The sequence below is a fragment of the Acidimicrobiia bacterium genome (assembly GCA_035471805.1).
Classification (GTDB): Bacteria; Actinomycetota; Acidimicrobiia; order Spongiisociales; family JAHEDJ01; genus JAHEDJ01.
On sequence record DATIPS010000011.1, the window covers coordinates 1 to 56809 of the forward strand.

A 56809-nucleotide genomic window follows, 5' to 3' on the forward strand; every position below is an offset into this window, starting at 1 on the left:
CACCGGATCGGCCGGCAGCGTCGTCGACACGACGGTGGGCGCCGGTTCGTCGACGACGCCCGGCTCCTGATCGCCGAGCGGGGCGACCACGATGACGACGCCGATCGCCACCGCCACCAGCACGGCGAACACCAGCGACAACTCGGCCCGGCGTGGACGGCGGGCTGCCGGTGCCGTCTCCACGACCACGTCCGAGGCGGTCACGGGCTCGACTGCGCCGTCGATGAACGTGGCGAGGTCCGAGAGCTGTCGGTCGAGGTCATACATCTTTGCTCACCTCCAGCGCGGCGCGGAGTTTCGAGAGCCCGCGCTCGACGTGTTTCTGTGTGCTACTCAGTGAGATGCCGAGCAGTTCGGCAACCTCCTGGTAGGTCCATCCGAAGCCTTTGACGAGCATCACCGCGGTGCGCTGCCGTTGTGACAGGGCGTCGAGGGCATCGGGCAGCGCCGGCTCGATCCACGGCATCTCGGCATGCTCGGGTCGCGGAAGCCGTCCCGGCCGCCGGAGGAGTCTGCGCCCTTTCGTATGTCCTACCCGGTACAGGTATCCGACCGGATTCTCCATTTCGGCAACACGATCCCAGTGTTCCCATGCCCAGGCGAGTGCTTCTGCCGTCGCCTCCCGCCCCCGGTCGCCGCCCCATCCGGCCACCAGGGCATGACGTAGGCGGGGTTCGGCTTCCCGGACGAATTCGGTGAAAGCATCGGATCTCGTCTGCACTTGCTTCACTGGTCTCCCGCTTCCTCCTCACCCTATAGAGCAAAGAGCGACGGGTTCTTATGACCGCGGACTTTCGTTGTGCAGACGGAATGGCGGCCTAGCGCTCCATCTGCTCCCGGATATTCTCCAACAGCTCAAGGTACGACACGACGAACTTGTCGACGCCCTCGTCTTCGAGCACCTGGACAACGTCGTCGTAGTCGACACCGGCTGCGCTGAGGTCTCCGAGAACGCTCAGCGCGTCGGCTATCTCTCCGGTTCCGAACGGCCGCGGATGGAGGCTTCCGTGGTCACGGTAGGCGTCGATGGTCGACAGCGGCATCGTGTTGACCGTGTTACCCACAATCAGCGGTTCGACGTAGAGCAGGTCGTCGTAATCCGGGTTCTTGGTGCTGGTGCTTGCCCACAGCGGTCGCTGAAGCTGAGTGCCCTCAGCCGCCAGAGCATTCCAGCGATCGCCGGCGAAGATCTCCAGAAAGGCGCCGTAGGCGGCCCGGGCGTTGGCTACGGCGGTCCTGCCTCTCAAGGCGAGAGCGTCCGCAGTTCCTACTGCTTCGAGCCGGCCGTCGACCTCGCCGTCGAACCGCGACACGAAGAACGACGCCACGGATGCCACCCCCGTCGGATCGCCCCCACTCTCGAGTAGCCGCTCAACCCCCCGTAGGTATGCCTCGGTCACGGCCCGGTAGCGATCTAGAGAGAAGATCAGTGTCACATTGACCGAGATCCCCTCGGAGATCAGCTGCTCAACGGCGGGCAACCCGGCTCTAGTCGCCGGCACTTTGATCAGGAGGTTTTGTCGGTCCACTCGCCGCCACCAGGAACGCGCGTCGGCGATGGTGGCGGCCGTGTCGTGGGCGAGTTCCGGAGATACCTCCACCGAGACATGGCCGTCGAGTCTCCCGCTCTTCGCCCATACGGGTAGAAGAACATCGCAGGCATCCTGAATATCGCGCTTCACCAACTCGATGTAGACGGCCTCGGTGCTCGCTCCATCGGCTGCCAACTGGCGGATGACGTCGTCGTAGTCCGTCGATTTGGTGATGGCGTTGGCGAAGATGGTCGGGTTAGACGTGACCCCGCTGATACCGTCCTCATCGATCAGCTTCCTGAGGTCGCCGTTCTCGAGCATGGCCCTCGAGACCTGATCGGACCAGACGCTTTGATTCAGTGAGGATATGGCATGGAGAGAGGACATGGACCACAGGGTACCCGGTACCGGGTGCCGGGTACCAGGACGTCGACCACGCTCGCCCGCACGACCGCCGGGGCCATGCGATCAATGGCTATCCTCCCCTCATGCCACGCAGGATCCTGATCGCCAAGCCCGGCCTCGACGGCCACGATCGGGGTGCCAAGGTCATCGCCAGAGCGCTGCGTGATGCCGGACACGAGGTGATCTACTCGGGGCTGCATCAAACGCCCGACCAGATCGTCGAGACCGCCATCCAGGAGGACGTCGACGCCATCGGGCTCTCCGTTCTTTCCGGCGCCCACATGACCCTGTTCCCCCGGGTAGTGGAGATTCTCCGCCAGCGAGACATAGACGACATCGTCGTGTTCGGCGGCGGGATCGTTCCGGATGAAGACATACCCAAGCTCAAGCAAGCGGGCCTGGCCGAGATATTCACGCCGGGCGCCCCGCTGTCGGCGATCACCGACTGGGTTGCCAACAACATCCCCGAACGCTGAGGCGTCCGACCGTCCGCATCGAGGGTATTGGTCTCGGAATGTGAGGGTGGGACCGGTTCAAGCCGAAAACTGGAACGGATATGAAGATCCACGAATATCAAGCAAAGCAGCTGATGGCGGCGCGGGGGATTGCGGTCCCCGAAGGCGTCGCAGTCACCACCGTCGCCGAAGCGGTCGGCGCGGCCAGGTCATTGATCGAAAGCACCGGGAATCCGGTCGTAGTGGTCAAGTCGCAGATTCATGCAGGCGGGCGCGGCAAGGGGCGCTTCAAGGAGCACCCGGACGTTGCCGGGGTCAACGTCGTCCTCGACGGTATCGACGGCGGAATCGAAGCGGCCGAAGAGCAGGTCCGGCACCTGGCCTCTCGAATGCTGCGGTCGACTCTCGTCACCATTCAGACGGGCGAAGAGGGCAAGCAGGTCAACCACCTGTACGTCGAGCAGGGGATCGATATCGCCCGGGAGCTCTACCTCTCCGTGCTGCTCGATCGGGGCGTTTCGCGCAACATCGTCATGGCCTCCACCGAGGGCGGGATGGAGATCGAAAAGGTTGCCGAAGAGACCCCCGAACTGATCCTGCGCGAAACCATCGATCCCGCCATCGGGCTCGCCCCCTTCCAGGCTGCCCGACTCGGATACGGGCTGGACCTCGAGGGCGATGCGCATCGCAACTTCGTGAAATTCGTCGCGGCGCTCAGTGAACTGGCAGTCGAACTCGACACCGATCTCATCGAGATCAACCCGCTGGTGATCACCACCGACGGACGGGTCATGGCACTCGACGGCAAGATGGCCTTCGACGACAGCGGCCTCTTCCGGCATTCGGAAGTCGAGGAGATGCGCGACGAGTCGGAGGAAGACCCGGCCGAGCTCGAAGCCAAAGCCGTCGGCCTTTCTTACATCAAGCTCGACGGAACGATCGGGTGTCTGGTCAACGGGGCCGGACTGGCGATGGCCACGATGGACACGATCAAGCATGTGGGCGGTGAGCCGGCCAACTTCCTCGACGTGGGCGGGGGCGCAGACGCCGACCAGGTTGCTGCCGGGTTCCGCATCATCACCCGCGACCCCAACGTGAAGGGGATCTTCGTCAACATCTTCGGCGGCATCATGCGCTGCGACGTGATCGCCTCCGGTGTCGTGCAGGCCGTCAAGGAGGTCGGGCTCGAGGTTCCGCTGGTCGTTCGCCTCGAGGGCACCAACGTCGAGGAGGGCCGGCGGATCATCGAAGAGTCCGATGTGGACGTCGTGTCTGCCGTCGACATGAAGGACGGCGCGGAGAAGATCGTGGAGTTGGCCAAGTGAGCATCCTCATCAACAAAGACACCAAGGTCATCGTCCAGGGGCTCGGCAAGACCGGCCAGTTCCACACCGACAAGGCAATCGCCTACGGGACGCAGATGGTGGGAGCGGTTCATCCCTCGAAGGCCGGGACGACCCATGTCTTCGAGGGAGCGACCGACCACTCGGGCGTGCCGGGCCGGCCGGATCGCTACCGGGTGGAGCTGCCGATCTTCTCGTCGGTTCTCGAGGCGATCGAGGAGACGGGGGCCGACGCCAGCGTCGTCTATGTGCCGCCGCCGTTCGCCGCCGACGCGATCATGGAAGCCGCAGAGTCGGGAATCAAGGTGATCGTGGCCGTCACCGAGGGCGTTCCGGTCGCCGACATGGTGCGCGCCAAACGCTACCTGGCGGACAAGGACACCCGGCTGGTCGGGCCGAACTGTCCCGGAGTGATCACCCCGGGCGAGATCAAGATCGGCATCATGCCCGGCTACATCCATCAGCCGGGCAAGATCGGTGTCATCAGTCGGTCCGGCACCCTCACCTACGAGGCCGTGTACCAGCTGACCAGGCTCGGCCTGGGCCAGACCACCGCCGTCGGTATCGGCGGCGACCCGGTCAACGGCACCAACTTTCTCGACATGTTGAAGCAGTTCAACGACGACCCGGACACCGAGGGTGTTGTAATGATCGGCGAGATAGGCGGCACCGCCGAGGAAGACGCCGCCGAGTGGATCAAGGACAACATGACCAAGCCGGTGGCCGGCTTCATCGCAGGCACCACCGCCCCGGCCGGCAAGCGCATGGGACACGCCGGAGCGATCATCTCCGGCGGCAAGGGAACCGCCGCCGCCAAGATCGCCGCCTTGCACGCGGCGGGTATCGAGGTAGCGGAAACCCCGACCGACATGGGTACCGCCATGGTCCGGGCCATGGGCTAGGAAGACCGTTTCTCGGCAATACTGTTGCGCGTGGGGAACACCAGTATTGCCGAGAAAACAGCAGTCGGATTCTCAGCAATGCTGTTGCGCGTGGGGAGCGACAGTATTGCTGAGAAACTCTGGGTGTAGATGGACTTCTTGACTATCGGTTTCGGTCTCGGTCTGGCGGCCGGACTCTCGCCCGGACCGCTGCACATGCTCGTGTTGACCACGTCGATGCAGCGCGGATTGGCAGCCGGGCTCCGGGTGGCGATCGCTCCGTTGCTGACCGACGTGTTCGTCATCACCGCCGGTTTGCTCACCGTCGGGGCGCTTCCCGACCCAGCCGTTCGGGTGCTGGCCGTCGGTGGCGGCCTCTTCATCCTCTACCTGGGCGTCGATGCCCTCCGATGGAGATCCGGCGAACGGGAGACTGCCCCGCCCGCCGCGGACCTCCGACGCGGGTTCCTGACCAACCTTCTCAATCCGCATCCATGGCTGTTCTGGCTCGGAGTCGGCGGACCGCTCCTCCGGTCTGCCTGGGACGACTCGATCGCTTCGGCGGTCGCCTTCCTCGCCCCCTTCTACCTGTTGCTGGTCGGTACGAAGGCGCTCCTGGCCGTTGTGGCATCGCGCGGCACCCGCTTCGTCGACAGCGCCTGGTATCGCCGGCTCATCTACGCGGCCGCCACCGCCTTCATGGGCATGGGAGTCTGGCTGATCGTTGCAGCCGCGGGCGGGACTCTCTGACACGTCATCGGGCATCCGGCCGGTCAGGGCAATAAGATTCGCCCGAGCCGTGGAGGAGGATTGGGTGGAGCAGCTGTGTCCATCCGGCATACGGATTGCCTTCATCGGTCCCGTAGAACGTCTATTCGGTCTCTCCCAAACCCCCGGGGGTTCGGATGCCGATGAAGGAGTGCCGCTGTGAGTACCGATGTCCATGCCCACTGCATCCCGCCCGAGGTCCTGAAGACCCTCGAGAACGCGCCCGACCGTTTCGGGATCGAGATCGTGCAGGACGGCGATCGCCGGCGGGTAGTCGTTGCCGGGAGAGTGTCGACCGGACCTCTTCGCGATGATCTGGTCGATGTAGACCGACGGCTGACGGCGATGGATGCGGCCGGCGTCGACGTGCAGATGATCTCCTGTTTCGTCGACCTCACTGCCTACGCCCTCGATGCGGCTTCCGGGGCCAGGTTCGCGCGGATGTACAACGAGGGTCTGGCAGGACTCGCCGCCGAGTATCCCGATCGGTTTCTCCCGCTTTGCACCGTTCCTCTACAGGCGCCGTCGGCGTCCGCTGCCGAGCTGAGGTTCGCCGTCGGTGAACTCGGAATGGCCGGGGTGGAGATAGCGGCAACCGTAGACGGAGCCGAACTCGACGACCGGGACCTGGATCCATTCTGGGAGGCAGCCGCAGAGTTGCGATGCCTGGTTCTCATTCACCCGTACAACCCGCTCGCCGGTCGAAACGTCAAGCGCTATTTCCTGGACAACGCCGTCGGAAGGCCTGCCGAGACGTCCATAGCCGTCGGGCACATGGTCATGGGGGGCGTGTTCGAGCGGTACCCGGACCTTCAGGTCTGCGTCGTGCACGGAGGGGGCTTCCTTCCCTACCAGGCGGGTCGCCTGGACCGGGCCTATCACGCCAAACCCGGGCTCGCAGCCACCAACCTCTCCCGGCCACCAAGTGAGTGGCTCAAGAACCTCTATTACGACACCGTCACCCACTCCCCGGAGGTGCTGGCATTCCTCGTGGAGTTCGCAGGCATCGAACATGTTCTGCTCGGCAGCGACTACCCGTTTGAGATGGGCGACGACGACCCCGTGGCTACGGTGCAGGCCATCCCCGGCCTGACGGCATCAGACCGGGACCTCATACTCGACGGGAACGTGCAGAGACTGCTCGCCGGCATCAGGCGTTGATCGAACCGAGTTTCTCATGCGATCGATCGAGTATGTCCCGGAAGGACCGGACAATGCAGCGGAAGGTGGCCACGAATGACTGATCCCTCGACGATGCGAGCACTCGTGCTTCATGAATTCGGAGGGCCGCTCGTGTTGGAGCAGGTACCGGTGCCGGTGCCTGGTCCCGACGATGTTCTGCTGCGGGTACGGGCCTGCGCGGTGGACCAGTTCGATCTCACCATCCGGGCGGGTAAACGTGCCAATGCGAAGGTTCCTCTCGTTCTCGGTCACGAGATCTCGGGGGAGGTCGCCGCGGTGGGGGCCGCCGTTCAGGGCTGGGCAGTCGGCGATCGCGCCGTCTCCACCCTGTACCTGACCTGCGGACGTTGCAGGAAGTGCCTGGGCGGCCGGGAAACGATCTGCGAGGACTTCCAGGGTTATGTCGGCATCGAGACCCCGGGCGGATACGCCGAGTACACGACGGTCCCCGCAGCCAACCTCGTGGCACTGCCGGATTCCATAGGTTTTCCCGAGGGATCCGTACTCGCCAACGCAGTGGGCACTCCGTATCACGCCTTCACAGAGCGGATGCGTTTGCGCCCGGCCGAGTACGTCATCATCACGGGTGCCGGCGGCGGGGTCGGCATTCACGCAATCCAGGTGGCCAGGGCCATGGGGGCCTTCGTGATGGCGGTCGACCTCGGGCAGCAGAAGCTGGATGCGGCCCTGCGCCACGGGGCCAATATCGCCGTTGACCCCGAGGTACAGGACTTCTCCGAAGTGGCCCGCGAGTGGACCGGCGGTCTTGGAGTTGACGGTGTGCTCGAGCTGGTCGGTCCCGCCACCATGCCGGACAGCCTGAGAGCCCTCGCAAGGGGCGGCCGGATGGTGATCGTCGGGTCTCACACCGGCCGCGAGTTCCCCCTCAACACCCTCACGATCTATGCCAACGAGTGGGAGATTCTCGGCTCGCGGAACGTTTCGAAGTCGGAACTCGGCGATGTCGTGGCGATGACCGCGGACGGGATGGTTTCTCCGGTGGTGCGGGCCGGATTCGGGTTGGAGGACGCGGAAGAGCTTCACCGACTGGTCGCCGCCCGCGAGATCGTCGGGAGGGCGGTAATCGAGCCGTGAACCCCTGATCTGCAGCGGCCGATGGCGGCACGCTTGACAGGGGACCGGGCTGAGGCAACAATCGTTTGCAGTCGATCCGGGTGCTGCGGTGACCGGAAGGTTGAAAGGGGCATACGTGACCAGGCTCGGATGGATTGGAACTGGAAGAATGGGCTTCGCGCTCGCCGAGCGACTGCTCCGTGCGGGACACGATGTTTCGGTGTTCAATCGAACCCGATCCAAGGCCGAACCTCTCGCCGACCTGGGTGCCACCGTCGTCGACTCCCCGGCCGATTTAGCCGATCGCGACATCGTTTTCGTTATGGTGGCCGGCCCCGCCGACCTGATCGAAGTAGTGAATGGACCGCGCGGCCTCCTCTCACGGACCGATGCAACTCCCCGCATCGTCGTCGACTCCTCAACCGTGTCGGCGGCGGCTTCGGCGGAGGTGCAAGCGGCAGTTGAAGCAAGGGGTTCGGCCTTGCTGGCCGCTCCGGTCAGCGGCAATCCGCATGTCGTCCGCTCCGGCAAACTGACCTCGGTCGTCTCCGGGCCCCGCCGGGCCTACGAGGAAGCCGAGCCCTACCTCGCCCTCTACGGATCGAAAGTCACCTACGTCGGCGAAGGAGACTCCGCCCGACTGGTGAAGATCTGTCACAACCTCCTGCTCGGCATCTACACCCAGACCCTCGCCGAGATCACGGTGCTGGCCGAGAGAGCCGGTGTGGCGAGGGCGGACTTCCTCGAGTTCATCAACGGGAGTGTCATGGGCTCGCTTTTCAGCCAGTACAAGACTCCGGCCTTTGTGAATCTCGACATGACCCCGACGTTCACCGGGCATCTCCTTCGCAAGGACTTCGAGCTGGGCCTCGAAGCCGCCAGGCAGTACAACGTGCCTATGCCTACCTCCGCGCTGGTCCACCAGATCGTGGTTGAGTTGATTAGTAGAGGCATGGGGGAGGGCGACTTCGCCGCCCTGCTGCAAATGGAGGCAAATGCCGCCGGAATGGAGCTGGTGGCCGAGGGTCGCGAGGTTTCGGATGGCCTTGAACCAGAGCAGCCTGCTGCGGGCGCCGTTTGAGAATGTCGGCGGGCCGGAGGCGCCGGCTTGTCTTTGACAGGTGAGATGCACAGCCACACAATCCATACGTCTGCCGTCGGACGTCAAAGCTCATGGGAGAGGATGCTGTAATGACTGAGTTCCCCGTCGCTACCACACCATCGCCGGGAATCATGGCGGTCGACTGGGAGGAGCGCGTCGATTTCGGACGGCTGCGCGACTACCGACTGGCCAGGGTGCGGGAGCAGATAGAAGCCTTCGGCCTGGGCGCCCTCTTGCTGTTCGAAACCTCCAACATTCGCTACGCCACCGCCACGAACATCGGATACTGGGCTTTCAACAAAGGCGAGCGATGGGCTTTGGTAACCCGCAACGGCCGGCCCCGTATCTGGGACTTCGGCTCGGCGGCCAAGGCTCATCGACTCCAGCTCCCTTCCCTCTACGACGAAGAGAACTCCATCGGCGGGAATGCCGGGCTTCAAGGCGCCATCGGGCCGGCCACAGGTCTCACCGCCCGTGTCGCCGAGGAGATCGCCGCGGCGCTGCGCGAGGAAGGGATCGTCAATGAACCCCTGGGCCTCGACATGGCCGAAGCCTCCGTCTTTCTGGCCCTTCAGGGCGCCGGGCTCGACGTGGTCGACGGCCAGCAGGCTATGGCGATGGCGCGAGAGATCAAGAGTCCCGACGAGATCATGCTCCTGACGCAGGCCTGTGCGATGGTGGACGGGGTCTATCAGGACATACTCGAGTTCCTCAAACCGGGAGTCCGCGAGAGCGACGTGGTCGCCCTCGCCCACGGCCGGCTGTTCGAGATGGGATCGGAGTTCGTGGAAGCGGTCAACTCGATCGCCGGCGAACGCTGCAGCCCCCATCCGCACGTCTTCTCGGACCGGCTCATTCGGCCGGGCGACCAGGCGTATTTCGACATCATTCATGTCTTCAACGGCTACCGGACCTGCTACTACCGGACGTTCGCCGTCGGGCGGGCATCACAAGCACAGCGGGACGCTTTCAAGCAGTCCCGCGAGTGGATGGATGCGGCGATCGAGCTGGTCAGGCCGGGTAACACGACAGACCAGATTGCCCGTGTGTGGCCCAAGGCGGAGGAGTTCGGGTTCGTCGATGAGATGGATGCCTTCGGACTCCAGTTCGGTCACGGGGTTGGAGTCGGTTTGCACGAGCGTCCCATCATCTCCCGGCTGAACTCGCTCGACGATCCCGTCGAGATCAAGGAGGGGATGGTGTTCGCTCTCGAGACCTACGCCCCGGCCGCCGACGGCCGTTCTGCGGCGCGGATCGAGGAAGAGATCGTGGTGACGGCTGACGGTCCCAAGGTCATCACGCTGTTTCCCTGCGAAGAACTGCCGATAGCCAATGAGTACTGAGATCACGGAGCAGGGACTCTACGACTACGGGAAGCGGGCGGCCCGATTGCCGGAGCCGCTCGACCGTTCCAACGCAGATCTGGATCTTCCGGTCGACGTCCGCCTCGAGATGTACGAAATGCAGCAGTCGCTCCGGCAGTTCGAGAAACGTGCCTACGACCTCTTCATGGAGAACCTCGTCAAGGGCACGAGCCACCTCTCACTGGGGATGGAGGCTGTGGCTGCGGGTTTCGGTAGTGCGATGCACCCCGACGACTACACCTTCGCCACCTACCGGGGCCATGCGCACACGATCGCGCGCGGGGCGCCGCTCGGTCCGGTCATGGCCGAACTCCTCGGTCGTGAGAACGGCATTCTCAAGGGCAAGGGCGGCTCGATGCACCTCACCTCCGTGGAGCACGGAATGATGGGTTCCTATGCGATCATCGGCGCCCATCTGTGTATCGCCAACGGCGCCGCCTGGTCGGCGCAGATGCGTGGCACCGATCAGGTGGCGGTAGCCTTCTTCGGCGACGGTACGACCAACATCGGCGCATTTCATGAGGCACTCAACTTCGCAGTGATCTGGGATCTGCCGGTCGTCTTCGTCTGCGAGAACAACCTTTACATGGAGTACACCCCGATCGATCTGGTCTCGGCCGTCCCGAATCCGGCGGCCGACCGTGCTGCCGCTTACGGTCTGGACCGCATCGTGGTGGACGGCAACGATGCAGATGCCGTCTACAACGTGGCCACCTCGGTGTTCGAGCGGGCCCGGCGGGGAGACGGGCCGTCGTTGGTCGAGGCGGTCACCTACCGGCATGGAGGCCACAGTCGGGCCGACCCCGGCAAGTACCGGCCGGCCGAAGAGGTGGAGGCTTGGCTCGATCGGGATCCGATCCCCATGTACCACCAGCGTCTTCTCGATCTGGGTGTTTCTGAGGGCGAGCTCGGTGCTATCCAACAGTCGGTGGCCGAGCGCGTTGAGGAAGCCACCGAGTTCGCCAAACAGGGGGTGCCTCCCTCACCAGACCAGCTCTTCGTGGACGTGTGGTCGGACGGAGGTGCGTCATGGCGGAACTGAGCTATCGCGACGCGATCTCGGCCGGAATAGCCCAGGAGATGCGTCGTGATCCGCGCCTGGTGATGCTCGGCGAAGACATCGCCGGAGCCGGCGGCGTGTTCAAGACCACCGTGGGGCTGCTCGACGAGTTCGGTCCGAAGCGGGTCCGTGATACCCCGATATCGGAGCAGGCGATTCTCGGGGCTGCAATGGGAGCCGCCATGACCGGGATTCCGGTCATCGCCGAGATCATGTTCTCCGACTTTCTCGCCGTGTGCTGGGATATCGTCGCCAACGAAATGGCGAAGAGCCGGTACATGACCGGCGGTCAGGTAACCGTTCCGGTCGTCATTCGGACGGCCAACGGTGCCGGGTCTCGATTCGGAGCCCAGCACAGTCAGAGCGTGGAGAACTGGTGCATGATGATTCCGGGGCTGAAGGTGGTTGCACCATCCAACCCTGCGGATGTCGTCGGTTTGATGGCTGCAGCGGTGCGCGACCCTGATCCCGTGGTGTTCTTCGAGCACAAGTCGCTCTTCGCCACCAAGGGAGAGGTTCCGAACGGCGAGATCATCGATGAGCTCGGCAAGGCGACCATCGTGCGCCCCGGATCTGACTGCACGATCGCGGCGCTGGCTCTGATGGTCCCGCGGGCGCTCCAGGCAGCAGAACGACTGGCCGAAGAGGGGATTTCTGCCGAGGTGATCGACGTGCGCTCGCTCGTCCCTCTCGACACCCAGACGATTCTCGGCTCGGTCGCCAGAACGGGACACCTCTTCACAGTCGAGGAGAATCCGCGTTTGTGTGGCTGGGGTGCGGAAATCGCCTCGATTGTGGCCGAGGAGTCCTTCTGGGATCTCGACGGACCGGTTGTACGGATCACGACTCCGCACATACCGCTGCCGTCGGCCGACATTCTCGAGGATCTGGCTCTGCCGTCCGTGGATCGGATCTACGAGACGGTCAGAGCGAACCTGGATTGACCGGCTCGAGAGCGGATAGTCAGGCCGTATCCGGCTCGTCTCGCTGTGGCTGGTGTACCCACAGCATCTCGAGCTTGACGCCTGCATCGGAGATCAGGTTGTAGACCGGGCACCGGGCCTCGGTCTCCGTTATGACGGCACGGAGTCGCTCTTCGCTCTCGGTCGTGTACACGGTCGCTTGCACGCGGATGGTCTGGAAGTGCTGTTTCACTCCCCGCACCCCGAGCCGGCCTCGAATGTCGATGGTGAACTCTGCCTCGAAGTCGATTCCGTCGTATGCGAAATCCATTTCTGCGGCCGTGCGATTGAAGGTGACCGACTCGCAGCCGCACAGCGCCCCGAGTACCGCCTGAAGGGGAGATGGCCCTTCCCCGGTTCCGCCGTGGGCGATGGGTTCATCCGTGACCATCAGCCCGAACTCCCCCGTATCGATGACGGTCATCATCGTTCCGTCGTTGCGGGCGGAGAGCTTCTTGCGGCGCACCAGCGGCTTCGCCAGTTGTTCCGCGGAGATCAGTTCCGAGGCCATTGCTGCTCCCATACAAACGTTTGCAGGTGGAAGGCAAGGCTAGTACCTTCCGTTCATCGACGTAGGGAGCCTTCTCAGTGGCACGGGTCGTGTCTTTCGCAAACCTGCCCAGACTGCATTCCACCAGGGATACCCGTGACAGAATCGATCTCGTCACCGAAGAGACGTTCGGCACCAGGGAACTCCAGGCCGATCGGATCACATACCACCCGGGCGATACGGCGGCCGCCCACTACCACCGGGACTGCAAGCACTTCTTCTTCGTGCTTTCCGGCCGTGGAGTCCTCCATGCGAATGACGAAGCCCTCGAGCTGGGCCCGGGCGATGTGGCGCTCATCTACGAGAACGAGATCCACTGGTTCGAGAACCCGGGCGACGAGGAGTTCACCTTCATCGAATTGTGGGTTCCCGCCCCCTCGGAGACCGTCTGGATCAAAGATGACGACATATGAACCTGGGCTCCGTCGACGTGAGTTCACGTCGCAGACCCGTCTACGACCGGTGGAAAGAGAACCTCTGAAGAAGCCGGGGGTCGCCTCGGTGATGGAAGCGGTTTCGCCCGGTGCTCGGTCTGAGGATCACCGGTACGGGCCTCCCGCTCATCGCAATCCCGGAGTCTCGCGTAAGCTGTCCCGCAAAGCGTTCGACTACGTTCCGCTGCCGCTGCTGATAGCCGTCGGGAGCTGCCGACGCTCGGAGGTGTCAACGGTCGAACGTTTCGTCTCTGCCCCGCCGGACGGTGTTGAGCGCGATGCGGGATGAACGTTCGCTGAGCGACGTCGCCGATCATTCGGACCAGGAGAAGAACACGATGCCCAAACACCCCTTCAGGGACTACGACGAGTGGAAGCTGTTCATCGGCGGGAACTTCGTCCCTGGGAAGGCGCCTTCGATCGAGGTTGTCAACCCGGCCACGGGTGAGGTTCTGGGCGAGGCTCCTGCGGCGAGCAAGGAAGACGTGGCGGACGCGGTGGCTGCCGCAAAAGAGGCGTACCGCTCCTGGCGCTGGACGCCGCCCGAGCAGCGGGGTGAGATGCTCTATCAGATCGCGGAGAGCATCCAGGTACACCGCGAAGAGTTGATCGACCTCGAAACCTGGGAGAACGGCAAGCCCCGGTCCCAAGCGGCCAAGGACGTGATCAATGCGGAGCGGACGTTTCGCTTCTACGCCGGGACGGCCGACAAGTTCTACGGTCAGGCAGTCCTCGACACTCGGGATGAGGTTCGCAAGCTCGTATTCGAGCCGTTCGGCGTCGTTGCCGCGGTGATCCCCTGGAACTGGCCGCCGATGCACATCGCGGATTTCTGCGCGGTGGCATTGGCAACCGGCAACACCATGGTCATGAAGCCCGCACCGGAAACGCCTCTCTCAGCGCTGCGTATTGCACAGCTGGCGGCTGAGATCCTGCCGCCCGGTGTGTTCAACGTGGTCACCGGCGGAGTTGATCCCGGAGTCGAGCTGGTTCGTCATCCAGATGTGGACTTCATAACCTTCACAGGTAGCAGCATGACCGGCAGCAAGATTCTGGCCGTGGCGGCGGAACGGATAACGCCGACCATGATGGAACTGGGGGGCAAGAACGCATCCCTCATCTTCTCCGACAGCAACTTCGGCAAGGCCGTCACGGGAATGCGCCGAAGCGCCTTCTTCAACAGCGGGCAGGCATGTTCGGGAACCGAGCGAATCCTGGTGCAGGAAGCGGTCTATGAGCGATTCCTGGACGAGTTCAGCGCCGAAGTCGAGAAGATAGTGGTCGGCGAGGGTTTCGACGAAACCTCAGAGGTGGGACCGATGATCAGCCGGCGCCAGCAGGAACGAATCGGCCGCGACATCCAACGAGCCGTCGACGACGGGGCGACAATCGTCGCCCAGGCGGCCCTTCCCACAGACGAGCGGTTCGCCGGGGGGAACTGGATAGCGCCGACAGTCTTGACGGGGATGTCACCGGAGGCCGACATCATGCAAGAGGAGGTTTTCGGGCCGGTGGTCTGTGTCGTCCCCTTCGTGGACGAGGACGAGGCCATCGAGATCGCCAACGGCGTGGACTACGGACTGACCAGCGGGGTGTGGACGCAGGATCTGGGTCGCGCCCATCGCGTGGCCGCCCGTCTCGAAGCAGGCCTGGTAGCTGTGAACACGGTCAACGGCGGCCAGCTCGGCCTGCCATTCGGTGGCTACAAGCAAAGCGGTGTCGGTCGGAAGAAGGACTTCACTGAAGCAATGCGGAGCTTCAGCCGCGTGAAAGCACTACATATCAGACTGGATTAGCCGTCCTGCGATCCCGGGCCGTCCCGGTCTCATTCAGGGCCTGCATAGGCCCCTGCCGTCTCAGGAAACATCATCTTGATGATCTTGAAGGCTGAGACATCGACGGTGGCGTCCATGTGCAGGAAAACCGCCGCATCACGGAAGTATTTCTCGATTCCGAGTTCGATCATCGCGCCGTGACCTCCGTGGATCTCGAGCGCCTGTTTGCAGACTTCGAACACCTCTTCCGAGGCAAACACCTTCACTTCATTGCAGAGTCGGTCGGCGTCCGCGGTACCCAGGTCGACCGCCCGCGCCGCATGCCGGAGCAAGGCTTTGACGGCGTCGAGCTTGATCGCCATCTGGGCGAGCCGGACGGCAACTGCCTGATGCTTGATGAGGATCTTCCCTCCCTGGACGTGCTGCTGGACGAAGGCAGCGGTGTCCTCGAAGGCGGCAACGCCTGTGCCGAGGTTCTTGGCAGCTTGCAGGATCTTGCCCGGTCGGAAATACACGCCGGCCTTGCCGAGAGCGTCGTCGCGGACCAGCAGGTGATCCTCCGGCACCCGGCAATCCTCGAAAACGATCTCGCCGTTGTTCATGTAACGGCCGCCGATCGTCTCGTTGCAGCGGGTCACGGTCAACCCCGGGGTGTCGCGCGGCACTAGAAAGCTGCTGGTCCCTTGCTGCATGCCGACGGCCGGATTCGTGTTTGCGTACACGACGTACAGCGATGCGTCGTACCCATTGCTGATGTAGTGCTTGCGGCCGTTGATGGTCCAGAACCCGTCTTCGAGCGTCGCCCGCGTGTCCATGTTGGCTTCCGGCACGTTGTACGGCAGCCAGCGGTCGGATGCGCCCTTGGGTTCCGTCAGGCAGTGAGCCATGAGAAAAGCGGGATCGTCCATGTAGCGCGGGAACCACTCGTCCTGGAGGTGTTCGGGAGCCACGTTCCGCAACAGAACCGAAACCTTCCAGTTCTGAGCCAGCTTGTCGGCGAGCCCGGCATCTCCTCGCCCGATTTCCGTGGCGATGAGCGCGAATGTCTGCGCTTCGGTCCCGGGTTCGAGATCCACACCCCCGTACTTCGACGGAACGCCGAGGGAGCGGAGCCCGGCCGCGTCGGCCTCTTCGAGGATCTCCTTCGGGAGTCGCGCCTCCGGCTCGAAGAGCCATTCGCGCTCCCGGTTGGCACGGATGAACGGAATCACTATCCGGTCGACGTACTCGCGACTCGTCTGCTGCATGAGTCGCTGTTCCATGGAGAGATCCAACGTTTCCAACGCCATGCTCATGTTCAACACCTCCAGAGTGGTGGTCGTCCGCTGTCCGATGTGCCCCAGTTGATCCGGCGGTCGCAGTCATCCAACGCTGCCCGGGTGTGATCCGCGCCCTTCCCGGGGTTTGGGGCCGAGCTCGCCGGATCTTCAACAATCGTTTGGCACAAAGGTAGCCGGGAAGGGGGGAGGTGTGGAGTCGAGAGGCAGTCAAATCTTGTCTGTTTCAGGGGGCGCAACGGCTACAATGGTTTGCATGGGTGGTGTTCGCACTGTGACGTTGCGCGATGTGGCGGATAAGGCCGGGGTTCATCCTTCCACCGCTTCGCGTGCTCTCAATGCGCAGTCCCGGACACTGGTCAATGATCGGACGGTCGTCCGGGTGCTGGAAGCAGCACGTGTGCTGGGATATCGGCCCAACACCCTCGCACGAGGCCTCAAGACCAACCAGACCTTCACAGTCGGTATGCTCCTGCCCGATCTGACCAACCCCTTGTTCCCTCCGATAGTCAGGGGCGTGGAGGACACGCTCGGCGCAGCCGACTACACCGTCGTTCTGGGAAACACCGACAACGACATAGACAAGGAAGCCACGATCCTCAGTGCGATGCTCAACAGGCGGGTAGACGCGCTGATCGTGGCGAGTGCCCGCCGGTCGGCCTCGCACCTTGCCGAGTTGGGAGAGAGCGGTTTGCCGGTGGTGCTCGTCAACCGCTCGAGCGACAACGCCCGGTTGCCGTCCGTGTCGGGTGATGATCACGCCGGGATCGGATTGGCGGTCCGGCATCTGGCTTCGCGCGGCCATCGGAAGATCGCCCACGTGGGCGGCCCTCAGGACCTCTCAACCGGGCTGGCGCGCTACCAGAGTTTCATCAGCTGGATGCAGAGCGAAGGTCTGGAAGCGGATCCCCGTTTGATTGTGTTCTCCGAATGGTTTCACGAAGCCCCCGGGGCGGTCGCTACCACCGAACTGATCGAACGAGGGGTTGATTTCACGGCGATTGTGGCCGCCAACGACCTGATAGCGATTGGTTGCTACAACGTTCTGAGAGAGCGGGGCATGCGGGTACCCGACGATGTCTCTGTGATCGGATACAACGACATGCCCTTCTCAGACAAGCTGAACCCGCCGCTCACCACCATCCATATTCCGCATTACATGATCGGCGTGCGGGCTGCCGAACTGGCACTGGAGCTGATGGCCCATCGCGATGTCGGAGGCCAGTCCGTGCGGCTCACGCCCGCTCTCGTTGAGCGGGCCTCGACGTCCAGGATTTCGACGTAGCCCGATTCCCCAAGACCCTGTTGTAGGCTCCGGCCGACCGTAGAGAGGGATCGTGTCATGGGCGATGAGAACCCGATTGTCCGCGCCGCGGCTGTTCAAGCCGCCCCGGTATTCCTGGACCGGGCGGCAACGACCGAGAAGGCGTGCGCCCTCATCCGGGAAGCGGGTTCGAACGGTGCGCGCATCATTGCGTTTCCCGAGGGGTTCATCCCGGCACACCCGCTCTGGTTTCACTTTCATTCAGGCACGGATGCCCATGCCACGAGGCTCAGTGTCGAACTGTTCAACAACTCGGTCGAGATCCCGGGCCGCGAGACCGACGCTCTTTGCGCGGCCGCCGCCGAGGCCGGCGCCTACGTCGTGATGGGCATGTGCGAGAAGACCCCGGGGACCTTCGGGACCATGTACAACACTCAGCTCTTCATCGGACCGGATGGTTCGGTTCTCGGGAAGCACCAGAAACTGGTTCCTACCGTCGGCGAGCGTCTCGTACACAGACCGGGCGGGCCGAACACGTTCGGCTCATTCATGACGGACTTCGGACCGATCAGCGGGTTGATGTGCGGTGAGAACTCGAATCCGCTGGCCATCTTTGCGCTGACCGCCGAGAACACCCGGGTACATGTCATGGCGTGGCCCAATCACTTCCCCAAGATCAGCATTCCGATGGCCGACATCGCCCTGACCATGGCCAGATCGTTCGCCCAGATGTCCAAGGCATTCGTGTTGAGTGCTGCCGGGGTCGTCGACGATCGGATGCGGTCGATGCTGTCGGATCGCACCGAGGACCTCGACTTCCTTCGCCGGCCGGAGGTTGCCGGCGGGTCGGTCATCGTTGCGCCCGACATGCGGATCCTGGCCGGACCACTCGAGGGTGATGTGGAGGGGATCATCTACGCAGACCTGGACTTCGAGATCAGCGTCAAGATGAAACTGCGGCATGATCTGGCGGGTCACTACAACCGGCCGGACGTCTTTCGCCTGCTGGTCAACCGCAATCCGGCCGAGCTGATGGAGGTGTTCGACGACGGATTCGACCCCCTGAAGATCGATGCCGGAGCCGAGGTCGAAACCGGTGGGAGACCTCAGCTGCCCTCACCGGAGTGAGACGACCCTGCGACGTGCGGGGATGCCGCCCGGTTGTGCAGACACCGGTAATCGGGTGCCGGCCGGCGTCGAGACCGGAGAAGCGATCTTGTACAATCCAGCAGGCGTGAGCGAGCAAACCGGCAACCATCCGTCTGGAATTCACAGTCTGACCGGCAAGGTCGTGCTGGTCACAGGCAGCAGTCGCGGTATCGGCGCCGCCATTGCCCGTGCGGCCGCCGATGCCGGCGCAGACGTTGCGATCGGCTATCGAGAGCGGTCCGAGGCGGCCGCCGAGGTGGTGGAACGTATCCGGGACTCAGGGCGCCAAGCGGTCGCCTTCCAGGCCGATGTCTCAGACCCATCCGAGTCGAAACGGATGATCGCCGAAGTCGAGGACTCGTTCGGGAGGATCGACGGACTCGTCAACAACGCCGGCGTCATGCCTTCGAGCCCTCTCCTCGAAATGGACGACGGGGAGTGGGACTCCGTGCTGCGGACCAACCTGTTCGGCCCTTTCTACTGTTCCCGTGCCGCACTGCCGGGCATGGTGCGACGCGGGAGCGGTTCGATCGTCATGATCTCCTCGCGGCTCGGTCAGATCGGCTGGCCGGAACTCGCCCATTACTCGGCAGCCAAGGCCGGCCTCCTGGGTCTGACCAAATCGATGGCCAGGGAGTTCGGCCCCCAGGGCATCAGGGTCAATGCCGTCGCCCCCGGGTTCACCGTCACCGACATGACCCGCGCTCTGGTCGATACCGAGTCCGGGCGTCGCCGCCTCGCCGAGCTTCCCTCGCGACGGTTTCCGGAGCCCGAAGATGTGGCAGCCGCTGTGATGTTTCTGCTCTCCGACGCCGCCGCAACCTTTCACGGGCAGGCTCTGAACCCCAACGGCGGCGGGTTCATGCAGTGATCCGGACGGCGACTTGAAGCTCGTAACTGCTGAGGAAGCCGCCCGGCTCATTCCCGACGGTGCAACGGTGATCGTCGGCGGTTCGGGAGCGGGACACGCAGTTCCACAACGGTTCATCGATGCTCTGGAGACCGTCTACCTCGCCGAGGGCCGGCCGAGGGACCTCACCACCGTCAGGGTGGTCGGGATCGGTGATTTCGCCGAGCGCGGATTCTCGCAGCTCGCCATACCGGGCCTCATGCGCCGCACCATCGGATCGAATATCGGCAACGAACCCCGGCTCGCCGCGCTGGTGGCCGCAGGGGCAATAGAGGCGTACTCGTTCCCGCAAGGCGTCCTATCGCAGCTTTGCCGTGACATTGCCGCCGGGCGACCCGGCCTCGTCACCAAGATCGGGTTAAACACCTACGTCGACCCGCGCCAGACCGGGGGCAAACAGGGTTCGGCTCGAGAAGATCTTGTCGAAGTCGTCGAGCTCGCAGGAGAGGAGTGGCTCCTCTTCCGCTCGTTTCCGATTGATGTCGCCGTCATAAGGGGATCCACTATCGACGAGGATGGGAATCTCACCCTCGACAAGGAAGCGATCAACGGAGAGATGCTTCCCATGGCGATGGCAGCCCACAACTCGCGCGGCATCGTCATCGCCCAAGCGCAGGAGATGGTGCCGCGAGGGGCCCTTGTCCCTCGGCGCGTGCAGGTTCCCGGCGCGCTGATCGACTACGCCTTCCTCGATCCGGATCAACAGCAGACCTATCTCACCGGTTACTCCCCGTTCTTTGCAGGGGCCGCCCGCCGGGATCAGGTTTCCGGCCGACCGCCGCTACCCCTCGACGTGCGCAAGGTCATCGCCCGGCGATCGCTGCTCGAGTTCGGCAGGGGTCAGGTGGCGAACCTCGGGTTCGGAATCAGCCAGAACATCGGCGCAATCGCGCAAGAAGAGGAGGTCGCCCACTTGCTGGTGTTGACCGTCGAACAGGGGGTCTTCGGTGGTGTACCGGCAGCCGGGAACGACGGTGGGGCCGGACTCAACTATCAAGCATTGATCGACCAGCCGTATATGTTCGACTTCTACGACGGTGGTGGAATCGACATCGCCAGCCTTTCGTTCGCGGAGGTCGACGCCGCCGGGAACGTCAACGTGCACGCCTTCGGCGATCGGCTGCGCGGACCCGGCGGTTTTCCCAACATCAGCCAAGGCGCCCGCAAGGTGTGCTTCGTTGGGACACTCACGACCGGTGGGCTGGAGGCGGTGGTGGAGGACGGGAGGATCGAGATTGCGGCCGAAGGCAACACCAGGCGGTTCGTCGATCGGGTTCGAGAGATCACCTTCAGCGGTCCGGCCTCTGCCGAACGCGGTCAAGAGGTCCGTTACATCACAGAACGGGCGGTCTTCGCTCTATTGGACGGCACGGTCACACTGATAGAGATAGCAGAGGGCCTCGATCCGGAGTCGGATGTAATTGCCCACATGGGTTTCCGCCCGGCAGTCTCGCCGGACCTGAGGCACATCGATCCGGCGGTATTCAGCGCCGGTACGATGGGTCTGCTTCAGCGCCTCACCGGGGAAGACCAGTGACCGAAGATCTGATCGTCGTCGAACCGGGGGTGATTGTCACCATCCGGTTGAACAACCCGCCGCTCAACCTCATTTCAAAGGAGGTGACTGCGGCACTCGGTGACGCTCTGCGCCGCATCGCGGGACTCGACGAAGTCCGGGCCGTTGTGTTGGCCGGCTCCGGCGATCGAGCCTTTTCGGCCGGTTCCGACGTGAAGGAGTTCACATCGCTCCGGGGTCGTGTCGGCGAAGGGAAGTTGATTGAGGAGAATGCCGTGTACAACCAGCTCGCAGATCTGCCGGTGCCGACGGTCGCAGCCATCGAAGGCAATGCGCTCGGTGGCGGACTCGAGCTGGCCCTGTGTTGTGATCTGCGGGTGGCCTCCAGAACGGCGCTTCTCGGCATGCCCGAGGTCCGGCTCGGGGTGATGCCGGGCTCGGGAGGGACCCAGCGGTTGCCGCGACTCATCGGATCGGCGCGCGCCAAGGAGCTGATCTTGCTCGGGGAGATCATCGATGCCGACACCGCGCTCGGATTCGGGTTGGTCAATCGGGTGGTGCCGGGAGGTCAAGCCGAAGCCGGCGCGAGAGAACTCGCCGAGACGCTGGCTTCCCGCGGTCCGGTGGCGGTCCGCGAAGCCAAGGCAGCCATCGACATCGCGCTCGATCTATCACTCAAAGAAGGTCAGGTGATGGAACTCGCAGCCAGCGAGAGGGTCTTCTCCTCCGAGGATATGCTGGAAGGTGCGGCGGCGTTCATCGAGAAGCGGCCGGCCGAGTTCAGGAACCGATGAGGAGTGATCGCGTGACACGGTCGGTTGCTTTGATCGGACATCCCCTCAAACGGCGCCATTCCGAGGTCATGCACAACGCGGCGTTCCGGCACTATTCAATCGATGCGAGCTATGAGCTGCGCGAAATAGAGCCCGATGAAGTCCCGGGCTTCGTCGAAGAGGCACGCGGCGAGGCCTGGTTGGGATTCCAGGTCACCGCCCCCTACAAACGTTTGATAATGGAGCACCTCGACACGGTCGAGGAAGGCGCCCGGCAGATCGGCGCCGTGAATAGCGTCCTCCGTCGAGACGACGGCACCCTGGTCGGGTTCAACACCGACGCACCCGGTTTTCGGCAAGCGGCCGAGTCGGCCTTCGACATCCGGTTCTCCGGTCTCCGGGCGGCAGTGGCCGGTGCCGGCGGCGCGGCCAGGGCAGTGGTCCATGCGCTGGTGGAGGGGGGCATCGACTCGGTTGTCATATGCGATCTCATCTCATCGCGAGCCGACGATCTCGCGGCGGCCTACGGGGACGCGGTCCGAGCCGTTGGTCTCGGCGGCGAGTTCGAGGATGCACTCGGTGGCGTGGATCTGGCAGTGCACGCGACAACGGTAGGCATGATCGAACCGGGGGTTGCTTTCGACGTGGCCGCCCTGGGGGATGAAGCAGCGGTGTTCGATCTCGTCTACAACCCTCCGGAATCTGAGTTGCTTCGCCGGGCCCGGGCCCGCGGGCTGCCGGCGGCCAACGGGTTGGGAATGCTCGTTGCTCAGGCCGAGATAGCGTTCGAGCGCTGGACCGGGGTGTCGGGCGCCGGTCCGATCCTGCACGCGGCGCTGACCGCCGGACCGCTCTCGCCGCCGGCCTAGCTGAGGAAGAAGGGGAACGCCTCCATGCTGGATTTGAGCCGGCGCACCTAGCTAAGGTCAGCGTGTCCCGCCCTGCTGGGCATTCATCAATCAAGATGGTTGGAGATGAGATGGCGAGGTTCGCGAGGCTCACGGTGCTCAACACCATGATCGAGGTTGGGCTGGTACCCGTATTCCACCACGGTGACATCGACACTGCACGTTCGATCGTCGACGCATTGAGCCGCGGTGGAGCCCGGACTATCGAGTTCACGAATCGGGGCGATCACGCCTTCGAGGTGTTCTCCGAGCTGGAGCGGCACTGCGCCGAGCAGCATCCCCAGGTCATGCTCGGCGTTGGATCGGTCGTAGATGACGTCACCGCCGGCATGTACATGAACCTCGGAGCCAACTTCGTGGTCGGCCCCATCCTCGACCGGCGGGTGGCGGAGGTATGCAACCGGCGGAAGGTCGCCTACTCACCCGGGTGCGCTTCGCCCACCGAAATCACTCTCGCGCACGAACTCGGCTGCGAAATCGTGAAGGTGTTCCCAGGGGGGTTGGTCGGGGGACCCGCCTTTGTCAAAGCCTTCCTCGCTCCCTGTCCATGGGCTCTCCTGATGCCCACCGGCGGTGTAGACGTCACCGAGGAGTCGCTGGCCGCCTGGTTCGATGCGGGGGTGCCGTGTGTCGGCATAGGCTCCAAGCTGGTCGGCAAGGATCTCGTTGAGGCAGGCGATTGGAGCACCCTCGAACAGCGTACGGCCGATGTCATCGCAACGATATCGAGTCTCAGGTAGATCGGATCGGGCAATCAGTGGGCCAATGGAGTAGGAGAGAACCGATGCCGGTACTGGATTTGAAAGGTCGAGACGAATGTCGCTGGGATGCCGCGGCACTCGGTGAGGTGATGCTGCGATTCGACCCCGGCCCGGGAAGGGTACGCACCGCCCGTTCGTTCAACGTTTGGGAAGGGGGAGGGGAGTACAACGTGGCGCGCGCCTTGCGAAAGTGCTTCGGCCTCCGCACCGCTCTGGTCAGCGCGCTCGTGGACAATGAGATCGGGCACCTGGTGGAGGATCTCATCCTCACGGGTGGAGTGGATGTCTCGCACCTGAAGTGGGTGCCCTACGACGGGCTCGGCCGTGCATCACGAGTTGGTCTCAACTTCACCGAAAGGGGTTTCGGGATCAGGCCAGCCCTGGGAACCTCCGATCGCGGGCACACCGCCGCCTCACAACTGCAGCCGGGCGACATCGACTGGAACCGGCTGTTCGGTGAGGAAGGGGTGCGGTGGTTTCACACCGGGGGGATATTTGCGGCGCTGTCTGCCTCTACTCCCCAGGTTGTCATCGAGGCGATCACCGCCGCCAAGCAACACGGGACGGTGGTCTCGTACGATCTCAACTACCGGCCTTCATTGTGGGAGTCGCACGGCGGAAGCGCCAGGGCTATCGAGGTCAATCGAACCATCGCTCCGATGGTCGACGTAATGATCGGCAACGAGGAGGACTTCACCGCCTCACTGGGATTCGCGGTGGATGGCGTCGACGGAGCACTGTCCAAGCTCGACCCCACTGCCTTCGGTCGCATGATCGCGTCGGTGGTCAACGAGTACCCCAATTTCAAGGTGGTCGCCACCACGCTGCGAAATGCCGGGACCGCCACCCTGAACGACTGGTCTGCGGTTCTGTACGCCGGGGGAGAGCTTCACGTCGCGCGGAAACGCGAGAACCTGGAGATTTACGATCGAGTCGGCGGAGGAGACGGGTTCGCGTCCGGCATGGCGTACGCGTTCCTGGCCGGCAAGTCTCCTGCGGAAGCGGTCGACTACGGAGCCACCCACGGGGCTCTCGCAATGACGACCCCCGGAGACACCTCGATGGTCACCCTGGCCGAGGTCGAACGAGCCATCGGCGCATCCGGGGCGCGGGTGATCCGTTGACCGGTTGAGCACGCCGGCACTTCTCGCGGCGCCGACGGACGCGCCGGAAGCATCAATCCCAGTCGAGAAACGCCGGTAGCCGGCTCCGCTTGCGAAGTGTTCCGACAATGCCGAGCGGGAAGAACAACAGGACGGCCACCAGCAGGCCACCTTGAATCACGATGTTTATCTCACTGGCTCCGAAGACGATGAGTGAAAACTCATTGATGGCGTAGATGAGGACGGCACCGACCACGGGCCCGGCGATCGTGCCCTTTCCTCCGATGATGGCCATCAAGACCATCTGCGCGGAGATCGCCACCGTGAAGAACACGGTCGGCCGCACGAATGCGATCGAGTATCCATAGATCGCCCCGACGACCCCTACCCAAAAGGCGCTGATGGCGAACGCGGAGATCTTGTAGCTGCGGGTGGGAACCCCGGCGACCTCGGCTTTGACCTCGTCCTCCGCGATCGCCCGCAGACCCATGCCGAACTTGGAGTGCGCCACCCGATAGGACAACCACACAGATCCCATCGCGGCCAGGAGCATCGCGTAGTAGAACGGGGTGCGCAGCCAGTCCTGGGAGAAGGGCGGAGAGGGGAGCGGGAGGCCGGCCGTTCCGCCCAGGTAGTCGATGTTGTCGAACATGAGAAGGAACATGAACAACAACGCGATCGTTGAGATGATGAAGGCCGGTCCCCGGGTGCGCAAGGTGATGAACCCGGCGAGGAAGCCGAGCGCCACTGCAGTCAAGCCTCCGAGCACCGCCGTCAGGAACGGGCTGATGTCGTGGTAGTAGAGCAAAACGCCGGCAACGTAGCCGCCCACGCCCATGAACACGCTGTGACCCAGAGAAATGTATCCGGCGAACCCGCCGAGTATGTTCCAGCTCGATGCCATGGTCACCCACATGAAGACCAAGGCACCGAGTGTCATGACATAGCTGTAGGAGCCGATCAAGGGGCGGAACAACGGCAAAGCCAACAGGGCTATGAGAAGCCCCGCCAGCACGTACCAGCGATAGCGAGCCGGACCGGGAGGTGGCTGAACTCCCCCGGGTTCCGGAGTTGAGTCGTCGGGACTTGCAGCGGCCCTGTCTTCAATCACACTGCCAGCTCCTTGCCGAACAAACCTCGCGGCCTGATGAGCAGGATCAGGAACAGCGCCAGATAGAAGGTCATCGGACCCCAGGTGGCACCGATCTGATCGACCACGAATGAACTGGCGACGCCGAGCGCCAACGCTCCGATCACGGCGCCCTTGATGCTCCCCATGCCACCCAGCACGACCAGTGCCAACAGGACCGCCACCCATTGCCAGTGGCGGAACGGGAAGAACGGGAAGAGGTAGCTCATCAGGGCTCCCGAGCCTCCGCCGAGAGCGGCCGACAAGCCAAATGAGATCGCCGAGACCCGGCGCACGTTCACACCCACGATCTGTGCGGCGGCCCGGTTCTGCATCGTGGCGCGTATGCCGTAGCCCGTCTGGCTGTAGCGCAGGAACGCCCAGAGGCCGACCAGCAAGAAGATGCTCATCATCAATGCATAGAGCTGGCCCTTCGGGATGAAGAGGATGTCGCCCTCCGGCAAGAACGACCCGTCGACTATCAACGAATCGGTGGCGTACGCCGGCGTGGCTTTGCGATAGATGCCGGTAAAGGCAAATCCGAGAAGGCCTTCGATGGTGAGTGCAATGCCAAAGGTGAGCAGCACCGTCATTTCGGTGTATTTGGCCGTTCCTTCGATTCTCCTGAACAGGATCTGATAGACCGCCAGGCCGAATAGGAACATCGCAGGTATGACAAACAGAATAGAAACGAGTGGATCGATGCCGAGTTGCTCCCAGGCGAAGAATGATATGTAGGCGGCGCCGATGATGAACACGGCGTGGGCCAGGTTGACGATTCGCATGACGCCGAAGGCGAGAGTCAGACCGGCCGCCATGAGCGCGTATACACCGCCCAGCAGCAGTCCGAGGATCGCAACTTGAAGAATGTGCGTCATTTGGCTTCTCCCGCACCTGCGGCTTTGCCGAGGTATAGCTCCCGGATCCGGGGGTCCTCGAGAATCCCTTCCGCCGGGCCTTCGAAGCGGACGATGCCCAGGTCTAGTACCACGCCCCAATCGGCGAGTTCCAGCCCCCGCTGGGCGTTCTGTTCGACGATCACCACCGTGATCCCCAGACTCTCCAACTCTCTGATTTGAGCAAAGATCTGCTCAACCACCTGCGGTGCCAGCCCGAGGGTAGGTTCGTCGAGCATCAGAAGGATGGGCTCGATCATGAGGGCCCGTCCCATTGCCAGCATCTGCTGCTGCCCGCCCGAGAGCTTGCCGGCATCCTGGCCGGATCGTTCCTCGAGAATCGGGAACATCTTGAAGACCCGCTCCATTCGCTGTCGAACGAGAGTCCGATCCCTGACCAGATAGGCGCCCATCACCAGGTTCTCCCGCACAGTCATCTCGGGAAACAGCGCCTGATCCTGGGGTACGAAGCAGACTCCGGTCGCCAGGACTTGATCAGGCCTCCGCCCTGCCAGCGACTCACCCCGAAAAACGACGTCGCCCGAGCGCGGGGGCAACAGGCCGGCAATCACCTTGAGCAGGGTTGATTTGCCCGCACCGTTCGGCCCGATGATGCAATACGATTTCGCTTCTTCGACTTTGAGCGACAGACCCTGAAGGATGTTGGGTCCGGCCCCGTAGCCGGCATCGACGTTGGTGATCTCGAGGATGGGTGGCATCTCAGGCCATTCCCAGATAGGCGTCGAGAACCCGGCCGTCATTCTGTACTTCTTCGGGTGTCCCATGGATCAGGACCTCTCCATGGGCCATGACGATCACCGAGTCGCTCAGATCCATGACCAGATCCATGTTGTGCTCAACTATGAAGAAAGTCAGGCCCTGCCCGTTCAGTTGCCGGATCCGGTCGACCATTCTCTCCAGCAGCGCCGGGTTGACTCCTCCGGCCGGCTCGTCCAGCATCACGAGGCGCGGGTTGGACATGAGAACTGCAGAGAACTCGAGCAGCTTGCGCTGCCCGTACGACAACAACTCCGCTCGCGAATATGCGTACTGTTCAATCCCGACGAACTCGAGCAGGCCGAGTGCTCGTTCGATCTCGGAGTCCAGCATCCGCGAGCCGAGGATTCCCCGCAGATTGTCGGTTGTCGACCCGACGACCATGTTCTCGAGCACCGTCATGTCATCCAGGGCCCTGGTGACCTGGAACGTTCGGCCTATGCCCAACCGGGTGAGCTTGTGAGGCATCTTGTGGGTGATGTTGGTGCCTTCGAACTTCACCGATCCGGAATCGGCCCTTATGACGTTGTTGATGAGGTTGAACGTCGTGGTCTTGCCGGCACCGTTCGGTCCGATGAGGGAGGTGATAGTGCCTTCCTCGATGTCGAAGCTGCAGTCGTTGACCGCTCGAATGCCTCCGAAGCTCTTGTCCAGACCTCGCGCTTGAAGCATCACACCCACGAAGGTCCTCCGACATCCGCCTTGCGCTTGCACGCGCTCACGCGTGAACCTCCAGAATCCTCGAGAAAGGGGTCCCCATGGCTTCTTCGATCAGTGGGGGATGGGGCACCGGTCCGGCCGGTGCCCCATCCTTTGTCATTTGTCAATCGTCGGCTTAGAAGTTGGGCTTCGGGTAGTTGAGATCCACCGTGCCCTCGAACTCACCCACCGGGAAGACGAACTTGAGCTCGCCATCCTGCCACTGCACCATGAGCAGTGAGCGGTCGAGCGGCAGGCCCCGGTCGTCCCACACGAAGTCGCCGAGAACGGTCTTGACCGGATCGCTCGCCGTTCGGGCGTGCATCCATTCCGCCATGGCGACGTTGTCGGTCGACCCGACTCCGATGATGGCCTGTTCGATGCCCTGGCAGAGCGCGAACGGAATGGCCTCATCCTCGTCCGGAGCTCGCCCGAACGATGCGGTGAACCCGTCGATGAAGTCCTGGTTGGTGAAGGTCTCTCCGCCGATGATCCCTTCCCAGTTGGCGAGCGGGTGCCAGGAGGCGTGAATGGTCACGCCCTCGGCCGCATCGCCGAGAGTCTCGATGAACTCGGACTGCGCGCCCTGGGACATCCAGACCAGTTGCGGGTTGTACTGCACCGTCTTGAGAGCATCGACGAGCGAAATGGCTTCGTCCGGCGACGCAGTAGCGGCGAACACCATGTCCGCTCCGCTGTTCTTCATCGAGTTGGCCAGAGTCAGCCAATCGGTGAACGGAACAGGCCACTGCTCAACGAACACGGCCTCGATGCCGGCCGGCTCCAGGTAGCCGTCGACCTGCACGACCATATCCGAATCGGGGATGGCGACCTCACCACCGACCAGGCCCTTGACGATCGCGTCTGCGAAGAAGTCATCGGCGTGAACGATGGCAACCGTGGTGGGCTTCGGATCGATGATGCCCTGGTCGGTGTAGTACTCGATCATCTGTATCGGCGAGAAGCCGATCAACTCGGCGGCGTTCTGCTGGAAGTAGAAGATGTTGTCGAACCCTCGCTCCCAGATCCGAAGGGCGCCGCCCGACGGGATCGGGTAGACCATGTTGGCCTGATTGGCGACGGTTGAAGCGGGGAAGGTGAGCAAGCTGGAGAAAGTTCCAAGCAACGCATCGGCGTTGACGACGTCGATGTGGCGCTGCACCTGCGAGACGGCAACTTCTGGGTCGGATCGGTTGTCCTCGACGAGCAACTCGACCTCTCGTCCGAGGAGACCGCCGCGGGCGTTGATTTCCTCAACGCAGTACTTGTAGCCGTCGGCATGCTTGCTGCCCGGGATGGCGAAGTCGCCGGTGAGCGGCAGTGAAGCAGCGAAGACGATCGGGTCTTCGGAAGCGGCGGCCGTCGTCTCTGTGGCGGTGGGTGCCGTGGTCGTCGTGTCGTCGCTACCTCCGCAGGCAGTGACCACCAGTGCCATCACCAACAAGACGGTCAGGAATCTCATGCGTCGAACCATACGCTACCTCCAGATAAGCCGGGCATGACTGTCGGCCAGCGTACGGACCGACCACGGCAAATGCAAACGATTGACCCGCCCAGGATGCCCCCCTACGATCGCCGTGGACAAACGATTGCAAAGAAACGAACATGGGATCCGGATTCTCGACCGCCGGTCGACGGTGGCGGGCAGAATTCACTCTCCCAGCGGTTGCATCCGGCCGGGTTGAGAAGGCTCCTCAAGAAAGCGAAGTGAAATGGCGGCCTCGCGGAGACGGTTCACTCAGGTGAAACAGATCGGTACTCCTGAGGCAATGAGTGAGTATCTCGCCGCGCAGGCAATCGATCTTCCGCTCGATACCGCGCTGGAGCCGGCCCCGGAAGGCCCTCTGGCAGAACCCATCGCCATCGGGCCGCGGCTGCGGGCCGACAACCGGTTCGCCATCCTCCCGATGGAGGGTTGGGACGGCACGAGCGACGGGATGCCGACCCCCGATCTCGAGCGCCGCTGGCTGCGCTTCGGCGCCTCCGGGGCGGGCCTGGTGTGGGGTGAAGCTACTTCGGTCGCCCCCGAGGGCCGGGCGAACCCGAACCAGCTGATGATCAACGAGAGAACGGCCGAATCCCTGGGCGAATTGCGCAGCCGGATGGCCGCCGCACGGGCCCGGGACTTCGACGGAGCGGACCTCGTCACCGGCCTGCAGCTGACCCATAGCGGTCGATGGTCTCGCCCGTTGGGCGAGCCGCTTCCGCGTATCGCCTACCGGCAGACCCAACTGGACGGACGGGTGCCCGTTACCGATGCCTCCGTCCTCAGCGATGACGAGTTGGATGAGTTGGTCGGCGCCTACGTTCGGGCCGGGATACTCGCCGCGGATGCCGGCTTCGACTTCGTGGACATCAAGCATTGCCACGGGTACCTGCTCCACGAGCTGCTCAGCGCCAGAACCAGGCCCGGTCGATACGGAGGATCGTTCGAAGGGCGCACCAGGGTCTTGCGTTCCGTCGTGGAACAGCTGAAGTCCCAACGTCCGAACCTGACGATCGCGGTCAGGCTGAGCGCAGTCGACCCGGGGCCCTACGTCGAGGGTCCCGATGGAATCGGATTCCCGCAGCCGCTCGATGAGCCCGGATTCGTCTTCGGTCCCGGCGACGACGGGAATCCGCTCGGCGAGACCCACGAGTTCCTCGACCTCTGCGCCCGGTTGGGGGTGGCGATGGTGTGCGTCACGATCGGTAGCCCCTATTACAACCCGCACGTCATCAGACCTGCCTACCACCCGGCGCTTGACGGCTACCTCCCACCCCGTGAGCCGCTCGCCGAGGTCGCCTATCACCTCGAGACGACCGCGGCGTTGGCCGGTGCTCACCCTGATCTGGTGATGGTGGGCAGCGGATACAGCTACCTGCAGGAGCTGCTCCCCCATGCGGCGCAATACCGGGTGCGAACCGGAGGAGTCGGGTTGGTGGGGTTGGGAAGGATGGCTCTCAGCTACCCGCGTCTCCCCGCCGACGTGCTTGCCGGGCGCGAACTGGAATCAAAGCTCATTTGCCGGACCTTCAGCGACTGTACAACCGGACCTCGCATCGGGTTGGCGTCGGGGTGTTATCCGCTCGACGATCATTACAAGAAGAGCGAAGCCCGGGTCGTCATCGCAGCCGCCAAGAGATCCAAGCGAGCCGGGACTTCCTGATCGACGTGCTTGCCTGCCAATCGCCCCCAGCCGGAGTGCTAGCTTCCCACCAGGAGCGGGTGGCCGTTGAGATTCGGAGTGCGCATTGATAGAGATTGACACCGCCATAGAACCGGCGTCGGTCGGCCCGGATCTCGAGAGACTGTGGGATCTGGCGGGTCCCAAGGTCAAACGGCTGTCCCGCCGGGATTCACCCGACCAGGCAACGCCGGTGTACACCGTCGAGGGTCGTTACACCGCTCGAGGTTGGACCGAGTGGACCCAGGGGTTTCTATACGGTCAAACGATCCTGCAGTTCGACGCTACCGGCGACGAAGAGGCTCTCGATCTCGGCCGGCATCTCACACGCGATCGAATGACCCCGCATCTGACTCATGCGGGTGTCCACGACCACGGCTTCAACAACGTCAGCACCTACGGGAACCTCAGGAGGCTGATGCTCGAGAGTCGGACTCCCTTCGACGCCTGGGAGCTGGCGTTTTATGAAGGTTCGCTGCGAGTGAGCGGAGCGGTGCAGGCAATGCGCTGGACCAGCACTGCCGACGGCGGCGGCTTCGTTCATTCGTTCAACGGTCCCCACTCCCTGTTCTGCGACACGATCCGCTCGGTTCGTTCACTCGTCCTGGCCCACCGCCTGGGGCACCGTTTGCTGGGGGAGAACGACGAGTCCATCTCGCTTCTCGAGCGCGGGATCCAACATGCGGCCACCACGGCCAGATACAACGTGTTCTACGGTGAAGGGCGCGATGCTTTCGACATACGGGGAAGGGTGGCCCACGAGACGCTGTTCAATGTGAACGACGGGAACTATCGGGCTCCAAGCACCCAACAGGGATATTCGCCGTTCACCACGTGGACTCGGGGCCTCGCCTGGGTCATGTCCGGATACGCCGAGCTGCTCGAGTTTCTCGACACCGTCGCAGACGTGGAGCTGGAACCGATCGGCGGGAGGAAGGCAGTGCGTTCGATGATGTTGGCGGCGGCCACCGCTTCCTGCGACTTCTTTATCGAGAACACCCCGATCGACGGTGTGCCCTACTGGGACACGGGAGCACCCGGCCTTGCGGCGATGGGCGCCTACCTCGACCGCCCGGCCGAACCGCACAACCCGCACGAACCGGTAGACAGTTCGGCGGCGGCCATCGCCGCCCAGGGTCTGCTGAGGCTCGGCAACTACCTCACCGCCACCGGAGATCCTTCGGGAAACCGTTACACGAAGGCAGGTCTGACGGTCATGCGGACCCTGCTGACCGACGGCTACCTGAGTCTCGATCCGCAGCACGAAGGCTTGCTCCTCCACGGCGTCTACCACCGACCGAACGGTTGGGACCACAATCCGGACGACAAACACGTTCCGTCCGGCGAGTCGGTGCTGTGGGGTGACTATCACCTCATGGAGGCAGCCCTGTACGTGCAACGACTGATCGACGGTGGGCCCTACCTCACCTTCTTCGGTCCGATCGACGATCTCTCGTGACTCCCGGTAGCGCCCTCGTGACCGGCGGCTCCCGCGGCATCGGGCTCGGTATCGCCAGGAGGCTCCTCGCCGACGGCTACCGGGTGGTCATCAACGGTCTGCGTTCCCCGGAATCCGTCGCCGGAACGCTCGACGACCTGTCGCGCTTCGGCGACATAACCTACGTGGCTGCCGATGTTGGGCGAGCGGAGGGGCGCAGCCACCTGGTTGCCGAGACGCTGAAGGCCGTCGGGCGTCTCGATGTGCTGGTCAACAATGCGGGGATCACGTCACCGGGACGCAAGGACCTACTCGACGTAACAGAGGACGACCTGGATGCGGTGCTCGCCGTCAACCTCAAGGGGCCCTTCCTGCTAACCCAGTCTCTGGCGAGACACATGATTGGAGAACACGACTCGGACCCATCGTTCCGCGGGCGGATCGTGAACATCACCTCGGTCAGCGCAGCAGTTGTTTCGCCCAATCGAAGCGAGTATTGCATCAGCAAGGCCGGTCTCTCGATGACGACGTTGCTGTGGGCCACCCGGCTGGCCGGGCACGGGATCGACGTCTACGAGGTGCGGCCGGGGGTCATCGAAACGGACATGACTGCTCCGGTTGCAGAGAGGTATGAGGCGCTGATTCGGGACGGGCTCACATTGGAGCGGCGCTTCGGGACGCCCGAGGACGTGGCAGCGGCGGTGGCTGTGCTGGTGAGCGGTGGCCTGCCCTATGCGACGGGTCAGATCTTGACTATCGACGGTGGGATGACCGTCTCGAGGCTCTGAGAGGACACGGATTGAAACCTGGACGGGAGCCACGCGAGCGGTTGGCGCCGCCGCCGTCGGATGATCTCGAACCGGCCCGCCTTTGCACGAGGGGCCGGTCCGACGGTTCTCTCCGGACTCGGGGCATCCGATGAGCGGCATCTACTGGGCGACCGCGGCCGGGATCGGCTTCGGCGTCTTCCAGACCTTGCACCGGCGGGCGGGTCGCGGGGTCGACCGCTTCCTGGCCACCTTCATCCTGCTGGCGGTCAGTGCAGTGGTGCTCTTCGGAGCGACCGTCGCAATGGGCGACCTGCAGGTGCTGGGCGATGCCCCGTTGCGGGCGTTCGTGAACTTTTCGCTCGCAGGCATTATCCATTTTTCACTCGGTTGGACCTTCCTCACCTTCAGTCAAAGGCGGATCGGAGCGGCTCGCACCGGGGCGCTCATCGGTACCAGCCCTCTTTTCGGAACCGTGATTGCAGCAGTAGTGCTGGGTGAGTTCTTGAGCTTCCCGGCAATGATCGGGGTGGCGCTCGTCGTGATCGGCGTCTTCTTGATATCCAATGGATGACTCCGGCGGGGCCCTGACCCGATGGGCGGGTGGCACCCTGTTCGGGCTGCTCACCGCTCTGTGCTGGTCGCTCAGTCCGGTGTTCGTCCGGCGCGGGCTGGAGGATGTTCCGTTCCCGGTGGCGGGTGTGGCGATCGGGATGACCGCCAGCATGCTGGCGTATCTGCCGGTGGTGTGGATACGGCGCGACAAGCTGGGCCTGGCCACGGCCGATCGGGGTGATCTGGGTTTGCAGGTTGTTGCCGGGCTTCTCACCGGGTTCTCGATCGCGGCCAACTGGATCGCGGTGAGCCTGATCACCGTAGCCGCCGTCTTGTCGATAGGACGGTTGGCGGTGATCGTCGTCTTGATCCTGTCCCCGATCGTGGTCGGCCAGCATCTCGAGCGGGTCACTCCGCGCATCTGGCTCGGGGGTATGTTCATAGTGGGAGGGTCGATCCTCCTGGCCTTCTACGGGTGAGTAGGGTCGTCGACATGGCCGCAGGTCGCCAAGCCAGAACCACTCCGATCCGGGTCGACGGGATGACGCCGGCGAGGGTCGACCCGCTGGTTTCGCCGGAGTGGTTGCTCGATCGAGCGGGAGACCCCGACCTGGTCGTAGTGGAGGTGTCTTTCTACCAACCCGATACGGCCGCCTACTTCTCCGGCCACATCGATGGAGCTCACTACGCCTACTGGAAAGACTTGCTCTGGCATGAGCTGGACCGGGAGTTCGCCCGCCCGACGGTGTTGGCGGATCGCCTGGGTGCGCTGGGAGTAGGGGATGAAACGACCCTGGTGCTGGTGGGCGATCCGGTCCAGTTCGCCACTTACGCATATTGGGTCCTCGCCATGTCCGGATTCGAGGAACGGACGGCCGTGCTCGATGGCGGGCGCGAGACCTGGGCGAGGCGGGCCTACCCTCAGACGGATGATCGCCCGGTTGCCGTGCGGAGGACCCCGACCCCCGGTCGAGCCGACGACACCTGTCGAATAGGACGCGAAGGCGTGCTGGCCGGTCTCGAAGATCCGCGCCGGGTGCTCATCGACCTGCGCTCGGCTGAGGAGTACTCCGGGGAGCGAGTGGCGCCTCTCACGGCCCCCTTCGATCACGGCGCGGAGCGACGTGGCCACATTCCCGGAGCTCGCCACCTTCCGCGGGAGAAGCTCCTCACGGAAGAGGGAACCTTCAAATCACCGGATGAGTTGTGGGCCGAGTTCCGGCAGGTCGGGGTCTCAGACGACCACGAGATCGTCACCTCGTGTCGCTTGAGCCACCGGGCCTCTCTCGGATGGTTCGTTCTCACCAGGTTGCTCGGACGAGAGCACGTTCGCGTATACGACGGTTCGTGGACCGAGTGGGGATCGATCGTCGGATATCCCGTCGAGCGTTAGTTGCGAGCGGCTCACTCGAAGGGTCGCCACAGGCGGTAGGGGTTCAGGTATCCCGGTTCGCCGGGTTTCTTGAGATAGCCCTCGATCTCGGCCCGGGAGAAGAGCGTGACCTCTTCAACGGGTGGCGTCGTGCCCGGCGGGAAGGCTTCCAGGATGTCGTCGATCAGCAGGGTCAGATACTCGAGAGCCGCCGCCACCGGCCGCTTGGCCTTGGCGGCAGCGGCCTTGGTGGAGTTGCCGACCACACCCTCCGGGGTGGCCCGAAACTCCAGGGGAGTGTTGTTGCGTACGCTCCACCACAGGTTGGGCCGGTTCAGGCTCTGGGCCGACTTGTTGAAGTGCCCGTCCGGGAGGTAGCCGCGTGGCTCCGTATCCACAGCTCTGCCCATCTCGACCGTCTCGGGCGCCAGCAACAGTGCCAGGGACGTTTCCGACTCGTCGGCGTGAATGAAGTCCTCCTCGAAGGGGCCGCCCCGATCCTCCGTGCGGAAGAACTCGGCCATCGCCGCGCACCAGTCGTAGGCCACCGCGAAGAAGGGGAGTTCCGGGTAGCGAAGGGCAAAGATGTCGATCGCAGAGGCGATGATCCAGTGTTGCGCATGGTTGTTCACGAAGATCATCTTGCGGTAGCCCTGCGACCACAGTCCGAACATCACGTCGACCAGTTGTCGTTCGAGGACCCCCGGGCTGATCGGGATCGTGCCGATCATTCCGATGTGGTGTTTGGGGTGGTTTCCGTAACTCCACGGCGTATGGGCCAGGTTGACCTCGTTCCCCCGTTTGGCCGTGTGGCGTCGTACCGCTTCCACCAGCCGGGTGACTTGCAGGGTGTCCTGAGCAGGAACACTGTGCGGGCCGTGCAGTTCGCTGGACCCGAGGGGTATCAGCACCACATCGTTCCTGGCGAGTTTCTCCTGCTGCTCGGTGACGTGGGTCATCTGGATGTAGCAGCCCGGGGTCTCGATCTCCCCGGGGGAGGGGACCTCGTAATCCTCAGTGAGGATTCGGTCGATCTCGGTGTCGGACGCCTCCCAGATCCGCCGCTTCAGGTCACCGACCGCGTTGAACTCGAACTCGGGGTGTGTTGTCGCCATGGGCGCCGCCTTCCTGTTAGTCGTCAATCCTTGGACCCTGGATCAGGTTCCTGTCGTCAACATTCGTCCGCTCGGGAACGCACTCTCGAGGTTCATAGGGTTCTGAAGAACTCGACCGCCTGCCGGGCGGCAGTTCGGTTGTCCGGATGGGGCAGGATCTCAGCCGACAGATAGCCGTCGTAGTGGAGGTCCCTCAACACCCCGGCCAGTTCGTGGAAGTCGATGTGCCCTCGGCCGGCAGCCAGGCGGTTGCTGTCTGTGAACTGGGCGTGGAGGATCCTTCCCCCCGCCGACCGCAACGACTCCGCCAGTGACGCCTCTTCGATGTTCATGTGAAAGGTGTCCGGCAGGACTCCCACGTTGTCGAGGCCCACTTCAGCGATGAACTGCAGCGTCTCGTCGATCGTGTTGAGGAAATTGGTCTCGTATCGATTGATCGGTTCCACCACCAGAGAGACCTTCCGGCCGGCTGCGTATTCGGCCATCTCTCTCACAGCCGCGACGGCCCGCCGGTATTGATCGAGCCGCTCGCTCTCGACGCCGCCGAGTTCGCCACGCACACCGCCGATCACCACCAGTGCTTCCCAGGGAGCTGCCAGGTCGATGATGCGGTTCATCCGCTCGCGCAGATGTGTCCGGACCTCGGCGTCGTCGGAGGTCAACGACCAGCCGTCTGAGTAGAAGGACTGTCCGGTCGCCAGCGCCGAGACTCGAACACCCCGGCGACGGGCTTGGTCGTTGCATGCCACGACGGCGGGGTCCGACGGATCGCGTACGCTCATCTCAATCGCGTCGAATCCGAGTTCCTCTGCAGCGTCGAGCGCTGCCTCCCAATCCCCCGCGAACAGCAGAGGAGCGAAGTCGGCAGAGGTCGGTGAGATCGCCATGCTGGTCTTGAACATCGGGCCTCAGTCCATGCCGGGTTCGATCCACCTCGAGAGTGGTGGATATGCGAACGTGTCGAGATGCCGGCCGCCGGGCTGCATCGGGCCTCCAAACAAGGCTGTTGCGTGCGCGCGGACCGGAGCCGGGCGGTGCGCTTCGCCGTTGCCGACCGCGACGGTGGCCGGGTCGTTTTCCTCGGGTCGAACTTCGATCTGTCCTCCTAGTTTGGTGCGGATGCATTCGGGGGTTTTGCCTGCCGCCCACGATGCCACCATCACCGTTTCGCCTACCCGGTGTTCGGCTGGACCAGCACCTTGATCGCCCCGTCGATCCGTTGCGTGAACGTCTCGTAGGCGGCTGCGAAGTCCTTCAATGGGAATCTGTGGGTCGTGACGGTGTCAACGTCGATCTTGCCGGCGGCGATCAACGGGATGACCTCCGCACACTCGCCGGGATTGGCCCGTACGCCGTAGAGATCCATCTCCTCGATGACGAGGCGGCCGAGGGGTAGCTCTGAGCCCTCGAGCGGAACACCGATCAATGCGACCCTGCCACCCTTGCGAGTCATCTCGATGGCGTCGCGGGTCGATGTGCCGCGGGCGGCCGTGTCGACGGTCATGTGAGCGCCCAGACCGTCGGTGAGGTCTCGCACTGCCTGAGGCCCGTCCACCAGGCTGTTGTCGACCACTTCGGCACCGAGCGCTGCGGCGGTTTCCAGACGGGGCCCCCGTCCAACCACGATCACCCGTGCCGCGCCGAGTTGTGCGGCGCACTGGGCGGCCAGCAGGCCCTGGGCTCCCGGCCCGATGATCGCCACCGTGTCGCCCGGCATCACCCGGCCGCGTTTCACCGCGTGCAAGGCGATCGAGCTTGCATCGACCAGCGCGGCCTGTTCGAGTGTCATCGAATCGGGGATCGGGAAGACCGACTTGATCGAGCTGTTGTGGAACTGCCGGAGAGCCCCGGTGCTGTAGTGGCCGTAATGCCGATGATTGCGGTCCTCGTGTCCGTAGTTCTCGCAGAGCGTGTATCGACCGATCGTGCACATCCGGCAGTACCCGCAACCGGAGTGGGCCGTACCGGCTACCCGATCTCCGACCGCCCATCCGAATGCGCCGGCACCTTCCCCGAGGCCGACGACCTCTCCTGACCATTCGTGGCCGGGCGTGTACGGGTATCCGCCCGGCCAGCCCTTCTTCAGGAAGTTCCCTGAGATGATCTCCTTGTCCGTCCCGCAAATCGCCACCGAGTGGACTTTGCACAGCACCTCGAGGGGTCCGGCAGCAGGCACATCGGTGTTCTGTATCGCGAACTCGTTGGGACCGGTTAGGACGAGTGCATCCATCGACTGTCCGGGCATGTGTCCTCCTGTGGCCGGGCCGGTCGCCCGGGGACGAGGAGCCGGGCGGGGCACCGTCTTGTTGTTCCAACCCTACGGAACCGGGAGCCTCCCGGCAGGGTCGAAGGTCCTAAGCGCGGCAGCGATTCTCCCCTCCTGGCGCCCTCCGTCTCTCAAGAGGGGGCGGCTGTGGAGCGCGCACGCGCCGGTCGCGCCCCGGAGGCCCTCGGTCTGGTGAGCCGCCTCAGGGGCGGGGGCCGTGGGCGGGTCGGGAAGGTGTGCTCTCAGCTCAGAAACCCGGCGGCTCTGGCCCTCTCGTCGAACACGCCGAGGACGCGCGCCTGCAGTTCGGCGAAGAACTCGGGAGTATTGAACTTGGGTACCTTGCTGTGCTCGATCGGGACGTGGGCCTCGGCCGGGACGACGTAGTCCTCCTCGACGAATCCCTGCCGTCGTTCGCTCGCGTAGCCGCGCAAGTAGGTTCTGCTCACGACTTCGCGCAAGTCATCGCCGGATACCGCCAGGCCGGCGGCCAACCGGAGGGCCTCGGCTTCGGCCTCGGGGTCGATGGCCGCGAACTTACAGAGTCCGGTGATGTCGTCCATCATGATCATCGGACCGCGATTGGTTATGGCATCCACCCAGTAGTCCAGGCCCGTCTCGCGCTCGACCATCGCCAGCAGGAATGTGCGCATTCCCATGTGACCACCGGCCAGCGACCATGGGTAACCCGGGTTCGTGTGCGGCAGGTAAGCGGGGTACTCGACCCCCTTTGACTGCATGGCGTAATGCATGGACTCCAGTCGAGAAGCCAGCCGGAGCGAACCGTCGCCGATCTCGGGCAGCCTGCCTTCGCCCACCTCGCGAATGGCGTGTTCCGTGGCAGCCGCGTCACCGAAGGACAATCCGCCGGCGATGGGCAGATCGGGATTCCGACGATTGTGTTCCATGACAAAGCCGAGAGTCACCCCGAGAGATATGGAGTCCATCCCCAGCTGATCCACCAGTTCAACGCGATCCAGCGCACCGTCCTGGTCGTAGAGACCGAGGTTGGATGAGAGGAGCGCCCATGGTTCGTAGTCGACCTTCGCCCGGAACGCACCCGCCGCGCCGTCGCTCTGCGCGTCGTACACGTTCTTGTGACATTTGATGCCGCACAAATAGCAGCTTTCCGCCTTGACCACGAAGGGACCGGCTTCGACGGAACTGCGTTGCAGTGCGAGGGCGTCCTGGGTGTCGGGCGGATGGAAGTTGAACTCGGGCAAGCCGCCCACTGCGTGCTGGGTCGGGATGTGACGCCAGGTTCCGCCGGCACCGTCGTCCCGATACGGCTTGCTGCCCTCGCCGAGATTGATCAGGCGGTTCAGGTCTTTCAGGCCTCTGCCGGAGACGTTCGGGTTCGGACCATCTGCGGCGATGGCGAGGAGGTTCTTCGAGCCCATCACGCCGCCGTACCCGCCCCTTCCGCAGAATCGGGGTTTGGGATCACCGGTCTTGAGTTGGTTGTCGCTCGAGAGGGCGATTGAAGCGAATCGGACCGACTCGTAGTTCTCGCCGGCCGGGCCGATCACGGCGAAGTGGGCGTCCGGGTATCTGGTGTGGAGATCCTGGATACGGTCGTTTATGAGGCGCCCTTTCTGGTCCGTCGCGTCCAGGAACTCGACGGCGACCGGTCCGAGGGAGCCCCCGGGTTCCGCGCGCGGCGTCAGACGGACCAGCGTCGGCTCCGGCGCCCGACCTGTGAAGATCACCTCGTCCACGCCCAGTCCGCGCAGTTTCGTTCCGAAATGACCGCTCCCGGCGGTCCACATCAGACCCGGGCGTCCGCTCAAAGAGCTCTTCAACGGCGAGTAGCCGTGGAAGTAGGTCCGCAAACCGGTCATGACCCTTGTGCCGCTCAGGAGACCGAGGTTCATGATGAGCGGAGCATCGGGGGAGTAGGGATCGGAAACCGGCAGGTCCCCCAGCAGCTTCGCCGCCCGGGCAATGCCTCCCAGAGCATCCTCGAGGTCCTCGCACGGGACCTGCTCCCAGCGAGCGGTGCCGGTGGACAGATCGATGTGATAGCGGCTCACCGTGAAGTCGGTCGCCGGTCGAAGTTCATCCATCGTGACCCCTTCTCATCGAAACGGATTCTTCGAGTTCCGCCAGGTTGGTTCCGGCAACGTCCGGTTGCCGGACCTCGTCGGATCCGTCGGTGACGACGATTGCGAAGCTCAACGGTACAAGGGCAAGCTCCTCGACCGAGGAATCCGGGTGGCGAGTGCCGATAGTCTCCACATGTCGAGGCACTGCGGCCACTCCTTCGTCGAGATCGAAAGTCTAGGCCGACAATCGTTTGCAGGGCAATGCGTTCCGTCGCTGATCGAGGACGCCGCCGAGGGCCGAGTACTAGAGCGCGGCCTCCCGCATTCGGGACGCCAGTTCTTCGTCCGGCTCGAGGATGTACACCCCGCCGAAGACCCGGTCGGTGGCATAGACCAGGCCATCCTCAGCGACGAACACGTCGTTGATCTGCACGTCCTCCTGGTTCGGCGGAGTCTCAGGAATCCAGTAGGCGATCTCTCTCGGTCTATAGGCATCGGCGAGGTCGTAGACCCGCAATCCGGCGTTGAAGTAGGTCAAGAAGGAGATCTCCTCGCTGATGTAGCTTCCGGGCCGGTTCTCGTGCAGGCAGTGCGCGCCGAATCGCAAGCCCCGGTCGCAGAAGTCGCCTTCCGGAACCGGCAAGACGGAGATCACCCGCGGATCCCGCTCGTCGGAAACGTCGACCACCCTCGCCAGGCGGGCTCCCCCCTCGCAGCGGTTCTTGGTCTCCTCGTCGGTGGTGACCACCAGGCCGCGTCCTCCCAGGTGCAGCATCGTGTGGCTCTCTCCACCCGGTGACCAATCGAGAGTCGAGACCATCTCCGGGTTGGAGACGTCGGAGATGTCGAGTATGACCATTCCCCGGTCCCACATTCCGACGTAGGCACGGTCGCCGTCGACGAGTGCGTGGTGGATGGGTCGAGCTGTTTCATACCCCGGATCTCCGGAGACATCTTCCCGTGGTGTCCACCACCGGCCCGCCTCCACCGGGTTCTGCGGATCACTCATGTCGACGATGACCAGGATGCGGCCCTCGAATCCCTCCGGAATGGCAGACACGAAGGCATAGCGTCCACCCGTCCACCAGATACGATGCACGCCCCGCCCGCCGGATTCGAAGAACCCGATCTGCTGCGGATCAAACGGATCTTCCAGGTTGTAGACGGCCATCCCGGCCGAGTAGGGGTCGCCTCCCCGAAACTGCTCGTGATTGACGAGGAGCAGCCCATCGGCGACCTGAACCTTGTGGGTATGACTCCCCGCCGGGGACCTCCATTGTCTGACGACCGTCGGCTCGTTCACGTCTTCGACGTCGAGGATGCTGGTACCCATCCCACTGACACCGAAGTGACCGACGTAGAGGGCATTCCCTTCCCGGATCACCTGCATCCCGTCGCCGTAGCCGTTGAGGTTCGAGTGTCCAACCTGTCTGAGTCCGCTCATTTCGGCCGGCCGCATCATGTCATCTCCCGTGTCGGATCGCGATTCCCCCGACGATCGTCGGACCAACCACGGCGTGCATGTTATTGCGAGAGAGCCTTTCCCCGTCACGATGCCGGGACTCACCGCCGGCTCCCGCGTCCCGGCGGTGACCGGATGGTTCGCCGGCCGGCGTGGGCGCGCACCCCCGCGAGTCCTAAGCTGCAATCGTTTGGTACGATACGGTTCCGTGCCGCCTGTCCGGCAGGTGGGAGTTGTCGGGCCGACGGGCGATGGGAGACAGATGATTCAGTTCATCGTGCACGATGAAGGTGACTCGGTCGGAGTCGTCGTAGTCGAAGGAATCCAAAGAGGTGATGCCCTGTCCGGATGGATTCTGGACCAGCAGGCGGAGATCTCTGCCACGGCCCTCTCCGACATTCCGATCGGCCACAAGCTGGCTATTCGGGACCTTCAGGCAGGCGACACCGTCATCAAGTACGGAGTCGACATAGGCCGGACTGTGGCGCCGATCGCCGCCGGTGAGCACGCTCACGTCCACAACGTGAAGACGAAACGCTGGTGAGCGCCGGTCGGCTGTTTCATTACCCGCCGGCCGGGCGGCGGACCGCGGTGGTGAGCTCTTACGACAAGGAGACGGAGCGCCTATGGCCATAGACCTTTCCCAAGCATCCTTCTGGGGATACCGGCGCGAGAACGGTCGCGCCGGCGTCCGCAACCATGTGGTGATCCTTCCGGTGGACGACATCTCCAACGCAGCCGCCGTGGCAGTCGAGAACAACATAAAGGGAACGCTGGCGCTTCCTCACCCGTACGGTCGGCTTCAGTTCGGCGCCGACCTCGATCTTCATTTCCGCACATTGATCGGGACGGGCAGCAACCCCAACGTTGCGGCGGTGGTGGTCATCGGCATCGAAGAGGAATGGACGGCTCGAGTCGTCGAGGGCATCGCTGCTACCGGGAAGCCGGTGGCGGGCTTCGGAATCGAACAACACGGTGACCTCGACACCGTCATGCGCGCCTCCCGCAAGGCCAAGGAGTTCGTGCACTGGGCCTCCACTCTCCGGCGCGTGGAGTTTCCGGTCGGCGAACTGTGGGTCTCCACCAAGTGCGGTGAATCCGACACGACGTCCGGGCTGGCCTCCAACCCGACCGTCGGCAACGCTTTTGACAAGATGTATCCGCACGGTGTCACCATGGTCTTCGGGGAGACGACCGAACTGACCGGCGGTGAACACCTCGTCGCCGCACGGTGCCGGACCCCGGAGATCCGTGACCGGTTCCAGTTCATGTTCGACCGCTATCAGGACGTCATCGAGCGGCACAAGACCAGCGATCTCTCCGACTCCCAACCCACCAAAGGCAATATCGCCGGCGGCCTGACCACGATAGAGGAGAAGGCACTGGGCAATATCCAGAAGATCGGGAAGACCTCCCTGATCGATGGTGTCCTCGACAAGGCGGAGGTCCCGACGGGACCGGGCCTGTGGTTCATGGACTCTTCGTCGGCCGCCGCGGAAATGGTGACCCTGTGCGCAGCTGCCGGCTTCACCGTGCACCTCTTCACCACCGGTCAGGGCAACATCATCGGACATCCGATCCTGCCGGTGGTCAAGCTGTCCGCCAATCCGCGAACCGTTCGCACAATGAGCGAGCACATCGACCTGGATATCTCCGGAATGTTGCGCAATGAGATGACGCCCGATGAGGCGGGTGACGCCCTCCTCGAAATGATGCTGGAGACGGCGAACGGTCGGTTGACCGCCGCCGAAGTCCTCGGGCACCGCGAGTTCGTCCTGACCAGGCTCTACGAAAGCGCATGACGGGAACCGCGCCAGACTCCAGCCCGGCCGGGCCGTCCGGCGTTGGCTTACCGTTTCCTCCGGGCAACCTGGCTAACCGGCGGCCGCCGATTGAGGTCGTCGCGCTGAAGGGGAAAGGACCCCGCCGGCGAAACGCGGACCGGCCGCGAGGAGTCGACTCCTTTCACGGCCCCGGCCCCGAGTTCATCGCTGCGACCGAGACTGGGAGGTCCGGCCGGTGAGAGTGGGATGGATCGGTCTGGGAGACATGGGTCGGGTGATCGTTCCCCGTCTCCTGACGGCGGGGCACCAGGTCACCGGCTGGAACCGGACACCTTCCAAAGCCGCGCAGCTCATCGAGCAGGGTATGGCTTGGGCCGACACCCCCCGCCGGGTTGCCGCCGCGTCTGACTTCGTCTTCTCGATGGTCACGGACGCCGACGCCGTAACGGCAATCGCCCTCGGAGAGGACGGCGTCATCGCCGGGCTCGGGGCTGAGGGCATCTACCTCGACATGAGCACCATCGACCCAGAGGTGAGCCGGTTCGTCGCCGCCGCCTTCTCTGATGAGGGACTCGTCATGCTCGACGCTCCGCTGTCGGGTAGCCCGGTGACAATCCGGCAGGGATCCGCTTCGACGATGGTCGGCGGAGACAGGGCGGCCTATGAAAAGGCCGAACCGCTGCTGTACGACATCGGATCGAAGGTCAGCTACATCGGCCCATCGGGCACAGCCGTCCAGATGAAAGTGGCGATCAATCTCACGCTGATTGTTGAAATGGTCGTGTTCTGCGAGTCGGTCGCTCTGGCCGAGAAAGGCGGCGTCGACAGGGCGGTAGCGGTGGACGCCATGCTGAAGAGTGTGGTCGCCTCCCCGGTGATGGGCTATCGAGGCCCATTCATCCTGGACATGCCGGCGACGCCGCTGGCTGACGTCACGCTGCAACAGAAGGACATGGTGCTCGCCCTCGAGGTTGCGCGCCGTCAAGGATCTCCCGCCCCGCTCGGTGCCGTCGCAAACGAGTTGCTCAACGCCTGCCGAGGGCTCGGAATCGATCATCGTGACTTCGTTACGGTTTTCGACGTCTACCACATGCTTGCCGGTGGGCGATGACCCAGCGCTTCCACAGCAACCTATCCGAGGTTCCCCGGGTCGGCGGCCTGCGGGAAGACGAGGGTTGGATCAACATGCAGGTCCAGTTCCTGATCGACAAGGCAACAGTGGGAACCGACGACTTCCTGCTCGGTTGGACGGTCCTCCCGCCCGGAGCGCGTCACGACCGGCATCTGCACCGCAACGCCGACGAGTTCTTCATAGTCCTCCAGGGGTCTGGCCGGATCTACACGGACGACGGCACAGCTCCCGCCGGCAAGGGCGATGTGATCTGGACACCGCGGGGGAGGTTCCACGGATTCGACAACACCGGAGACGACGACGTCGTCCTGGTGTGGGGATGGAGCGGCTGTGGCTCGCTGGAGGATTCGGGGTACGAAGTCGACGAAAGGTCGTCAGGATGAAGGAAACCCGGGAGGATCCCCGGATTGTCGCGGGGCTGCGCCGGCAACTGGCACTCCGGCAAATGATGCTCGACGGGGGAGCGGTCGGAGTCGGCTGGAAGGTCGGTTTTGGTTCTCCATCGGCGATGGACCTCATGCAGATCATCGCCCCGCTGACCGGGTTCATGACCGATGTCACTTTGATCGACTCGGGCGCCACCGTTGAAACCGCGGGTTGGGTCGGAGGCTTCGTCGAGTTCGAGGTAGCCGTTTACCTGGGTGAGGATCTCCCGCCCGGTCTGTCGGAGGACGCAGCCAGGGCGGCCATCGCGGCCGTTGGACCGGCGATCGAGCTGGCCAACGTCGACCGGCCGGTCGGGCCGGAGTTCGTTGAAGAGATTCTGGCAGGCGACATCTTCCACAAGGGCGTGATTCTCGGCGAACGGGACGCGACAAGAGCAGGGCTCGACATCAGCGGGCTGTCGGCCCGGGTCCTGATCGACGGTCGTGAATATGCGGCAACCGCAAACCTCGAGGCCAACACCGGTTCCTGCCCGCGGGCCGTGAAGACCGTTGCGGATGCACTGGGAGCACAGGGGGAGAGGTTGCGGGCGGGGGATGTGATCATCACCGGCGCGGTGATCCCACCGGTTCCGACGGCGGAAGGCAAGGTTTACACCTTTTTCCTGGACCCCTTCCCGCCCATTTCGGTGGTTGTGGAGACGGCCCCGGTGGATCAGGCATCGCTGCGTGGATCTTCATAGGGCGAGTCCTCTTCGCGGCCGGCCCGGTAGGCGGTGAATTCCGGCATCCTCCGCGCAATGATCAGAGCTCCGAGAATGCAAGCCAGGCCTCCGGACACGACCGAAATCTGGGGTGATGTGACCGAGGCAACCGCCCCGGCTTCGAAGTCGCCAAGGCGCGGCCCGCCGCTCACCACCGCGATGTGAATCGAAGAGAGCCGCCCCCTCAACCGGTCGGGCACCGCCAGCTGCAGGATCGTGTTGCGGAAGACTGCGGAAACCACGTCGGCGGCTCCGGCCACCGCCAGAAGCAGCACAGCCAGAACGGTGGACTTGGCAAGGCCGAACGAACCGATCGCGACTCCCCAGACGATCACCGCGATCACCACCGCCCGCCCCTGGCGCCGAATGAAACCCACCCATCCAGAGGTTACGGCGGCGATGAGGGCGCCAGCCCCCGGCGCCGCGTACAGGAGGCCGACGGTGGTGGCGTCCCCGCCCAGCACAGTCACCCCGATAGCCGGGAAGAGAGCCTGCGGCATTCCGAAGATCATGGCGTTCAGGTCGATTGCGAAGTTGGCTTGGAGTAGCCGCCGCTCACGCAGGAACGAGTATCCCTCCCTGATCGACTCCCATCCGAAGCGCCTGCCGCCTCCCTCGGGCTTCAGTGAGCCGATCCTGATCATGAACAGGGTGCCGACTGCGAAGGCCACCGCCTCCAGCCCGTAGGTGACGGTCAGGCTGGTCCGCGCGATCAGCAGTCCGCCGATTGCCGGTCCGACGGTCTTGGCGACGTTGCCGAGTATCTGGGTCAGTGCCAGCGCCGCGGGTAGAAGATCTCGGCCCACCAACGCGGGTACCGAGGCGGTTCGCGCAGGGTTGTCGATCGCGGAAACGCCGGCGTTCAGCCCGCTGAGAACGAAGATGAGCCACACCTTGGGTGCGGTCAGCGAGGCATTGACGGCGAGGCCAACGGCGGTGCCCGTCATGCAGAGCTGGGCAATCACCAGCAGACGACGACGGTCGACGGAGTCGACGATCGCCCCGCCGACGATCGAAGTCAATAGCAGCGGCACGAGTTGAGCTATTCCGAGGGCGCCGACCAGGAAGGTCGAGCCGGTCAGCTGATAGACCTGATACGGCACGGCCACCACCGTCAGTTGGCGACCCAGCCATGCCAGCGAGAGCCCTCCGTACAACCATCGGAAGTCGACCGACTGTCGGAGAGGGGTCACGTCGGCGAGGAGCCGTGCGGAAGGGCGGGGGCGCGGGTCGCTCATTGTTCCGGGTGGGTGTCACGCATGGCTCGTCCCGGGCCGTTAGGAACTATGAGCCAGCCCCACGTCGGAGTCACCCAGAACCTCCTGGTGGCCGATGCCGAGGGTCTTGATCCATCTCTGCTGTCCGCTGGTCAATGCGATGAAGAATCCCAGTTCGACCAACTCGGGCTCCGTGAAGTGTTCATGGAGTTGCCGCCAGAGAGCCTCATCGGCGATGGCGGAGTCCCAGATGATCGCACTGGTGTAGCGCAGCGCGGTCTTCTCCCGCTCGGTGAAACGGGCGGACTCTTCGAACTCCAGTAGATCGTCGTAGTCGGCCTCGGTGAGCCCTTTCCGTCCAGCCTGGACGGATCGCTGGACTCCTCAGTAGTCGCAGGCGATCGACTTCGACACGTAGACCCGGCACAGCTCCTTGATCTCGTGGTCGAGCACGCCGTCCAGGAAAGTGGTCCGCCACGCCTGGGTGAAGGCGTGGAGCACTGCGGGTACATGTGATCGAATCGCCTGGCTCTCCGGGCGAGGGGTGCTGTGCAGGCGCCCGTATTCCACGATTTCACGGTCTGCGGGGTCTAGTTCCTCGAGATCCGGGTAGCTGATATTCGGCACACGACCTCCTTGCTGGCCCGGACTCTACCGGTTGACTTTGGAACACGGACGTCCACCGCCGAAGGGCCCGGCGGCGAGTGAGTCTGCCCGGGGTCCGGCCCGCCCGCATACTCCGGGCGTCCCATCGGTTGAGGTCAACTCTTCATCTCGTCGGGCAAGGTGTCGAGGACGCAAGCGGCTTCGTGACCCGGGCCGCGTGAAGTCAGGGCGACCTCGGCCACAGAGCGGAAGCGTATATGTACCGTCCGCTCGGTCACCTCGAGCAATTCGAGGGCCTCGATCATGGCGGCCGGGACCCGGTTGGATCGCAGAGCCGTGGCCAGCGCATCGGCGGATCCATGGTCTGTGAACTCGAGCGACCCGCCGAACTCGTCGGTCCGCTCCACCGCTCTGAGCCCGTCCAGGAGCCCCTCTTCGTCCTGCAGCCAGCGAACCACGTCGTCCAGTTCCCATCCACAGGCCGGCGTTGCGGCGGGGCATCGGGTATGGAATCGGCACCCTTGCGGTGGTCGAGCGGGATCCGGAACCGATCCTTCGAGAGGTTGCATGGGCACATCGGAGTCGTCGGAGACGTCCGGGCTGGCGGCCAGCAGGGCGGCCGTATAGGGGTGATTCGGCCGCTCGAACAGATCGCCGGTGGCTGCCGCCTCGGCGACCTTCCCCAGGTACATGACCACGATCCGATCGGCCATGTGCCGAACAACGGACAGGTCGTGGGAGATGAAGAGATAGGTGAGTCCGAGCTCCTTCTGGAGTTCGTGGAGGAGGTTGAGGATCTGAGCCTGTACCGACACATCGAGGGCACTGGTCGGCTCATCGAGTACCAGCAGCTCCGGGTCCAGGGCCAGGGCGCGTGCGATAGAGATTCGCTGGCGCTGGCCGCCGGAGAACTGATGTGGATACCGATAGAGATGCTGGCTGCCGAGGCCCACCTGTTCGAGCAGGTCGACGACCCGGTCGGTCAGGTCGCTGCCGGATGCTTCGCGGTGGATCCTCAGCGGCCGCCCAACGATGTCCTTGACGAACTGACGCGGATTGAGCGACGAGAACGAATCCTGAAACACGACTTGGCAGTTGCGCCGATAGTGTTTCCAGCGTTCGCCCTCCAGCCGATCCACCCTGTGAACCCGGCTCATCTCCTCCAGTTCCGCCCGGTGTTCCTCTGTTTGGCTCTCCTGCGGAACTGCCAGGAGGGCATTGATGCGATCCCGCTCGTTTTCGGACAGATCGAAGAACACGCCGCCGGCTGTGGGTTCCGTCAATCCCGATACGCACCGGCCGAGCGTGGTCTTGCCGCAGCCACTCTCACCGACCAGGCCGAGCGTCTCTCCTCTGCGAAGATCGAAGTCGACGCCGTCGACGGCCTTGACGCTTCCCACCACTCTCTGCAGGGCGCCTTCTTTGATCGGGAAGTGCTTCTGGAGGTTGCGAACACTGAGCAAGATTTCGCCTGGCGTCGAGGCCTCGATCGGCCCCGCCGTTCGGGTGGAGATCGTCATAGCCGTCCCCCTGAGAAGCTCGGGGCCGTCAGTGTGCTGTCGGACGGCTGTTGATGAATGAAGCACGCGACCGGATGCGACACCCCTGAGTCCGACAGTCGCGGGTCACGTTTCCAGCACAGGTCCGCGGCGTGCGGGCACCTCCCGGCGAATCGGCAGGCCGGATCCGGGTCGATCAGCTCGGGGACCGTGCCGTCGATCACCACCAACCGGCCCCGCTCATGCTGGGCCGACGGGATGGCCGCCAGGAGACCCCGCGTATAGGGATGAAGGGGATCGTGGAATATCTGCTCGGTCGGACCGACCTCCACGATGCGCCCGGCATACATGACTGCCACTCGATCGCTCACCCGCTTGACCAGGGCCAGGTCGTGGCTGATATACAGAACCGCCGCCCGGCGTCGCTGCTGCAGCTCGCGGACGAGCTCGAGTATGCGGGCCTGGACGGTCACATCGAGGGCGGTGGTGGGTTCGTCGGCGATCAACAGGTCTGGATTGCAGGCGAGAGCCTGGGCGATCATCACCCGCTGCCGCATGCCTCCCGACAGCTCGTGGGGGTACCGTTCCATGACCTTGTGGGGATTGGGAATCTGGGTTTCGGCGAGCGCCTCGGCGACCATCTCCTCGACGGCCCGGTCGATGCGGTCGCGGCTTCGGCGGACCCTGGGCAGGCCGAGAAGTATCCGCTCCGGCATCCGTGATCGAAAGGATGCCCGCCTGCGTAGCACTCGTCCGGTATCCGCCCGGTCCAGGCCGGCGCGGTCGAGGATCTCGTTGGCGCGATGTTCGTAGAAGACTTCGGCGATTTGCTGACCGATGGGCATTGCCGGATTCAGAGCTTTCCCGGGGTCTTGAAAGATCATCGCGATCCGGTTGCCCCGGATATCCCGGAGGCGGTTTTCCGGGATCGACATGAGATCAAGTGTCTCTCTGCCGCTGTCCTCGCATACCGCGCAGCCCTTGCCGTCACAGCTCGGGCACGCTACCGGCGTCCGGCCGCTCCCACGACACGTTTCGCATCCGCTTCCCCCGCATGCAGAACAGGGTTCTTTGGGATGGAACAGGACAAGACCGCCGGCGTGCATTCCGGGCGGCATGGGGACGAGCCGCAAGAAGGACCGCGCAGTGACGCTCTTGCCGCAACCGGTCTCGCCTACCAGACCCAGCGTCTCACCGTCCCGGATGTCGAAGGAAACGCCGTCCACGGCGTGCACCACTCCGGCCTTCGAACTGAAGTGGACGCGCAGGTCTTCGACCGAGGCAACCGCATCCACGTGGCGGGCGGCGGCCGACGGCTGGCTCGATTCAGCGACGGTCATCGGCTGGTCTCCGTGCGCGGGTCGAGCACGTCACGCAGGCCGTCGCCGACCAGGTTGAACGCCAGCGCCCATATGAAGACCATCAAACCGGGGAAGGTCGAAGCCCACCACCGCCCGGCCGAAATGCCCACCTGTCCTTCTGAGACCAACACGCCCCATTCGGCCAGGCCGGCTTCGGCCAGGCCGATGAAGCTGAGGGTGGCGCCGACGAGCACGATATGACCCATATCGAGCGTCGCCTGCACGACAACGGGCGTGATCGAGTTCGGAAGGATGTCCTTCAGGTAGATGCGCCATCGGGAGTCACCGATCATGCGGGCTGCGTCCACGTAGTCGTTCTGCTTCACGTGGATGACCTGGGCGCGCATGATTCGGGCGTACTTGACCCAGAACACAACGGCCAAAGCCAGGATGATGTTGCGAAAAGAAGGCCCGAGCACGGCGGCGATGGCGAGGGCAAAGATCAGTTCCGGAATCGAGAGGAAGACGTCGACGATTCGCATGAGGATCTCGTCGAACCGGCCACCGCGGAAACCGGCAACGCTGCCGACCGCCACACCAACGGCTGCGGTGATGCTCACCACGATGATCGACAACCTGAGCGAAGTCCGGGCTCCCCAGACGATGCCGTAGTAGACATCGCCGCCGGTGTTGGTGGTGCCCAGTGGATGCCCGGGGGTGCCGGGCGGTTCGTTGAGGGCACCCCAATCGCGGGGCATCTGGTAGGCGTCGGGCGTGTTCGGCTCGGTGATCCACGGCGCCAGCAGCGCCATGGCGAGCATGGCCGAGATCATGATGATTCCGACGGCGGTGGTCGGATTGGAGGCAACATTCTTCGCGATCTCGCCGGCGCGGCGAAGGCGGACCCGGGCGGCCGACTCGCGGGACGGGGTCATGGTGTTGAGAGATTCTGTGACGTCCACCATGATCAAGCCCCCAATACAACTCGACGGTCGAGGTACGCATAGACAACGTCCACGATGAGATTGACGAACAGGAAGAGGATGCTGGTGAACATCACGTAGGCCATGATCGTGGCCTGGTCTCCGCGCAGCACGGCGTCTGCCATCCAACGTCCCAGTCCCGGCCAGCGAAAAATGATCTCGGCGACCACGGTGCCTTGCAGGAGGAAGCCGAAGCTGAGCCCGATCACCGTCACCGTCGGGATCAAGGCATTGCGCCGAGCGTGCCTCCGCAGGACCAGGCGCTCGGGGAGTCCCTTTGCCCTGGCCGCGTCGACGTAGTCTTCCTGGAGTTCCTCGATCAGCGAAGAGCGCATCATTCGTGCGATGATCGCCGTTGCCCCGTAACCGATCGACAGGGCCGGAAGCACCAGGTGCCAGACGGCGTCGCGTAGTGCACCGAAGTCGCCTGCGATGATCGCGTCCAGGGTGTACAGGCCGGTCGGGTGCTGGATGCGGCCGAAGATGTCGGGGTCGCTTCTCCCGATGGGGAACCACCCGAGATACACCCAGAAGACGATCAGCAGGAGAATGGCGAACCAGAACAGCGGCATGCTGGCACCGCTGATCGAGACAACCCGGGTGACGTGATCGGGTATACGGTTTCTGCGTGCTCCGGCGAATGTCCCGAGGCTTATGCCGATGGAGACGGCGACGATGGCCGAAGCTATCGCCAGTTCCATGGAGGCGGCGAGCTTCTTGGGGAACACCTCGGTAACCGGGGCGGCGGCAACTCCCGACCAGCCCAAATCACCGGTGACGACACCGCCCGCCCAGTAGAAATACTGAACGGGAAGGGGGTCGTCGAGATGGAAGCGTTCCTCGAGTTCCGCAACCTCGTCAGGGCTCATCTCGTGCGAGAGGTAGATCCCAATCGGAGAACCGCCGACTCTGGTCAGCGTGAACACGATGATTGAGGTCCCGATCACCAGGATCGGGAGGACCATCAGCCTTCTGAGCACATAGTCCTTGATCTGCATGGGAACCGCTTCCTTGCCGCTCTCTTTGCCAACCGCCCACAAGGGGCGGTTGGCAAAGAGAGCGGGGGTGCCGGCATGGCCGACACCCCCGCTGGTGGTTGCTTACTTGTCGAAGAGGGCGAACTTCACGTTCGGCCGTGGCCACAGCGGGTTGAGGATGAAACCCTCGACCCAGTCGCGATGGGCATTGGCGATTCCCTCTTGGGCCGTGATGAGCCACATCGGGTCCTCGTAGAGGAGCCTCTGGAGCTCGGCGTAAAGATCGGCTCGCCGGTCACTGTCGAGTTCCTGGGCGGCGTCGTCGATGAGTTCGGCGATCCGATCAGGATCCTGGTAACCCTTGCGGAAGCCGTGGACCTCGCCCCATTCACCGTCTGGATGGGCATACGCCTGCAGGTAGGCGTCGGGATCGGCGAACGGATCCGCGTTCTTGACCCACATCGCGTACGGCACGGGGTCGGAGGCATGGGCATCGTCGAACTGTGCCTCCGCCACCGCCAGCACCCGGATCGTGAAGTTCGGGTTGAGCGCCTCGATCGAGTCCTTCAACACCAGTGCGGCCGTCTCGAATAGGTTGGCTTCCTCGGTGATGACCGACACGGTGAAGCCTTCGTCCCAGACTCCCGCCGCCCGGAACAGCTCTTCGGCCTTGGCCAGATCCTGCTTGTCGTACAGCGGTGCCGTCGGATCGTACCCGAACACGCCGATCGGAATGTAGTGCGGGTTGAAGTCGCCGAACCCGCCGAGCGCCCCTTGCAGGAATGCGTTGTAGTCGTAGGCGTAGTTGAACGCCTGACGAATCCGCGGGTCGTTGAAGAAGTCGCCGGAGATGGTGTCCTCGTCCGGGAGCTCGTCTTCGGGCATGTTGAGATTGAAGCCGATGTGTATCGGTTCGAGCAGCAGCCCGCCGCTGTAGATGACCACACCGTCGGCGCCTTCGAGGTCACCGATGAACGAGGGATCTGTTTCGATCATGTCGAAATCGCCGGCCCGGAGACCGAGCACTCGAACATCGGGATCGGAACCTATCTCAACTCGCAGATCCAGGTTGGCCGGGGTGCCCCAGTAGTCCTCGAAGATTGAGAACTGCAGGTTTTCGTTGCGGTTCCACTCTTCGAACTTGTAAGGGCCGGTCCCGACCATGTTCGTGGCCATGAACTCGTTGGGCTCGCCGGCGACGACACCGCCGTTGGCCTCGACCGCCTCCTGGCTGACCACCGAGGCCACCATGGAGGTCACGACCGCCCGCAGGAATGAAGCACTTCGCTCCTGGAGGGTCACTTCAAAAGTGAACTCGTCGACGACTCGGGTCTCGACGACATTGTCAATCAACAGGTCGGCCGCCGACTCCGGGAGATCCATGGTCATGACGCGGTCCCACGAGTACTTGACATCATCGGCCGTCAGCGGGCTGCCGTCGTGGAAGACAACACCCTCGCGGATCGGGAACGTGAACGTGAGGCCATCCGCCGAGATCAGGCCGTTCTCCACCGAGGGAACCTCGGTCGAGAGGGACGGGACGAGGTCTGGTCCGTCCGGAGCGATCTCGACCAGGCGCTCGTAGACCTGGAGAATCATCGTCTCGCCGCCTTCACCAGGTTCGACCTGTGCAGGATCGAGGGTGGTCGGTTCATCATCAGCGGCATGAACGAAGACCCCCGGATTGCTTACTTCGGTGCCGCCACCGCCGTCGCCCTCCGTTGTCTCTGTTCCGGCGGAAGTGGTTGTTCCCCCGTCATCGTCGCTCGACGAACACGCCGCCACGACCAGGGCAAATACAAGGAGTAGAACGATCCATCCTCGGAAGTTGCTGGAACCACGATTCGCTGTCGACATTCTTCCTCCCTCTGCCCGGAGTCGGTCTGCCCCGAGCAAACAAGCGTGCAATCGTTTGCACGTCGGGTGACGTTACTGGCTGGCAACTCGACCTTCAAGTCGTTTCTCGGGGCTTCGTCATCGCCGGGAGATAGCGTTCGGGTGACGGCAACGACCCAGCGGTCGGCATATATGGGTTCCGTCGGCGCGTGACGAAGTAGCCCGTCGCCGGCACGGTGGGCCTCACCCAGGCCCTGTCGAAGCTTGCAAACGATTGCCGGCGGCGTGTCCGGATAGATAGAGTGGCAAACATGCCCCAGCGCGTCGCCATCCTCGGCACCCGGTACCCAGACTTCTCGATTGAGGAAGGAATCCTCGGGGTGCAAGGAGTGGAGATCGTTTCCGGACCCGGGTCGACCCCGGACGAGATAGCGGAACTGGCCGGAGACGCAGCGGTGATCATCGCCGGATCTGCCCCTGGATTCACCCGAGAAGTGCTCGGCCGTCTTCGGCAGTGCCGGGCCATCGTGCGGTCGGGAATCGGCGTCGACTCCGTCGACCTCGTGGCAGCCGCAGAGTCCGGATTCTGGGTGATCAACGTCCCCGATTACGGCACCGAAGCCGTCGCTCAGCACGCGCTTGCCATGGTTCTGGCGGGGAGCCGCCGCCTCAACGATGCCGATCGCATCGTCAAGGATGGGGGTTGGGGGTTCTCCGAACTCCGGCCTCTCCATCTTCCGGGAGCCATGACGGCAGGGATCGTCGGCTTTGGGAGAATCGGCCGTCGAGTGGCGGAGCTGATGAGTGCAGTCGGCTTCGGGCGAGTTCTCGTCTGCGACCCGTTGTCACCGCCGGAGGTCGCCGTCGTTCCCCTCGAGAGGCTTCTCACGGAGTCGGATGTCGTTTCGCTGCATGCTCCTCCTCCGGCTGGAGAGCAGCCGCTCCTCGGCGCCGGCCAGTTGAGCCGGATGAAGCCCGGCAGCATTCTGGTGAACACGTCGAGGGGTGCCCTGATCGACCATCGGGCTCTAGCTGTGGCGCTGGCTGCCGGAGCACCGCGTCTCGCCGCCCTCGACGTCTTCCAGCCTGAGCCACCCGATCTGGCGGTCCTGGAGCCGGTGCGGGACCGCCTGCTGCTGTCGCCGCACATGGCCTGGTACACCGAGCAGAGCGAGGCGAGCCTAAGAAGGCAGGCGGCGGAAGAAGCGCTGCGTATTCTCAGGGGCTCGGCCCCACTCAACCGCGTTGTGGAACCACAGGAGACCGCATGACTCAATCGATTGGCGACCTGACCGGCCCCGAAGTGGCGCAGAAGCTCCGCGCCAACCCCGTCGCCGTGATCCCTTTCGGGAGCATCGAACAGCACGGACCGCACCTGCCGAACGGAACCGACACTATCTCGGCAGTGCTGGTGGCAGAGGAGCTCGCCGCGCTCCTGGATGCGCTCCTGGTCCCCTTCGCGCCGTTCGGAGTGACCCCCATCCACGCCGGACATCCGGGCACCATCAACATCCGCCGGTCAACCTTCGAGGCGCTGCTGAACGACATCTGTGGCGAACTCATCGGCATGGGGGTCGACCGGTTCGTCTTCGTCAATTGGCACGAAGGCAACATCGCCTCGATCGACGCGGTGGCGACCGAGATCCAGTCCGCCCACGAGCATGTCTATGTCGTTACTTCTCACGCCTGTTACGTCGCCCAACGGCTCTACGCCGCGCAGGGCGGCGATCTGACCCACGGCGGCGGGATCGAGGCGATGGCCGTGATGGCTCATGATCCCGGATTGGTCCACACGGATCGCGCCGGGGAGGCCACCCGGCCCGACCGTGCGGTTGCCCTCGACAAGATGCGCCGTGATGGGGAGACCCGCGGCTACATCACCGACGTTACCGAAATCGATGATCAGGGCTGGTACGGCGATCCGGGATGGGCAACCGAGGAGCTGGCGAATGGATTCGCGACGACCGTTGCCGGGGTCATTGCCGATCAGGTCCGGAGCATCTTGGCGTTGCGGGCGGAACGATCGTGACGGTCGTAGCGGCAGGCGATTTCGCCTTCGCCGACCTGCCCGGCAGGCGGTCGGCCGATCCC

General features: G+C 63.8%; 58 protein-coding genes (1 of these 58 cut by a window edge). 35 read left to right on the top strand and 23 right to left on the bottom strand.

Going from position 1 to position 56809, the window contains the following annotated elements:
- The 3 genes from VLT15_02405 to tal all read right to left on the bottom strand — a co-directional run.
- Positions 1–267, bottom strand: a 267-nt coding sequence (locus tag VLT15_02405; protein ID HSR44067.1) for a hypothetical protein, incomplete at its 3' end; no start/stop codon positions are given.
- The gene (locus VLT15_02410) at positions 260–730 is read right to left on the bottom strand and encodes a sigma-70 family RNA polymerase sigma factor (GenBank protein HSR44068.1); all 471 of its coding nucleotides are present in this window, start codon (positions 728–730) and stop codon (positions 260–262) included. The genes VLT15_02405 and VLT15_02410, both read right to left, overlap by 8 nt.
- Positions 731–818: 88 nt before the next feature.
- A complete protein-coding gene (tal, locus tag VLT15_02415; GenBank protein ID HSR44069.1) occupies positions 819–1919 on the bottom strand; it encodes a transaldolase in 1101 nt (366 codons plus the stop codon).
- A 101-nt stretch (positions 1920–2020) separates the two neighbouring features.
- Between tal and VLT15_02420 the strand changes: the two genes are divergently transcribed.
- The 10 genes from VLT15_02420 (at position 2021) to VLT15_02465 (ending at position 12110) form a co-directional block, all read left to right on the top strand.
- Complete coding sequence (locus tag VLT15_02420; protein ID HSR44070.1) at positions 2021–2413, top strand: cobalamin B12-binding domain-containing protein; 393 nt, start codon at positions 2021–2023, stop codon at positions 2411–2413.
- Between the two features lie 80 nt (positions 2414–2493).
- Positions 2494–3717 carry an ADP-forming succinate--CoA ligase subunit beta gene (gene sucC / locus VLT15_02425; protein ID HSR44071.1) on the top strand — a complete coding sequence of 408 codons (1224 nt, stop codon included), beginning with the start codon at positions 2494–2496 and terminating at the stop codon, positions 3715–3717.
- Complete coding sequence (gene sucD, locus VLT15_02430) at positions 3714–4637, top strand: succinate--CoA ligase subunit alpha (GenBank protein HSR44072.1); 924 nt, start codon at positions 3714–3716, stop codon at positions 4635–4637. Before sucC ends, sucD begins: the two co-directional genes overlap by 4 nt.
- A gap of 129 nt (positions 4638–4766) precedes the next feature.
- Positions 4767–5366: a LysE family translocator gene (locus VLT15_02435; GenBank protein HSR44073.1), complete on the top strand. Its 600-nt coding sequence runs from the start codon at positions 4767–4769 to the stop codon at positions 5364–5366.
- A gap of 177 nt (positions 5367–5543) precedes the next feature.
- Positions 5544–6545, top strand: coding sequence for an amidohydrolase family protein (locus VLT15_02440; GenBank protein HSR44074.1), 1002 nt, complete (start codon positions 5544–5546; stop codon positions 6543–6545).
- Between the two features lie 75 nt (positions 6546–6620).
- Entirely contained in the window at positions 6621–7661 is a 1041-nt protein-coding gene (locus VLT15_02445; GenBank protein HSR44075.1) for a zinc-binding dehydrogenase, read from the top strand.
- Between the two features lie 115 nt (positions 7662–7776).
- The gene (locus VLT15_02450) at positions 7777–8721 is read left to right on the top strand and encodes an NAD(P)-dependent oxidoreductase (protein HSR44076.1); all 945 of its coding nucleotides are present in this window, start codon (positions 7777–7779) and stop codon (positions 8719–8721) included.
- Positions 8722–8831: 110 nt separating this feature from the next.
- The gene (locus VLT15_02455) at positions 8832–10085 is read left to right on the top strand and encodes a Xaa-Pro peptidase family protein (protein ID HSR44077.1); all 1254 of its coding nucleotides are present in this window, start codon (positions 8832–8834) and stop codon (positions 10083–10085) included.
- Positions 10086–10194: 109 nt separating this feature from the next.
- Positions 10195–11148: a thiamine pyrophosphate-dependent dehydrogenase E1 component subunit alpha gene (locus VLT15_02460; protein HSR44078.1), complete on the top strand. Its 954-nt coding sequence runs from the start codon at positions 10195–10197 to the stop codon at positions 11146–11148.
- Positions 11136–12110, top strand: coding sequence for an alpha-ketoacid dehydrogenase subunit beta (locus VLT15_02465; protein HSR44079.1), 975 nt, complete (start codon positions 11136–11138; stop codon positions 12108–12110). The genes VLT15_02460 and VLT15_02465 overlap by 13 nt, the downstream gene beginning before the upstream one ends.
- 19 nt (positions 12111–12129) lie before the next feature.
- On the opposite strand, the gene VLT15_02470 is transcribed toward VLT15_02465, so the two are convergent.
- Positions 12130–12639: an OsmC family protein gene (locus VLT15_02470; protein ID HSR44080.1), complete on the bottom strand. Its 510-nt coding sequence runs from the start codon at positions 12637–12639 to the stop codon at positions 12130–12132.
- 77 nt (positions 12640–12716) lie between these two features.
- On the opposite strand from VLT15_02470, the gene VLT15_02475 reads away from it, so the two are divergent.
- Together VLT15_02475 and VLT15_02480 are read left to right on the top strand one after the other, a co-directional pair.
- Positions 12717–13091: a cupin domain-containing protein gene (locus VLT15_02475; GenBank protein ID HSR44081.1), complete on the top strand. Its 375-nt coding sequence runs from the start codon at positions 12717–12719 to the stop codon at positions 13089–13091.
- Positions 13092–13390: 299 nt separating this feature from the next.
- Positions 13391–14908: an aldehyde dehydrogenase family protein gene (locus VLT15_02480; GenBank protein HSR44082.1), complete on the top strand. Its 1518-nt coding sequence runs from the start codon at positions 13391–13393 to the stop codon at positions 14906–14908.
- A 29-nt stretch (positions 14909–14937) separates the two neighbouring features.
- Here the strand turns inward: VLT15_02480 and VLT15_02485 are convergent, their stop codons facing one another.
- Positions 14938–16182 carry an acyl-CoA dehydrogenase family protein gene (locus VLT15_02485; GenBank protein ID HSR44083.1) on the bottom strand — a complete coding sequence of 415 codons (1245 nt, stop codon included), beginning with the start codon at positions 16180–16182 and terminating at the stop codon, positions 14938–14940.
- 238 nt (positions 16183–16420) lie between these two features.
- Between VLT15_02485 and VLT15_02490 the strand changes: the two genes are divergently transcribed.
- The 8 genes from VLT15_02490 (at position 16421) to VLT15_02525 (ending at position 24569) form a co-directional block, all read left to right on the top strand.
- Positions 16421–17449: a LacI family DNA-binding transcriptional regulator gene (locus tag VLT15_02490; protein ID HSR44084.1), complete on the top strand. Its 1029-nt coding sequence runs from the start codon at positions 16421–16423 to the stop codon at positions 17447–17449.
- Positions 17450–17506: 57 nt separating this feature from the next.
- Entirely contained in the window at positions 17507–18556 is a 1050-nt protein-coding gene (locus tag VLT15_02495) for a carbon-nitrogen hydrolase family protein (protein ID HSR44085.1), read from the top strand.
- Positions 18557–18662: 106 nt separating this feature from the next.
- Entirely contained in the window at positions 18663–19448 is a 786-nt protein-coding gene (locus tag VLT15_02500; protein HSR44086.1) for a 3-oxoacyl-ACP reductase family protein, read from the top strand.
- A gap of 13 nt (positions 19449–19461) precedes the next feature.
- Positions 19462–21024 carry a CoA-transferase gene (locus VLT15_02505; protein HSR44087.1) on the top strand — a complete coding sequence of 521 codons (1563 nt, stop codon included), beginning with the start codon at positions 19462–19464 and terminating at the stop codon, positions 21022–21024.
- A complete protein-coding gene (locus VLT15_02510; protein ID HSR44088.1) occupies positions 21021–21797 on the top strand; it encodes an enoyl-CoA hydratase-related protein in 777 nt (258 codons plus the stop codon). The genes VLT15_02505 and VLT15_02510 overlap by 4 nt, the downstream gene beginning before the upstream one ends.
- Positions 21798–21808: 11 nt before the next feature.
- On the top strand, positions 21809–22645 hold the full coding sequence (locus tag VLT15_02515; protein ID HSR44089.1) for a shikimate dehydrogenase: 837 nt from the start codon (positions 21809–21811) through the stop codon (positions 22643–22645).
- A 110-nt stretch (positions 22646–22755) separates the two neighbouring features.
- Complete coding sequence (locus VLT15_02520; protein HSR44090.1) at positions 22756–23424, top strand: bifunctional 4-hydroxy-2-oxoglutarate aldolase/2-dehydro-3-deoxy-phosphogluconate aldolase; 669 nt, start codon at positions 22756–22758, stop codon at positions 23422–23424.
- A 44-nt stretch (positions 23425–23468) separates the two neighbouring features.
- Positions 23469–24569 carry a sugar kinase gene (locus tag VLT15_02525; protein HSR44091.1) on the top strand — a complete coding sequence of 367 codons (1101 nt, stop codon included), beginning with the start codon at positions 23469–23471 and terminating at the stop codon, positions 24567–24569.
- 52 nt (positions 24570–24621) lie between these two features.
- Here VLT15_02525 and VLT15_02530 read toward each other — a convergent pair whose 3' ends face one another.
- The 5 genes from VLT15_02530 to VLT15_02550 form a co-directional block, all read right to left on the bottom strand.
- Positions 24622–25659 (bottom strand): branched-chain amino acid ABC transporter permease, encoded by a 1038-nt coding sequence (locus tag VLT15_02530; GenBank protein HSR44092.1) that lies wholly within the window; start codon positions 25657–25659, stop codon positions 24622–24624.
- Positions 25656–26555, bottom strand: coding sequence for a branched-chain amino acid ABC transporter permease (locus VLT15_02535; GenBank protein ID HSR44093.1), 900 nt, complete (start codon positions 26553–26555; stop codon positions 25656–25658). The genes VLT15_02530 and VLT15_02535 overlap by 4 nt, the downstream gene beginning before the upstream one ends.
- On the bottom strand, positions 26552–27334 hold the full coding sequence (locus VLT15_02540; GenBank protein ID HSR44094.1) for an ABC transporter ATP-binding protein: 783 nt from the start codon (positions 27332–27334) through the stop codon (positions 26552–26554). Before VLT15_02540 ends, VLT15_02535 begins: the two co-directional genes overlap by 4 nt.
- Positions 27294–28022 (bottom strand): ABC transporter ATP-binding protein, encoded by a 729-nt coding sequence (locus VLT15_02545; protein HSR44095.1) that lies wholly within the window; start codon positions 28020–28022, stop codon positions 27294–27296. The genes VLT15_02540 and VLT15_02545 overlap by 41 nt, the downstream gene beginning before the upstream one ends.
- 163 nt (positions 28023–28185) lie before the next feature.
- Entirely contained in the window at positions 28186–29511 is a 1326-nt protein-coding gene (locus tag VLT15_02550) for an amino acid ABC transporter substrate-binding protein (protein HSR44096.1), read from the bottom strand.
- Positions 29512–29818: 307 nt separating this feature from the next.
- Here VLT15_02550 and VLT15_02555 point away from each other — a divergent pair, with 307 nt between their 5' ends.
- From VLT15_02555 to VLT15_02580, 6 genes are all read left to right on the top strand, one after another.
- A complete protein-coding gene (locus VLT15_02555; GenBank protein HSR44097.1) occupies positions 29819–31198 on the top strand; it encodes an NADH:flavin oxidoreductase in 1380 nt (459 codons plus the stop codon).
- 88 nt (positions 31199–31286) lie between these two features.
- Positions 31287–32675, top strand: a complete 1389-nt coding sequence (locus tag VLT15_02560) for a glycosyl hydrolase (GenBank protein HSR44098.1) — start codon at positions 31287–31289, stop codon at positions 32673–32675.
- Positions 32672–33442, top strand: a complete 771-nt coding sequence (locus tag VLT15_02565; protein ID HSR44099.1) for a 3-ketoacyl-ACP reductase — start codon at positions 32672–32674, stop codon at positions 33440–33442. The genes VLT15_02560 and VLT15_02565 overlap by 4 nt, the downstream gene beginning before the upstream one ends.
- Before the next feature lie 130 nt (positions 33443–33572).
- Positions 33573–33995 (top strand): DMT family transporter, encoded by a 423-nt coding sequence (locus tag VLT15_02570; GenBank protein ID HSR44100.1) that lies wholly within the window; start codon positions 33573–33575, stop codon positions 33993–33995.
- Entirely contained in the window at positions 33988–34455 is a 468-nt protein-coding gene (locus tag VLT15_02575) for an EamA family transporter (GenBank protein ID HSR44101.1), read from the top strand. The genes VLT15_02570 and VLT15_02575 overlap by 8 nt, the downstream gene beginning before the upstream one ends.
- A gap of 14 nt (positions 34456–34469) precedes the next feature.
- Positions 34470–35369 carry a sulfurtransferase gene (locus VLT15_02580; GenBank protein ID HSR44102.1) on the top strand — a complete coding sequence of 300 codons (900 nt, stop codon included), beginning with the start codon at positions 34470–34472 and terminating at the stop codon, positions 35367–35369.
- An 11-nt stretch (positions 35370–35380) separates the two neighbouring features.
- Here VLT15_02580 and iolN read toward each other — a convergent pair whose 3' ends face one another.
- The 6 genes from iolN to VLT15_02610 all read right to left on the bottom strand — a co-directional run bounded on the left by iolN (position 35381) and on the right by VLT15_02610 (position 42236).
- Positions 35381–36463 (bottom strand): 3-dehydro-scyllo-inosose hydrolase, encoded by a 1083-nt coding sequence (iolN, locus tag VLT15_02585; GenBank protein HSR44103.1) that lies wholly within the window; start codon positions 36461–36463, stop codon positions 35381–35383.
- A gap of 92 nt (positions 36464–36555) precedes the next feature.
- A complete protein-coding gene (locus tag VLT15_02590) occupies positions 36556–37365 on the bottom strand; it encodes a sugar phosphate isomerase/epimerase family protein (protein ID HSR44104.1) in 810 nt (269 codons plus the stop codon).
- 269 nt (positions 37366–37634) lie between these two features.
- On the bottom strand, positions 37635–38708 hold the full coding sequence (locus VLT15_02595; GenBank protein HSR44105.1) for a zinc-binding dehydrogenase: 1074 nt from the start codon (positions 38706–38708) through the stop codon (positions 37635–37637).
- A 263-nt stretch (positions 38709–38971) separates the two neighbouring features.
- Positions 38972–40795, bottom strand: a complete 1824-nt coding sequence (locus VLT15_02600) for an aldehyde ferredoxin oxidoreductase N-terminal domain-containing protein (protein HSR44106.1) — start codon at positions 40793–40795, stop codon at positions 38972–38974.
- Positions 40788–40979, bottom strand: coding sequence for a hypothetical protein (locus tag VLT15_02605; GenBank protein HSR44107.1), 192 nt, complete (start codon positions 40977–40979; stop codon positions 40788–40790). The genes VLT15_02600 and VLT15_02605 overlap by 8 nt, the downstream gene beginning before the upstream one ends.
- Before the next feature lie 99 nt (positions 40980–41078).
- A complete protein-coding gene (locus VLT15_02610) occupies positions 41079–42236 on the bottom strand; it encodes a hypothetical protein (protein HSR44108.1) in 1158 nt (385 codons plus the stop codon).
- A gap of 262 nt (positions 42237–42498) precedes the next feature.
- Here VLT15_02610 and VLT15_02615 point away from each other — a divergent pair, with 262 nt between their 5' ends.
- The 5 genes from VLT15_02615 (at position 42499) to VLT15_02635 (ending at position 46278) form a co-directional block, all read left to right on the top strand.
- Positions 42499–42780: a UxaA family hydrolase gene (locus VLT15_02615; protein ID HSR44109.1), complete on the top strand. Its 282-nt coding sequence runs from the start codon at positions 42499–42501 to the stop codon at positions 42778–42780.
- A gap of 82 nt (positions 42781–42862) precedes the next feature.
- Positions 42863–44038 carry a UxaA family hydrolase gene (locus VLT15_02620; GenBank protein ID HSR44110.1) on the top strand — a complete coding sequence of 392 codons (1176 nt, stop codon included), beginning with the start codon at positions 42863–42865 and terminating at the stop codon, positions 44036–44038.
- A 217-nt stretch (positions 44039–44255) separates the two neighbouring features.
- Positions 44256–45131, top strand: a complete 876-nt coding sequence (locus tag VLT15_02625) for an NAD(P)-dependent oxidoreductase (protein ID HSR44111.1) — start codon at positions 44256–44258, stop codon at positions 45129–45131.
- Positions 45128–45535, top strand: a complete 408-nt coding sequence (locus tag VLT15_02630) for a cupin domain-containing protein (GenBank protein HSR44112.1) — start codon at positions 45128–45130, stop codon at positions 45533–45535. The genes VLT15_02625 and VLT15_02630 overlap by 4 nt, the downstream gene beginning before the upstream one ends.
- Complete coding sequence (locus tag VLT15_02635; protein HSR44113.1) at positions 45532–46278, top strand: fumarylacetoacetate hydrolase family protein; 747 nt, start codon at positions 45532–45534, stop codon at positions 46276–46278. The genes VLT15_02630 and VLT15_02635 overlap by 4 nt, the downstream gene beginning before the upstream one ends.
- On the opposite strand, the gene VLT15_02640 is transcribed toward VLT15_02635, so the two are convergent.
- Positions 46251–47537, bottom strand: coding sequence for an MFS transporter (locus VLT15_02640; protein ID HSR44114.1), 1287 nt, complete (start codon positions 47535–47537; stop codon positions 46251–46253). The two genes, VLT15_02635 and VLT15_02640, sit on opposite strands and share 28 nt — an antisense overlap.
- Positions 47538–47585: 48 nt before the next feature.
- Between VLT15_02640 and VLT15_02645 the strand changes: the two genes are divergently transcribed.
- The gene (locus tag VLT15_02645) at positions 47586–47840 is read left to right on the top strand and encodes a hypothetical protein (protein ID HSR44115.1); all 255 of its coding nucleotides are present in this window, start codon (positions 47586–47588) and stop codon (positions 47838–47840) included.
- Positions 47841–47900: 60 nt separating this feature from the next.
- Here VLT15_02645 and VLT15_02650 read toward each other — a convergent pair whose 3' ends face one another.
- From VLT15_02650 to VLT15_02675, 6 genes are all read right to left on the bottom strand, one after another.
- Positions 47901–48143 (bottom strand): hypothetical protein, encoded by a 243-nt coding sequence (locus VLT15_02650; protein HSR44116.1) that lies wholly within the window; start codon positions 48141–48143, stop codon positions 47901–47903.
- A gap of 134 nt (positions 48144–48277) precedes the next feature.
- Positions 48278–49642, bottom strand: a complete 1365-nt coding sequence (locus VLT15_02655; protein ID HSR44117.1) for an ABC transporter ATP-binding protein — start codon at positions 49640–49642, stop codon at positions 48278–48280.
- The gene (locus VLT15_02660; GenBank protein HSR44118.1) at positions 49639–50961 is read right to left on the bottom strand and encodes an ABC transporter ATP-binding protein; all 1323 of its coding nucleotides are present in this window, start codon (positions 50959–50961) and stop codon (positions 49639–49641) included. The genes VLT15_02655 and VLT15_02660 overlap by 4 nt, the downstream gene beginning before the upstream one ends.
- Complete coding sequence (locus tag VLT15_02665) at positions 50958–51884, bottom strand: ABC transporter permease (protein ID HSR44119.1); 927 nt, start codon at positions 51882–51884, stop codon at positions 50958–50960. The genes VLT15_02660 and VLT15_02665 overlap by 4 nt, the downstream gene beginning before the upstream one ends.
- Positions 51885–51889: 5 nt before the next feature.
- Positions 51890–52903, bottom strand: coding sequence for an ABC transporter permease (locus VLT15_02670; GenBank protein HSR44120.1), 1014 nt, complete (start codon positions 52901–52903; stop codon positions 51890–51892).
- A gap of 102 nt (positions 52904–53005) precedes the next feature.
- Positions 53006–54739 (bottom strand): ABC transporter substrate-binding protein, encoded by a 1734-nt coding sequence (locus VLT15_02675; protein ID HSR44121.1) that lies wholly within the window; start codon positions 54737–54739, stop codon positions 53006–53008.
- Positions 54740–55029: 290 nt separating this feature from the next.
- On the opposite strand from VLT15_02675, the gene VLT15_02680 reads away from it, so the two are divergent.
- The 3 genes in view from VLT15_02680 to VLT15_02690 are tightly spaced (each overlapping or abutting the next) and all read left to right on the top strand, a layout consistent with a single transcriptional unit that may run on beyond the window.
- Entirely contained in the window at positions 55030–55989 is a 960-nt protein-coding gene (locus tag VLT15_02680) for a C-terminal binding protein (GenBank protein HSR44122.1), read from the top strand.
- On the top strand, positions 55986–56747 hold the full coding sequence (locus tag VLT15_02685) for a creatininase family protein (protein ID HSR44123.1): 762 nt from the start codon (positions 55986–55988) through the stop codon (positions 56745–56747). Before VLT15_02680 ends, VLT15_02685 begins: the two co-directional genes overlap by 4 nt.
- Positions 56744–56809 carry the 5' portion of a cupin domain-containing protein gene (locus VLT15_02690; GenBank protein HSR44124.1) on the top strand. The gene runs 297 nt beyond the window's last position, so the window shows 66 of its 363 coding nt (coding positions 1–66); its start codon is at positions 56744–56746; its stop codon lies off the right edge, out of view. The genes VLT15_02685 and VLT15_02690 overlap by 4 nt, the downstream gene beginning before the upstream one ends.

What these genes read in the sequence shown, in the direction of transcription:
- VLT15_02575 (HSR44101.1), top strand. Translation starts at nt 33,988, where the DNA reads ATGGATGACTCCGGCGGGGCCCTGACCCGATGGGCGGGTGGCACCCTG.
- VLT15_02455 (HSR44077.1), top strand. Translation starts at nt 8,832, where the DNA reads ATGACTGAGTTCCCCGTCGCTACCACACCATCGCCGGGAATCATGGCG.
- VLT15_02590 (HSR44104.1), bottom strand. Translation starts at nt 37,365, where the DNA reads ATGTTCAAGACCAGCATGGCGATCTCACCGACCTCTGCCGACTTCGCT.
- tal (HSR44069.1), bottom strand. Translation starts at nt 1,919, where the DNA reads ATGTCCTCTCTCCATGCCATATCCTCACTGAATCAAAGCGTCTGGTCC.
- VLT15_02630 (HSR44112.1), top strand. Translation starts at nt 45,128, where the DNA reads ATGACCCAGCGCTTCCACAGCAACCTATCCGAGGTTCCCCGGGTCGGC.
- sucC (HSR44071.1), top strand. Translation starts at nt 2,494, where the DNA reads ATGAAGATCCACGAATATCAAGCAAAGCAGCTGATGGCGGCGCGGGGG.
- VLT15_02525 (HSR44091.1), top strand. Translation starts at nt 23,469, where the DNA reads ATGCCGGTACTGGATTTGAAAGGTCGAGACGAATGTCGCTGGGATGCC.
- VLT15_02635 (HSR44113.1), top strand. Translation starts at nt 45,532, where the DNA reads ATGAAGGAAACCCGGGAGGATCCCCGGATTGTCGCGGGGCTGCGCCGG.
- VLT15_02435 (HSR44073.1), top strand. Translation starts at nt 4,767, where the DNA reads ATGGACTTCTTGACTATCGGTTTCGGTCTCGGTCTGGCGGCCGGACTC.
- VLT15_02550 (HSR44096.1), bottom strand. Translation starts at nt 29,511, where the DNA reads ATGAGATTCCTGACCGTCTTGTTGGTGATGGCACTGGTGGTCACTGCC.
- VLT15_02495 (HSR44085.1), top strand. Translation starts at nt 17,507, where the DNA reads ATGGGCGATGAGAACCCGATTGTCCGCGCCGCGGCTGTTCAAGCCGCC.
- VLT15_02465 (HSR44079.1), top strand. Translation starts at nt 11,136, where the DNA reads ATGGCGGAACTGAGCTATCGCGACGCGATCTCGGCCGGAATAGCCCAG.
- VLT15_02660 (HSR44118.1), bottom strand. Translation starts at nt 50,961, where the DNA reads ATGACCGTCGCTGAATCGAGCCAGCCGTCGGCCGCCGCCCGCCACGTG.
- VLT15_02620 (HSR44110.1), top strand. Translation starts at nt 42,863, where the DNA reads ATGGCCATAGACCTTTCCCAAGCATCCTTCTGGGGATACCGGCGCGAG.
- VLT15_02555 (HSR44097.1), top strand. Translation starts at nt 29,819, where the DNA reads ATGAGTGAGTATCTCGCCGCGCAGGCAATCGATCTTCCGCTCGATACC.
- VLT15_02580 (HSR44102.1), top strand. Translation starts at nt 34,470, where the DNA reads ATGGCCGCAGGTCGCCAAGCCAGAACCACTCCGATCCGGGTCGACGGG.
- VLT15_02610 (HSR44108.1), bottom strand. Translation starts at nt 42,236, where the DNA reads ATGATGCGGCCGGCCGAAATGAGCGGACTCAGACAGGTTGGACACTCG.
- iolN (HSR44103.1), bottom strand. Translation starts at nt 36,463, where the DNA reads ATGGCGACAACACACCCCGAGTTCGAGTTCAACGCGGTCGGTGACCTG.
- VLT15_02615 (HSR44109.1), top strand. Translation starts at nt 42,499, where the DNA reads ATGATTCAGTTCATCGTGCACGATGAAGGTGACTCGGTCGGAGTCGTC.
- VLT15_02520 (HSR44090.1), top strand. Translation starts at nt 22,756, where the DNA reads ATGGCGAGGTTCGCGAGGCTCACGGTGCTCAACACCATGATCGAGGTT.
- VLT15_02480 (HSR44082.1), top strand. Translation starts at nt 13,391, where the DNA reads ATGCGGGATGAACGTTCGCTGAGCGACGTCGCCGATCATTCGGACCAG.
- VLT15_02540 (HSR44094.1), bottom strand. Translation starts at nt 27,334, where the DNA reads ATGACGGCCGGGTTCTCGACGCCTATCTGGGAATGGCCTGAGATGCCA.
- VLT15_02645 (HSR44115.1), top strand. Translation starts at nt 47,586, where the DNA reads ATGAGCCAGCCCCACGTCGGAGTCACCCAGAACCTCCTGGTGGCCGAT.
- VLT15_02685 (HSR44123.1), top strand. Translation starts at nt 55,986, where the DNA reads ATGACTCAATCGATTGGCGACCTGACCGGCCCCGAAGTGGCGCAGAAG.
- VLT15_02595 (HSR44105.1), bottom strand. Translation starts at nt 38,708, where the DNA reads ATGCCCGGACAGTCGATGGATGCACTCGTCCTAACCGGTCCCAACGAG.
- VLT15_02640 (HSR44114.1), bottom strand. Translation starts at nt 47,537, where the DNA reads ATGAGCGACCCGCGCCCCCGCCCTTCCGCACGGCTCCTCGCCGACGTG.
- VLT15_02460 (HSR44078.1), top strand. Translation starts at nt 10,195, where the DNA reads ATGTACGAAATGCAGCAGTCGCTCCGGCAGTTCGAGAAACGTGCCTAC.
- VLT15_02535 (HSR44093.1), bottom strand. Translation starts at nt 26,555, where the DNA reads ATGACGCACATTCTTCAAGTTGCGATCCTCGGACTGCTGCTGGGCGGT.
- VLT15_02655 (HSR44117.1), bottom strand. Translation starts at nt 49,642, where the DNA reads ATGACGATCTCCACCCGAACGGCGGGGCCGATCGAGGCCTCGACGCCA.
- VLT15_02490 (HSR44084.1), top strand. Translation starts at nt 16,421, where the DNA reads ATGGGTGGTGTTCGCACTGTGACGTTGCGCGATGTGGCGGATAAGGCC.
- VLT15_02675 (HSR44121.1), bottom strand. Translation starts at nt 54,739, where the DNA reads ATGTCGACAGCGAATCGTGGTTCCAGCAACTTCCGAGGATGGATCGTT.
- VLT15_02420 (HSR44070.1), top strand. Translation starts at nt 2,021, where the DNA reads ATGCCACGCAGGATCCTGATCGCCAAGCCCGGCCTCGACGGCCACGAT.
- VLT15_02670 (HSR44120.1), bottom strand. Translation starts at nt 52,903, where the DNA reads ATGCAGATCAAGGACTATGTGCTCAGAAGGCTGATGGTCCTCCCGATC.
- VLT15_02570 (HSR44100.1), top strand. Translation starts at nt 33,573, where the DNA reads ATGAGCGGCATCTACTGGGCGACCGCGGCCGGGATCGGCTTCGGCGTC.
- VLT15_02485 (HSR44083.1), bottom strand. Translation starts at nt 16,182, where the DNA reads ATGAGCATGGCGTTGGAAACGTTGGATCTCTCCATGGAACAGCGACTC.
- VLT15_02545 (HSR44095.1), bottom strand. Translation starts at nt 28,022, where the DNA reads ATGCTTCAAGCGCGAGGTCTGGACAAGAGCTTCGGAGGCATTCGAGCG.
- VLT15_02680 (HSR44122.1), top strand. Translation starts at nt 55,030, where the DNA reads ATGCCCCAGCGCGTCGCCATCCTCGGCACCCGGTACCCAGACTTCTCG.
- VLT15_02600 (HSR44106.1), bottom strand. Translation starts at nt 40,795, where the DNA reads ATGGATGAACTTCGACCGGCGACCGACTTCACGGTGAGCCGCTATCAC.
- VLT15_02470 (HSR44080.1), bottom strand. Translation starts at nt 12,639, where the DNA reads ATGGCCTCGGAACTGATCTCCGCGGAACAACTGGCGAAGCCGCTGGTG.
- VLT15_02445 (HSR44075.1), top strand. Translation starts at nt 6,621, where the DNA reads ATGACTGATCCCTCGACGATGCGAGCACTCGTGCTTCATGAATTCGGA.